Origin of the sequence: Paraburkholderia fungorum, from assembly GCF_902833645.1 — a bacterium.
Classification (GTDB): Bacteria; Pseudomonadota; Gammaproteobacteria; order Burkholderiales; family Burkholderiaceae; genus Paraburkholderia; species Paraburkholderia fungorum.
On record NZ_CADFGE010000006.1, the window covers coordinates 56,611 to 112,779 of the forward strand.

A 56,169-nucleotide genomic window follows, 5' to 3' on the forward strand; every position below is an offset into this window, starting at 1 on the left:
ACAGCCCATGCGCAGGACGCCGCCATCGAGGCCGCCCGTGACGACATTGCGCGCCTCCTCTTCCAACGCCAGCAAACGCCTTGCATAGTCGAGAAAGCGCTCGCCGGCCGTCGACAGGCTGAGCCGCTTACCGCTGCGCACAAAAAGCTCCACGCCTACATCCGCTTCCAGTTGCTGAATCCGCGTGGTCACATTGGACTGCACCCGGCCAAGGCGGCTTGCCGCGCGTGTGATGCTCAGTTCCGCTGCCACGATGCAGAAGATGTTGAGCGACTCCAGGTCCATGTTAATCTCCAAAAGGAAATGATAGAATGATTTTATTCTCAATTAGAGAATTTGTCGTCGCCACCGTTCAACCCGTTCCAGAACAGGAGTCGCCATGAACTCGCTAAACCCTTTCATTGCACGACTTGGCATTGCGTTCCCCATCATTCAGGCGCCGATGGCGAGCGTCTCCACGCCGCAACTGGCGGCCGCGGTTTCCAATGCCGGTGGACTGGGGTCCCTTGGAATCGGTGCGAGCACGGCTGATCAGGCGCGCAAAATGATCGAGGAAACGCGCAGCCTGACGCGTGAGCCGTTCAATGTGAATGTGTTTTGCCATGCGCCCGCAGAGCGCGATGCGGCGCGTGAAGCAGCGTGGCTGCGGTACCTGGCGCCGCTGTTCGCGGAGGCGGGGATTGAGCCTCCGGCCGCGCTCAATGAGATCTACACGACCTTTCTGCATGACGATGCGGTGTTCGATCTGCTGATCGAGCAGCGTCCATCGGTTGTCAGCTTCCACTTTGGTCTGCCGTCGGTGGATCGCATCAACGCGTTGCGCGACGCGGGCATCACCACGTTGGCCAGCGCCACCAACCTCCGTGAAGCAGAACTTGGCGAGCAGGCTGGCGTCGATGCGATCGTGGCGCAAGGGATCGAGGCCGGCGGCCACCGCGGCATGTTCGACCCGGACGCCGTCGACGAACAGCTAAGCACCGCCGTGCTGGTCCGCTTGCTGGTGCAGCGAACGAAGCTGCCGGTGATTGCCGCGGGCGGCATCATGGACGGTCAGGGAATCAAGGCGGCGCTGGACCTCGGCGCGGCTGCCGCGCAACTCGGCACCGCTTTCATTCTGTGTCCCGAATCGGCCGCCAATGCCAGCTACCGTGCCAATCTCAGGAACGAGCGGGCGGCGGCCACCCGGTTGACGAGCGTGCTGTCCGGCCGGCCCGCACGCGGCATGGTCAATCGCCTCATCGCGTTCGGTGAATCGTTGGGCAGGCCTGTGCCCGCCGCGTACCCGGTCGCCTACGACGCTGCCAAGCAATTGAACGCGGCTGCAGCGAAACTGGGCAACCATGAGTTCGCGGCGCAGTGGGCGGGGCAGGGCGCGCCGCTGGCGCGCGAGCTGACTGCCGCGCAACTGGTTCAGACGCTCGTTCAGGAATTGCAAGGCTGATGGCGATGCGGTGAAGCGTTAACGACCGACGGCTGATATCGGCACATTAGTCCTGAGTGGCCATATCGGTAGCGTTGGCCTGTACCAGTGCGCGCGCAAGCAGGTACACGACCGGCAAGTCGTCGTCGTCACGTCGCCAGTCGATGGGTTCGTCGAGATCCATCCCGGACAAACGACTGTCGCAAAACCGGACAAACGTCGAGCGCACCGCCTCGTTGTGCCTTGCCAGAAACCCCCGATTCTCAAAGACCTGTTCGTCGATTGTCAGCAGTGTCCGCCACGTCGGCAATTGCGCGCTGCTTGAGTAACGGCGACGGCCATTGTCGAGGTGACGACCCGCGACCGTGGCAATGATTTGCTGGAGATCGAGCGACGCGCTGCGGAGTGCGCGTTCGAGGGCGACCGGATTGATGTCGTGGACATCCCGATCAGGAGCAGCGTCGTTAATCATCTTGTTATCTTCCTGAAGACTCGCAGCATTAACGTTGGTGCTTCAATGACACCTGGTTGCGCTCTGCCAGCAGCAGACGGATCTGCGCAAGATAGTTATCGCCAACCGTACAGTCGGCAACAGGTCGGGGCTGTTGATGAGGTGTTGGCGGACGTACGCCGAGATAGCGGCACACGGCGGACAGGTACGGTTTGCCGTTGCCTCCCAGATGTCGCGCAGCTGCAGCTACGCGTACGTCGCCGACATGCTTGCGCAGCCAGGCAAGCGTTTCGCGATCACCGTCGTTCAAGATGCGGATGAGCTGGTTCATGACCGATCCTGTATATAAAAACAGTACTGTAAATTTATACAGTATTTGGCGGGGATGCAAGTCAATTTTCGCGCGGGGGAGGTTTTAGAAAAACTTAACGATGACGCGGGAAGACCCCTCTGTTCGCCATTTTTTGAGTTTCCAAGCTAGGCCACGGTCGATTCCAACCAGAGGCCGGAGTTTTTTCACCCGTCAACCCCACAGTCGCGTCCCGCCGAGCCAGCCTGGCCACGGTGAACGCCGCTGTGCGTTGTGACCTGGAGCGCTCACGAAAAACGCGATTGCTGGTCTGGCATTGCTGTTCGCCGCGTTCTGTGTTCACGCCAATGCAAGCGATGCGGCGCAGCTTCGCTTCGGCGTCGATCCTACTTACGCGCCGTTCGAGTCGAGGGCACCGTCCGGACAACTGGTCGGCTTCGGCATCGACCTCGGCAATGAAATATGCCGCCGGCTGAACGTCAAATGCGTGTGGGTCGAAACGGCGTTCGACGGCATCATCCCGGCGCTCCAGGGCAGGAAATTCGAGGCGATTCTGTCCGCGATGTCCATTACGCCGCAGCGTGAGGCTCGGGTTGCCTTCTCGACATCCTTGTTCATCACTGGCTGCACCTCTATGGCGATCCCGGCGATGCACTCGGCAAGAAGATCAGCGGTGCTTTCGAGTCGTTCCTGCCGGCTGACGGCGACTGGCGCGAGATCGCATGGCGGCGCACGCGCCAGATATGGGAGCGCGCGCTTGCAGCGCTGCCGGCGATTCACGCAACTTCGTCAGCCTGGCGATAGACCGTACCGTCAAAGATTGAAGGGAAGTGACCCCAACTCTTTCCCAGTCGCTCCGGAAAGCTGGCTTTACATGCTTTCTATTAAAAAATGAGGGCGCTTGCGCTCGGCGTCCGGGTCGGCCTGGCTACCGTTTTCATCTCGATGTGCTGATGCCTCGCGCCTCCATGATCGCTTTGCTGTCATGACAAGATCGCTATTGTTCCCGTGACTTCGCTTTACCCGTGGTTTGCTCAGCCGGTATGTGCCCCTGATCGCTTTCCTGGCTCCATTGTTCAAGTAGCGTGCGCGTGTGTTCGCGTATAGTCGACTTGATCTGTTCGGCTTTCTCTGCATCGATCCTATTCCAGCCAAAGACCGTCAGCGTCGAGCGATGCGCGACATGAAAAATCACCAGTTGCCCATGCAGGCTGAATGTGCGGATCAGCGTGACCGGATCATCGGCGACGCGCCCCCGAAGCCGTGTTCTCCAAACAGTTCGATCGCGGCCTCGATGATCCGGTGGCGCGTCCGCTCGCCGCGCGCGTAGCCGCCCTCTGGCGAACGGCGCAGTCTTCTTTCGGTGTTCGTCCATGTGTCTCCATTTCATTCGCGGAAATAAATCACCTGACACAACTGTAGCGTCTGGATTGGGCAGCATGACGGCGGCGACGGATGGCGCACGGCATACGACGATATCGTCGCGAAACCATTCGCAGTTCACATCATTCACGCGAACCGCCACCGGCGTACTGTTTGTCGACAGCCGTTCGGCGAGGGCCGCTCGCGCGATCTTCTCTGTCCGGCCGGTTGCCTGGAACGAAGAGATGAGACCGAGGTGCAAGCTCAGCCATGTTGGGCCTTCGGTTTCGATTCGGGAAGCAGTCTGGGTACGACGTTTGCATTGGCAATCGCCCACACCGATGCGATGGAGCGCTTGAGTTCGTCTTCGGTCGCCGCATTGCCATACAAACCCAATGTGATCGTTTTGCGCTCGAGTTCGGCGCGTGTGAGCGTGTTGCCCGGATCGCCCTTCGGATCATCCACGCGGCCCTCAAAGATGCGGCCGTCCTTCGTCTGAACGACGACCTTCCCGATCCAGCGTGACGGATAAGCTGTATCGACTTCATGGTCGAGCACCATCGAGACCTTGTTGCAGAAGTGCGCGATCCTGCTTTCCTTGTAATGGCCGTCGAACTCACGCACACCCGCGTGGCCGAATTCCGCAACCAGAGCGAGCACGGTGCCCATGGAGAACTTCGCTTGATGAACTGTTTTTGGGTCGATTACCGGTCCGAGGACATCGATCGCAGCCTGGTGAACATGAGTCACCACCGTCTCGATGTCGTCCGGCACGAGCTTCTCGCGCTGAATAACCTGCAGCAGAGCATCGGCTGCCGGATGAGTGTGCCGGCACGAAGCGTGATACTTGAAGGACGTTTCGATCAACGCCCAGCGCTTGCCGAGCGCTTCGGCGAGTTTGTCCGGATGCGTTTGCGTGGACATGCCCGCACCCATGCCTTGCGCGCCCTCGAAGATGTCCTTCGCACCGGTGAAGCCGTCGGCCGCCAGGTAGGCTGCGAGAAGACCGTTCGCCGCAGCCTTGGCCGTATGCAGTTGCTTGGAGTCAGCGGCGTCTTTCAGGAATTCCCAGAGTCCGGCTGCCTGAGTGCCGGCGGAGCCAAACGCATTCACCATCTGGTCGTCACTTAACCGCAAAAGATTACCGACCGCTGCGGCGGCCGCGATCGTACCGACCGTGCCGGTAGTATGAAAAATCTTGTAGTGCGACCGGCCGAGAAATTCACCGACGCGGATGCCCACTTCATAGCCTGCAACAGATGCGGCGATGAACTCTTTGCCGCTTCTACCAAGCGCCTGCGCGGCGGCCCACGCTGCGGGGAAAACGACGGTTGCCGGGTGCAGGACCGAACTGTTGTGAAGGTCGTCCTGTTCAGCGAAGTGCGATGCGGCAGCGTTGATCATTGCCGCGAAGAGCGCGCTGGTGGTTCGCCGGGAGATCAGTACTTCGCAGGGACCAGACGGTGGTCCGAATTCGAATGCGTATTTCTGGATCGTCTCGACGGGGCGCGCTTCGCGGCCGGCCAGTGCTGATCCGAACCAGTCAAGGAAGAGGTCTTCCGTGCGTGCCACCACGTCCTTGGGGATCTGTTCGAACTTGAGATTGGCCGCAAACGAAGCAAGAATCTGGGTGTTGCTCATAACTCGCTTACCTTGACTGGGGAGTTAGATTACGGCCGCTTCACGAAGCTCGCGGATGGCATCGGTGGAAAAACCCAATTCATTCAAAAGGGCCTCAGTGTGCTGGCCTAGCGGGCACGGCGTCCAACCGAACATCGGATGCCGTACTGATGCCTGGGGGCAGCAGGGCGGGAATGGCGCCTGCAGGGGCAGTCGATGCTCACCCAGCGATTACGTTCCCTGGGCTGAGGATGCGACCACACGTCGGGCATATCATTCATTCGTGCGCTGGCAATCTGCGCTGTGTCCAGCCGACTGATGAGCTCTTCAGAAATCAGCATTGCTGAATGCGGCGACGATGATTTCTCGCAGTTCCTCGCGTGCTGCCACGCGTTTCGAGTTGGAACCGAAGCGGGGATCGAGGGCGAGTTCAGGCTCCAGTAGAACCTGCGCGCAGAAGACACCCCATTCGTGCTCGTTCTGCAGACCCAGCCGCGCCGCGGCGCATCATAGACACGCGCAAAGTCCCCGACACCTGGGCGTTCGATCTTGATCACGCGCGCGCCAGGATCCGCAAGTTGACGGGTGCAAAACGGTGCTGCAGTCGCGTGCTCGAGGGTGATGACCTTCACGCCGTCCAGCGGTTTCATGTCCTTCCCCTTAGAAAGAACGTGGCAGCCCGAGCAGATGCTCGGCTACGTACGAGAGAATGAGATTGGTCGAAATCGGGGCGACCTGATAGAGCCGCGTCTCGCGGAATTTGCGTTCGACGTCATATTCGTTCGCAAAGCCGAAGCCGCCGTGGAACTGCAGGCATGCATTGGCCGCCTCCCAGGAGGCGTCAGCCGCGAGCAGCTTGGCCATGTTGGCTTGCGCGCCGGCGGGCTGCCGGGCGTCGAAAAGCTCGCAGGCCTTGTAGCGCATCAGGCTTGCCGCTTCGACGTTGACGTGCGCGCGGGCGATCGGAAACTGCACCCCCTGGTTCTGTCCGATCGGGCGCCCAAAGACGACGCGTTCCTTGACGTACTTGCAGACCTTGTCGAGGAACCAGTAGCCGTCGCCGATACACTCGGCGGCGATCAGCGTTCGCTCGGCATTCAGGCCATCAAGGATGTACCTGAAGCCCTTGCCTTCCTCGCCGATGAGGTTCTCCTCAGGGATCTCGAGGTTGTCGAAAAATAGCTCGTTAGTCTCGTGATTCACCATGTTCGGAATGGGACGAACCGTCATGCCGTGGCGGATCGCCTGATGCAAGTCGACCAGAAAGATCGACATGCCTTCGGATTTCTTCGCGACCTGATCAATCGGCGTGGTCCGTGCGAGCAGAATCATCAGGTCGGAGTGTTGAACCCGCGAGATCCAGACCTTCTGGCCATTGACAACATAACGGTCACCCTTGCGAACCGCAGTCGTCTTGAGTTTCGTGGTGTCGGTACCGGTGGTCGGTTCAGTTACGCCCATCGACTGAAGCCGCAATTTTCCGCTGGCGATTTCCGGAAGGTATTTAGCCTTTTGCTCTGCCGAACCGTGCCTGAGCAGTGTCCCCATGTTGTACATCTGCCCGTGACACGCGCCGGAATTGCCGCCGCTGCGATTGATCTCTTCCATGATCACCGAGGCTTCGGTCAGACCGAGCCCGGAGCCGCCATATTCCTGCGGAATGAGGGCCGCAAGCCAACCTGCGTCGATTAGAGCTTGCACAAAGGTTTCAGGGTAGGCGCGGTCCTCGTCGACCTTGCGGAAATACTCGGCGGGGAAGTTGGAACACAGATCGCGAACCGCTTCGCGAATGTCCTGATAGGGGTCAACGTTAGCCAGCACTTGTCTCTACTCCTCAGAGTTAATTTTTGAAATACCTACGCGAGTGTCGTTAGCGTCGCCTCGGCATCGACGCACAACACGCCATCGGAATTGGCTGCCCAGAGCTTCACTTCGGTCGATCCGGGGGCACGGGCTGCGTGGATAAAAAATGGCGCGCAATCAAAGAGCGGGTTGACCGCCTTGAACGAGAACGATGCAATCGATTCGCCTGGAAGGCTGCGCCGCAGGAGATCGATCAGCAATGTCGCAGTCAGTGGGCCGTGAACGACCAGCGCCGGATAGCCTTCCTGTTCCTGGGTGTAGGTGCGGTCATAGTGAATGCGGTGGCCGTTGAAGGTATCGGCGGAGTAGCGAAAGAGGAGGACCGGGTCGGGCACGATCTCCCGTTTCCAGATGAACTCTGCCGGCGCGCTCGGGCCGGTTGCCGCGGTGTACGCCGTTGTCGCGGGCTCGCGGTACACAACGTCCTGTTCTTCGGAGATCAGCGGACCTTCGAGGTCTTCCAGTTCGTGACGCAGACGCACAAACACGAGTTTTCCGGTACGCCCTTCCTTGGCGGCGACGTCGAGAATCTGCGACGTCCGGGTGACTTCGCTGCCGACCACGAGTGGACGCGCGAACCGCACGCGGCTGCCCGCCCACATCCGTCTGGGCAGCGGTACTGGCGGCAGGAATCCACCGCGTGTCGGGTGTCCGTCCACGCCGACCTGCGACTGCGAAACAATGTGAGGAAAAAACGCCCAGTGCCACAGCGGAGGCAACGGAGAGCCTGCAGTCGGGACGTCCTCATAGTCCAGTGTAGCGGCGAGTTGTTGCGCAAGACGTGGCGCGATGAATTCGCATTCGGCCTGTGTGCGGCCGATCCACGTGCGCAGGTAGTCGAGTTCAGCGGTCATGGGGATGTCGGGTAGCGTCGTTCACGCTAGATTGACGCATCCGCCTGTTGACTACAATTTGTGTCTGGAGAAGAGGGCTTTAAACGCAGACTAACTGTTGATAGTCAGGCCGGCACTGACTCACGCCCGGTTTTGCACTTCTGCGTGAGGAGGTCGACCAGTTCCCGCGCGAAAGATGGCAAGAGGTCAAGATTGCGCACGCAGATCAGCAGATTGCGCGTCGCCCAGTCGTTCTCTATTTCAACGAGCCGGATGTTCATGGTCTTCACGTAGCGCACCGCTGACGAGCGAGGCAATACGCCGATCCCGACGTTCGCCTCGATCATTCGGCACAGTGCCTCGAAGTTGCCTACTTCGATTCGCACCTGAAGTGTCTTGTGCATATCGCTCGCCAAGCGGTTCAGAAAGGTATGAATCGCGCTAGCGTCGGGCATTCCGACGAAGTCAAACCCGCTTGCCTCTTCAAATGGGATCGACGTCTTCCCGGCGAGGGGGTGCGCGTTCGACACCGCCAATATGAGCCGGTCTGAGCGGTACGGCAGGACTTGCAGAGACTCGGGCCTGACGTTGCCGGCGACTATTCCGAGGTCTGCCGTGCCTTCGCTGACCGCACGCACCACGTCATGGCTCAACCGCTCGCGAAGCTCGACGTTCACATCAGGATGCCCGGCGAGAAACTCACGCAGGTCGTTGGGTAGAAACTCGGTTGTAGCGGTAGTGTTCGCAAAGATCCGCACATGGCCTTTAATGCCGCGGGCGTACTCCTGCATGTCGCCGCGCAACTGCTCGAGCTGCGACAGAACCAAGCGGGCATGGTGAAGGAATGCCTGACCCGCCGGCGTGAGCGTAACGCCCTGGCTGGTCCGATACAGCAGCTTGGTCCCCATGCTTTCTTCCAGATTCTTGATGCGGGTGCTTGCTGCGGGTACTGACATATGAAACCGCTCGGCACCCCGAGTCAAGCTATCCGTCTCAGCAATACATGCGACGAGACGAAGATCAACCAGATCGAAATGCATGGCCATGATACGTGCTCCGAATGAAGAGATGCCCCGTTGATCCGGTACGGCCATGACGTGGGCTGGAATTGAATGAACCGCTGTCTTGCCCGGTGTTCAGTTGCCTGTCGCACAATCCGCGCCGCCGACGATCTTCAGCGTATAAACCGTCGATACGCCCAACTGCTGTGGCGCGATCGGCTCGACCAGCCAGGAAGGCAACTGATTCAGGTCCAGTTCGCTCGGGCCCAATTCAAGCGAGGCATTCGCCGTCGTGATGGTCAGCGTGGGCAGCGCCGCGTGGTTGAACACGACAAAAAACAGATCGTTATACGCCAGGCGGCCGCTGGCCGTCGTTTCCTTCGCTGGGATCACCACGCGTTTGACCCTGTCAGCGTCGACAATCCAGGCGTGCGCGCGGCCTTGCGTCTGAACCGCCAGTTGCAGCGTGCTGGCATCGATCTGCGTTAGCGCGGCTGACGACCCGCCTGCCGGGTCTGTCGGATCCTCGTCATGCAGCGATGGGTGCATGAGCTCGTCACCGGCGGGAGCGCGGATCTGGTATAGATGGCTATCCGCCTGTCCGGGCCGGCACGAGGGATAACAGCTGGCTGCGGGCACGTCGATACGCTTGACCAGATGACCGTCGCTCGAAAGCGTGGTTCGGTCGACAAACTCGTTAACTTCGTAACGGCCGGCATCGCCGGTGGTGCAACGGGCGGCTTGAGGCGACCCAGGGCTACTGACTGTGGGGGCGTCTGCATGCGCGAGCACCGTGAGCAGACACCATGCTGCCATGGCCCATTTGAGTGCTCTCATCGACGCTCCGGCATATGACGCTGAACCACGATGTCGCTGCGCGCCCGCAACGGCCTCATCAAACCAGCTTCAGATTCAGTTCAGCCCGGCTCGCGTGTAGCAGCTTCGAATTCCTTCAGATCGAAACCCGGTTGGGCTGCTTGTGCGATGGTCGGCAACGCGGCGCGGGCCAGCAGTTTGCGCGATGCCATATGGTCGCCCGGCCGGTTGCACGATTCCACTGCGATCAGGCGGCCAGAGCGGAAGCACAGCACGCTTAGTTGCCGGGCCTCGCCAGACCCCAGCAGGACCGTTTCGTCGTGGCCATCGGAGAGGCCCGCAATCTGCAGTTTCAGATCGCCCTGGTCGCTCCAGAACCACGGCAACGCGGTGTAAGTCGCAGGCTTGCCAACCAGGCGCGCCGCGACAGTGCGCGCCTGATCGACGGCATTTTGCACCGACTCCAGCCTGATCGGCGCGCCGCTCCATGCAGACGGAAAACTGACGGCGTCGCCGATGGCTGAAATCGATGGATCGCTGGTCAGCAACTGAGCGTCTACGCAGATACCGTTGTGCACGGCAAGACCCGCATCGGCGGCGAGCTCGGTGTTGGGTAGCACGCCGATGCCGTAGACCACCAGTTGCGCTGGCAAACGGCGGCCGTCGCCCGTTTCCACGGCCACCACCCGGCCGTTGTCGCCAACGAGCCGCGCGACGGTTTGCCCAAAGTCGAACTTCACGCCCCAGCCGGCATGCGCGGAGCTGAATAGTGACGACATAGGCGTGGAGAGTGCGCGCGCCATCGGCCGCGTGCCGAGTTCGACCACGTGAACCGACAGGCCTTTGGCCGCCGCCACGGCCGCGAATTCGAGGCCGATGAAACCGGCGCCGATCACGACCACGTCGCGCGCGGCCGCCACGCGCGGCGCGAGCGCATCGGCATGCTCCAGCGTGCGGATGCCGAAGACGCCGTCGAGTTCGATTCCCTCGATGGGTGGAACACGGTTGCGTGCGCCGGTGGCGAGCACCAGGTGGTCGTACGGCACACGCTCGCCATTGGCCAGTTCCACGCGCTGCGTTTCGCGATCGATCCGCGCGACCCGCGCTTCGATCCGCTCGAGACGTTGCTGCTCGAACCATTCGTGGGTCCGAAAGCGCAGCGCAGTGGCGCCGATCTTGCCGAGCAGGTAAGCCTTCGACAGCGGGGGACGCTGGTAGGGCACACCCGGCTCGTCGCCGATCAGCGTGATGCCGCCTTCAAAACCTTCCTGCCGCAGCGAGGCCGCGGTCTGATAACCGGCCTGACCCGCACCGACGATGACAACGTTATTCAATGACATGAGAGGATCGGGAGGTCGAGTGATCAAGCCAGATTCAGCGAATCGAATTTCGGGTAACGGCCGAGCGGCAGCAGCGTGATCGCACCGAGCAGAAAAGCGGCGCCGCAGATCGCCAGCATCGTCGTGTATGAGCCGGTCACGGTGTAGATCCGGCCAAACAGCCACGGTGCCAGTGCGGATGCGATGGTGATCAGCGCGACGTGCACGCCGAACAGGCGCCCGTAGTCGCGCATGCCGAAGTAACGCGCCATCAGATACGCGGCAATGTCGAACTCGGCGCCGGCACCGAGCCCGATCAACAGCGTCGCAAGCGCGAGCGTGGCGGCGTGATCGGCGCCGGTGGTAGACAGCAGCAAACAGCCGAAAGCGGGCATGGCCAGAGCGACGGCAGCCACCGCGGGCGCCCACAAACGATCGATCAGGTAGCCGACGAGCAGCCGGCCACCGATCAGCGAGAGTCCGAAGCTGCCGAAAATATGACTAGCTTCGGCCGCTGAAAGGCCTTTGTCGCGCAGAAGCGGCACGGTATTGCTAACCATCGAGACGGTCGCAGCCACGACGAGTGAAAGGGCGATGTTGAGCGTCCAGAAGCGCGCCGAACCAATCGCGTCACGGAACGCGAGCCCCGTGTGCGCCCGTACCGCCGGCGCCACGTGACCGTTCGCGGTACGCTCGCGTCGCCCCGCGGGTGCGTCTTGCCCCGCCGGCGTCTGCAACCACATCAGCACGAGCGGCAACACCAGAACCAACGGCAGCGCTGCCAGCAAAAGAAACGCGGCTTGCCAGTTCCAGCGGCCGATCACCCACGTCACCGCCGACGGAATCAGAATTGCCGAGAGGCCTGTGCCCGATAGCATCACGGCAAGCGCCAACCCGCGATTGCGCTCGAACCACAGGTTGACCAGATGCGTCCACGTGATGTGCATCGTGCCCATGCCGGCGATCGGCAGCAGCGTGCACATCAGATAAAGCCAGCCGATCGAGTGGCCCATCACCTGCATCAGCGACATCAACGCGTAGACCACAGCGAGCCCGATCAGCGACGCGATCGTCACATGCCGCATTCCGTAGCGGTCATTGAGCCAGCCGACGATTTGCGCGCCGATCACCGCTCCACCGAACAGAAAGCTGATCGCTGGTTGCAATTCACCGCGGCTCCAGCCGAATGCATGTTGCAGTGGAATCACCAGCGAACCGAATGCATACAGCAGCGAAGCGTTGGCGGCCACGCCGAGCCCGAGCATGGCCATCAGCACGGGGCGCCAGCCGGAGCGGAATTCGGCGAGGTCGATGGCGGCGGATTGAGACGAGTCAGAGGAGGACATCGGCGGTTCCTTTACGGATCGGCAAGCGGCCACTGTGCGCGCAAAGCGCGCTGGAGAAGCAGTCCGCCGCTGGCGTGATATTCCATATACAGAAAACAATTCTACATATAGATTTGTCGGGATAACTCGGTAAATGCCCTGGGATGCCACCCGATTGGCGGCGACATCGGTGTTCAGGCGAGCAGTATCATTCCTTGACCAGCAGCACGCTGGCGCCAAGCGGTCCACCGCCCGCAGCGGCAATCGCCACTTCGTGTGGCGCCACCTGGCGTTCGCCGCCCCGGTTCCATAACTGCGTGCAGGCTTCATGCACGTAGCCGAGGCCATGCGTACGTCCGCCGGACAACTGACCACCGTTGGTGTTCAACGGCAAGGAGCCGTCACGCGCAATACGCTGGCCGCCTTCGACAAATGCGCCGCTCTCGCCGCGCGGGCACAGGCCGAGTCCTTCCATCCATAGCATCGTCAGGATCGAGAAACCGTCATAGAGCTGCGCATTGCCGACGTCTTTCGGCTTCAGATCGGTGCGCGACCACAGCATGCGTCCGACGTCGAAGCAGGCGATCTCCGTCAACGAAATCTGATCCCACGACCACGGTTGATGCAGCGCGGAGCCGATGGCTTCGAGCCGGATCGGTGCGTTCGGTCCATTGCGCGCAAGATCGGCGCGTGACAGCACGATGGCCGTGGACGCGTCGCAATGCACGTCGCAATCGAACATGCGCAGCGGCGTGGAGATCATGCGCGAGGCGAGGTAGTCCTCCATCGTCATTGCGTTGCGAAACACCGCCTTCGGGTTAAGCATCGCGTTGGCGCGACAGGTCAGCGGAATCTGTGCAAGTTGCTCGGGCGTCGTGCCGTATTCGTGAAAATGACGTTGCGCATACAGCGCCATCAGGTTGATGCCGGAGACGACATTGAAGGGCGTGTACCACTGCCAGAAATAGCTGCTGTCGCGACCCACCGTCTTGTTGGTGAGGGCGCTCGCAGTTTTATTTTTGAGGCGCGCGCTCGCCTCGGTAATGGTACGAAACACCAGCACGTGCTTGCACAAACCGGCGGCGATCGCCATCGCACCGTTCACCAGACCCGTGAGCGGCCCGGGCCCTTCGTAACCCGCGCCATACCAGTTCACCTTCAGGCCGAGCACGTTCATCAGCGCATTAGGACCCACCGGCGAGAACGGGTTGCCGTTGTCGTTGTCGCCGGGCCAGCACGAAATGCCGTCGATGTCCTCGCGAGTGAGGCCCGCATCGGCAATCGCCTCGAGCGCGGCGTCCACGCTCAACTGCATCGCGGTGCGGTTCGAAGGCCGGCCCACTTCCGACTGGCCGATGCCGCTGATCGCCACGTTCTTCTCGAAGAGGTTCTCGCTCATGCCGCGCTCCGTTCGGGATCGGCTTCGAAGAGCGGCAGCCAGACGTCTTCCTGCTGTTCAAATTTCACGCGCACGGGCATGCCGATATGCACGTCGCCGACTTCGCCGCCGACGATATTCGTTACGAAACGCAGGCCTTCACGCTCGGCGAGTTCGACGATCGCGACGACATACGGCACCGGAAGATCGGGCAGCCATGCCTGATGATTGATCGTGAAACTCACTACCTTGCCGCGTCCCGACACCGGCTTCGCACCGACGTACGACGACGCGCAGCGCGGGCAGAGCGGCGCGGGCGGATGAAACAGATGGCGGCATGCATCGCAGTGGTAGACGTTCAGCACGCCGTGTTCACCGCCTTGCCAGAACGGCGCGGTTTCAGCAGTCAGAAGAGGGAGTTTTCTCGGCATGGATGCGCTTGATTTCGTATTGCCTGGCAGTTGACCGTGGGTTGATGTCGCCATAATATATGAACAGAAACGCGAAAAATGTATTAAATTAGCGAGAACGGTGCAGGGTTTTCCCGCCAGGGAAATCACTCAGAAGCCCGCTCAAACACAGGAGACAGGCGTTCTTATGCCGACCAATCAACTTATCCATCGCAGGGTCATCGTCACGGGCGGTCTTGGCGCGCTAGGGCGCCGGGTCGGCGCCGAACTGAGCGCGCGCGGTGCGCGCGTCGCGCTGGTGGATCGCGCTGCAAGCGTGGCGATCGACGCTGTCGAAGCGGTATTCGGCAACGTCGATCTTGGCGATGCAGCCAACACCGCGAATGCGTTTGGGCAGATCGCCGGGCGGCTCGGCGGTATCGATGCGCTGGTCAACATCGCGGGTGGTTTTGCATGGGAAACGCTGGAATCGGGCAGCATTGAAACGTGGGATCGCCTCTACGCGATGAACGTGCGCACTGCGGCGATTGCTTCGCATGAAGTCCTGCCCTATCTGCTGCGCGAGAAGAGCGCACGCATCGTGAACGTCGGCGCATTGGCGGCCCAGAAAGCGGGTGCGGGCATGGGTGCGTACGCGGCGTCGAAAGCGGGCGTCGCGCGGCTCACCGAAGCGCTCGCGGAAGAACTGAAAGACCGGAACGTCACCGTCAATGCGGTGCTGCCCAGCATCATCGATACGCCTGCGAATCGTGCGGCCATGCCGGACGCCGATACGTCGCGCTGGGTTGCGGCGGATCAGCTTGCCGCGGTGATCGCCTTCCTGCTGTCGGACGACGCCGGTGCGGTGACCGGCGCGTGTCTGCCCGTAGCGGGGCGCATGTAATGGGCGCCGCGCTTCCTCCCGATCAGGCTGCACAGCGGCAGTCCGGCGCCACGCTGAGCTGGAACGATGGTTTCCTGCTCGGCTTCGCGCCCATGGACGATACCCACCATGAGTTCGTCGAATGCGTCGCCGCCTTGCAGCAATGCGACGAGGCGGCCGTACAGGAAAAGCTCGCGGCTTTCGAGCGCCATGCGCTCGCTCATTTCGAGCAGGAAGAGCAATGGATGCGGGACACGAGCTTTCCCGCCGCCCAGTGTCACGCGGACGAACACGCGGCGGTTCTGCGCTCGGTGCGCGAAGTTGCACAGATGCTGCGCGACGGCGCCGCGAGTCAGGTCGCGCGTGAACTGGCGCAAGCACTCGCCGACTGGTTTCCCGGCCACGCCGATTACATGGACGCGGCCTTGTCCCACTGGATGAGCAAGCGCACTCACGGCGGCCTGCCGGTGGTCCTGCGGCGCGCCATGCCGGGTATCGCCGCCGCTGCGTCCGATTCATCCCCTCAAGCCGGAACCTTTCGATGAGACTCGTCACTTTCCAATTGGCCGACGGCGTGCAGCGCTCGGGCGCCCTGTTCGACAACGATCAGGCGGTACTCGATTTGCGTGAGGCGAGCCGCATCGTGCGCGGCGGCGACAGCGTCGCGTTGGCAAGCGTGCAGGCCTTGCTGACAGGCGGCGAGCCTCTGCTCGAAGAAGCACGCGCGCTGCTGGCCCGCGCGCCCGCCGACGCGGTGCGCGAACGCAGTGCCGTGAAGCTGCTGGCGCCGATTCAACCGCCCACGCAGATGCGCGACTGCTCGTGCTTCGAACTGCACCTGCGGCAGAGCTTCGCCGCGGCGCGCCGAGCGCGCGCCTTGCGTACGCCCGACCCGGAAGCGACGCTGAAGGCGATGAACACGCGCGCCGACGATCGCGTGATCGACACCTTCAACCGTCAGCCGATCTACTACAAGTGCAACCGTTTTGCGGTGATCGGTCCCGACGATGACGTGATCTGGCCTGCGTATAGCAAGCTGCTCGACTTCGAACTGGAATTCGGCTGCTACATCGGCCAGCGCGCGAAAGACGTGTCGCGCGAGAATGCGCGCGCGCACATCTACGGTTACACCATCTTCAACGACATCAGCGCGCGCGACGCCCAGGCCACCGAAATGGGCGGCATGCTCGGGCCGGCCAAAGGCAAGGACTTCGATACGGCGAACGTGATGGGTCCATGCCTCGTCACCGCCGATGAACTGGGCGACCCCTACGACCTGACCATGATTGCCCGCGTCAACGGCGAGGAATGGGGCCGCGGCAACACGCGCGACATGCGCTGGCAATTCGAGGACGTGATTGCGCATATCTCGCGTTCCGAGACTTTGCATCCGGGCGAGTTCCTGGGTTCTGGCACAGTTGGCAACGGCTGCGGACTTGAACAGCTCCGTTATCTGAAGCCGGACGATGTGGTCGAACTGGAGGTGGAGGGCATCGGCGTTTTGCGCAGCAGGATCGTGCGGCCGGTGGTGCAGGAAGTCGAAGCATGAGCGCCGTTCAAACCGACTGTGCGCAACGGACGCAAAACGCGCGGCCGGCGCTGTTGGCCGGTCTGAAAGTCATCGACTTCGCCACAGGCCTTGCGGGCAGCGCCACGGCGCTGTATCTGGCCGAAGCCGGCGCGGACGTCGTGAAAATCGAACGCCCGCGCCATGAGGCCGAGCGCGACGCGGCACTCTTTCATGTGCTCGATCGCGGCAAGCGCCGCGTGACCGAGGGCGACGGTGCCGCGCGGCGCGAGCTGCTCGAGAGCCTGCTGCCGGATGCCGACGTGCTGGTCCACGACCTCACGCCCGCTGAAGCCGCCACATGGTCGCTGGACGACGGGCAATTGCGGCAACGCTATCCGGCGCTCGTCATCGCGAGTGTAGGCGGCTGGCCGCGCCGTCACGCACTCGCCGACGCCCCGGTGCGCGAGACGCTGGTGCTCGCGCGCCTCGGCATCCTTGACGAACAACCCGGGCATCGGCCTGGTCCGGTATTTATCCGCATGCCGTTCGCCAGCTGGATCGCGAGTTGGCTCAGCGCGGTGGGCGTCATGGCTCGGCTGATCGCGCGTGAACGCGACGGGCAGGGCGGCATTGCCCATACCAGTCTCGCGCAAGCCGCGCTCGTGCCGATGACGATGCACTGGTCGCGCGCCGCGCAGCCCACCCCCGTGTTTGCCAGGGGACTCGACAAGAGCGTGCCGATTCCGCTGCATCGCTGCGCGGACGGCCGCTGGATTCACGTGCATTACTCGCCCGACGCCGCGCCGTGGATGGCCGAAGCGCTTGCTGCAATGGGTCCGGACGAGGTGGCGCGCGCCAACGCACAATGGCCGCCGAGCCATGTCGCGCCCAACTTTGGCGCGAACCGGGAAATCATCGCCACGCGCAACGCGCAGGACTGGGTCGAACATTTCTGGGCGCACGACGTGGCGGCGCAGATCGCCGCGCCATTCGGCGAGATTTACGCCGACGAGCAGGCGCGGCTCAACGGTTATGTAGTTAGCGTGGACGATCCGGTGTTCGGCGCGACGTCCCAACCCGGACCGGCGTATCACGTCGATCCGCCGGCGCACGTGCGCGGACCGTTGCAAGCGCCGACGGCAATACGCGATACAGGCTGGTCGGACAAGAACCGCTTTGGCGCGGCCGCTCGCGCGGACACCGGCGCCACTCACGGAGCCCAGCCATCGGGCGCCGCGTCTGCGGCGTCCCGTCCGCCACTCGATGGGCTCAAGGTGCTGGACCTCGGCGCGTATCTCGCCGGTCCGTTTGCCTGCATGGTGCTCGCGGACCTCGGCGCCGACGTCATCAAGGTCGAACCGCCCGCAGGCGACGCAATGCGACGGCTCGAGCGCGCCTTCGCCGGCACGCAGCGCGGCAAGCGCGGGCTTGCACTGAAGCTCGGCGCCGAAGGCAGCAAGCCGGTTATCGAAGCACTGGCGAAATGGGCTGACATCGTCCATCACAACGTGCGCATGCCGGCGGCACGTAAGCTCGGCATCGCGCCCGAGCAGTTGCGGGCCATCAAGCCGGCGCTCGTCTGCGCGCATGTCAGCTCATACGGTCCGCAAGGCCCGCGTGCCGATTGGCCCGGCTTCGATCAGCTGATGCAGGCGGCGGTGGGCTGGGAAGTGGAATCGGGCGGCGAGGGCAATCCGCCGAGCTGGCTGCGCTTTGGCGTCGGCGATCATCTGGCGGCTTTGTCGTCGGTGTTCGCGGTCCTGCTCGCGCATCTCGCGCGCATGCGGACCGGCGAGGGACAGACGGTCGCCTCGTCGCTGCTTGGCGCGATGACGATGACGGCGAGCGAGGCCGTCGTAATCGAGCGGGAGCGCGCCCTGACACCGATGGCCCATCTCGACGCGGGCCAGCACGGCATCGCGCCGACGCATCGTTTGTATCGGTGCAAGGACGGCTGGATCGCCGTGGCCGCATTGAGCGCGAAAGAAGCCGACGCCTTCACGCGGACCACCGGCGAGAAAGCCGAAGCCATGCTCGCAGCGCTCGATGTAACGGCGGCACTGGCCACGTTGCATCGAGCGGGTGTGCCCGCCGAGCCCGCACTGGAATCGCAAAGCGACGCGTTTCTCGACAGCGCCGACCATGCCGCCGCCGGGCTGCACGCTACGTACGGCCACGCCGTCTACGGCTCGCTGCAGCAGATCGGCGCGCTATGGGACTTCGATGATTTACCGCTCGTGATCGAACGAGCACCGCCCGCGCTCGGCGAGCACAGCCGCGAGGTGCTGGAGATGCTGGGCTTCGATGCGCAACATATCGAAGAACTGGTCAGTCAGGGTGTCGCGCGCATTTGAGCGCCCTATTTGAGCGCCACGGAGACAAGGACAATGAACGAACTGGATTTCACCGGCAAGACCGTGCTGGTGGTGGGCGGCTCGAGCGGTATCGGTAACGGTATCGCCCAGGCGTTTCTGCAACGAGGCGCAACCGTGCATGTGTGGGGCACGCGCGCTTCGGTATCCGATTACGCCGATTCGATCGATTCGAATCTGACGGGGCTGCATTACACCCAGGTGGACGTCTCGGAGTCGGCCAATATCGAACGCTGCGAATTGCCGTTCGATCGTCTCGACGTGCTGGTGCAGGCACAAGGTACGGTCCTATACGACCGTCAGGAGTTCAAGACGGCAGGCTTCAAAAAGGTGCTCGACATCAACCTCACCAGCCTGATGACCTGTGCGGACCGTTGCTTCGAACCGTTGAAGGCGGCGCGCGGCGCAATGATCATCGTCAGCTCGGCTGCGGCGTTTCATTCGACGCGCGGCAACCCCGCGTACAACGCGTCGAAAACCGGCGCCTTCGGTCTGACTCGCACGCTAGGTGAGGCGTGGGCACGCGACGGCATCCGCGTGAACGGGATCGCGCCTGGGCTCGTGGAAACCAAGCTCACGCGCGTGACGACCGCCGATCCGAAGCGCCTCGAAGGCGCGCTGCGGCGCATTCCGCTCGGCCGCCTCGGCACGCCCGCGGACATGGCCGGTGGCGCACTGTTTCTGGCGTCGCCGTTGTCCGCGTACATGCTCGGCCAGACCTTGCTGCTCGACGGCGGCATGTTGCTCGCCTGACGCTTATCCGCACGCTCACCTCGAAGAGGAATCGCATGTCCTGGGACTTTGAAACCGATCCTGACTTTCAGGCCGAACTCGACTGGATCGAGCAGTTCGTGCGCGACGAAGTCGAACCGCTCGAACATGTATTGGGCAGCCCGTGGAATATCCACGACCCGAAGTTCCAGATTCTCGTGAGGCCGCTGCAGCAGCAGGTGAAGGACCGCAAGCTGTGGGCGTGCCACCTCGGTCCCGAACTCGGCGGCCCGGGCTATGGCCAGGTCAAGCTCGCGCTGATCAACGAGATTCTGGGCCGCGCGCTGTTCGCGCCGATCGTATTCGGCTGCCAGGCGCCCGATTCGGGCAATGCGGAAATCCTCGCGCATTACGGCACGCAAGCGCAGAAGGCGCGTTATCTCGCGCCTTTGCTGGCGGGCGATATCGTCTCCTGTTTCGCGATGACCGAGCCGCAAGGCGGCGCCGACCCGAAGGTTTTCACGACCCGTGCGGCGCGCGACGGTAACGACTGGGTGATCAGCGGGCAGAAATGGTTTGCTTCGAACGCGCGGTTCGCGGACTTTTTCATCGTGATGGCGATCACCGATCCCGACGTTTCCGCCTACAAGGGCATGTCGATGTTCATCGTGCCGGCGGGTACACCGGGCTTGAGCATTCTGCGCAATGTCGGGATGGCCGACGAACCCGAAGCGACGCATGCGTATCTTGCCTTCGATCAGGTGCGGGTGCCGGCCGACCACATGCTCGGCGCGCCCGGCGAGGCCTTCGTGGTCGCCCAGGTACGGCTCGGCGGCGGCCGTGTGCATCACGCGATGCGCACCATCGGGCTGGCGCAGAAAGCGCTCGACGCGCTGTGCGAGCGCGCGCTGTCACGCCACACGCAGGGCACCTCGCTCGCCGACAAGCAGATGGTGCAGGAAAAGATCGCGGACTCGTGGCTCGAACTGGAGCAGTTCCGCTTGCTCGTGATGCGCACTGCGTGGCGCATCGATCGCTATCAGGACTACCAGAAGGTGCGCAAGGACATCGCCGCGGTAAAGGCCGCTATGCCAAAGGTGCTGCACGACATCGCGGCGCGCGCGCTGCATGTGCATGGTTCGATCGGCGCTTCTTCCGAAATGCCGTTCGCCGGCATGATCTCGCGCGCCTTCCAGATGGGTCTCGCCGACGGTCCGACCGAGGTGCACAAGGTTACCGTCGCCAAACAGTTGCTGCGTGACTATGCGCCGTGCGCCGACCTGTTCCCCGCATACCATCGGCCGACCGCGGCCGCGGCAGCCGAGCGCAAATTCCGCGCGGCGCTTGGCTAACCCACTCACAGGAGCATGTGATGACGAATTCCGGCTGGCAAGCGGCCGTGGACCTCGAACGGCTCACGCAATGGATGGATGAGCAGTCACTCGAAAGCGGACCGATTGTCGACGCGCGGCCTCTCACGGGCGGCACGCAGAACATCCTGTTGCGCTTCAGACGCGGCGCGCGTGAATTCGTCCTGCGCCGGCCGCCCTTGCACGCACGGCCGGAAGTGTGCGCGACCATTGCGCGCGAGGCGCGCGTCCTGGGGGCATTGACAGGCACCGCGGTGCCGCATCCGGCGCTGTTCGGATCCTGCACCGACGACGCCGTGCTCGGCGCACCGTTTTATCTGATGGCGCCGGTGGAGGGCTTCAACGCTTCTGCCGCGGCATTACCGGATTTTCATGCGCAGCCGCAAGCGCAGCAACGCATGGGTTACTCGATGGTGGATGCGCTGCTGAGGCTCGGCGAAGTCGATCCATTAGCGGTTGGACTTGGCGACTTCGGTAAACCGCAGGGCTTCCTTGAACGGCAGGTCGCGCGTTGGCGCGGTCAGCTCGAGCATTACCAGGTGCATGCGGGCTGGCCCGGTCCGGCCTCATTGCCGGGCGTCGTCGAGGTCGCGCAGTGGCTGGAAGCGAATCGCCCCGCGCCGTCACGCACCGGCATTCTGCATGGCGATTTTCATCTGGCTAACGTGATGTTTTGCAACGACTCGGCCGAACTCGCGGCGATCATCGACTGGGAACTGGCCACCGTCGGCGATCCTCTGCTCGATCTCGGCTGGCTGGTAGCGACTTGGCCGAATGCCGAGGGTCAAGGGGCGGGAACGATACGTGTCACGCCATGGCGCGGATTCCCGAGCGCCGCCGAACTGGTCGATTACTACCGCGAGCGCAGCGATCGTGACCTGGGCGCGATCGATTGGTATGTCGTGCTCGCGCGCTTCAAGCTCGGCATTCTGCTGGAGGGCAGTTATGCGCGCTCGTGCGCGGGCAAGTCATCGGCGGAATTGGGCAGCAGGCATCATGCGTCGGCTGTGCGCCTGCTCGGGCAGGCCAAAGAACTGATTGTGCAACTGGCGTGATGCACGGCACCCCCGGCGGCGCATAGCGTATTCGATACGAACAGAATAGAAACACGGAGACAGACATGAATATCCAGAACAAACGCGTGATCGTGACGGGCTCGGCGAGCGGCATCGGCGCGAGCGCGGTCAAGGCCCTGGTCGCCGCGGGGGCGAAAGTGGCGGCACTCGATCTGAACGACGAGGCGGGCCGCAACGTTGCCGCAGAGGCATCCGCAAAGGGGCCGGGCGTCGCGCATTATTTCCGCTGCGACGTGAGCCAGCGCGTCCAGGTCGACGACGCTTTCAGCGCGGCGGTGGAGCGCATCGGCGGCCTCGATGCGCTGGTGAATATCGCCGGCGTTGAGCGCAAATCGCCGGCTGAATCGATCACTCAGGACGATTGGGACCTGATGTTCGACGTCAACGCGCGCGGCACGCTCAATACCAATCAGGCCGCCTTCGTGCATCTGAAAGAACGTGGCGGGCACATTGTCAATTTCGCGTCGGCGGCGGGCGTGATGGGCGTGCCGGGTCTCGCGCACTATTCCGCGGCCAAGGCGGCGGTGCTTGGCTGGACTCGCACGGCGGCCAAGGAGTGGGGCAAGTATCGCATCACGGTCAATGCATTGGCGCCCGCCATGTGGACCCCGATGTACGAAAAATTCCGCGCCCGGCTGGATGCCGACCAACTCGCCGCGCACGACGCTTTCATGGCGCAGCAGATACCGCTCGGCGGGCGGCTTGGCGACCCCGACACGGCGATGGCGCCGGTGCTGCTCTTTCTCGTCAGCGACGGCGCGAACTTCATCACCGGACAGACGCTGGCGGTAGACGGCGGTCTGATGATTCCTTGAGCGCGGGCATCCAATGACTGAACGTCTGCAAGGTCAGGTCGCGCTGATTACCGGCGCCGCCAGCGGCATCGGCGCGGCGGCGGCCCGGCGCATGTCGGCGGAGGGCGCCACGCTCGTGCTGGCCGATATCGACGCCGACGGTGGCGCTTCTCTGGCGCGCGAACTGGCGAACGCATCGTTCGTGCGCACCGACGTGAGCGTTGAAGCACAGGTCGCTCAGGCGGTCGAGCATGCAGTGCAACGGCATGGCCGGCTCGACTGCATGGTGAACAACGCGGGACTGGTGGGCGCGTTCGGCTCGATCCTCGATACCGACGCGATCGCCTGGCACGCCACGCTTGCTGTGCTGCTCGATAGCGTGTTTTACGGCATCAAGCACGCCGCTCGGGCGATGGTGCGGCAAAAGAGCGGCTGCATTCTCTCGGTGGCGAGTACTGCCGGCGTGATCGGCGGCCTCGGGCCGCATGCGTACACCACAGCTAAACACGGTGTAATCGGGCTCACGCGATCAGCGGCCTCGGAACTCGCGCCTCACGGTGTGCGCGTCAACGCGGTGGCGCCGGGAACAACCGTCACCAACATGATCGTGCAGGGCCGCGGCAGTCTCGAAGCGGCGCTCGACGCGGCGGCCGCGGCATCGCCGCTCGGTACGCCGCTGATGCCGGAGGAAATCGCGGCAGCGCTCGTCTACCTGGCGAGTGACGATGCGCGCCATGTCACCGCGCATACGCTGGTCATCGATTCTGGCGTGACGGTGGCGGGCGCCACCGGCAGTGGCCAGTTTCATCAGCGCGCGGCGGGTTTCATGGGCCGCATGCCGGAAGCAGTAGAGCGGACAGATTGAATTAATCAGACAGAGCGCGCCGCGCTGACGTGTCGTGCGCGCATTTTGAACCTCGCGCCGCGGCCCGCATGATATGCGCGCAGCGACGGCGTCGATGAACGGCCATAAGCGGCCATAAGCGGCCATAAGCGGCCCTACCCAGCCATCCCCCGCCATACCAGGAGAACGACCCATGCTGATCGACGTCCACGCCCATCTTTTCACCCCTGCGATGCTCAAGCGTCATGAATTCTGGGGCCCATTCATGAAGACCAAAGGCCTGACCGTGGGTCATTTTTCACTCGGCACGACGCAACCGTCAAAAGCGCGCGACGACGACGAAGCCGAGGCGAATCTGCTCGCACGCATGACTCACGAAGCGCGCCGCAAGCTGATGACCGAGCGCGGGGTCGACAAGCTGGTGCTGTCCACGCCGTCGCATGCGTTCATGTACTGGGCCGGCGAATTCGGCGACGAATACGCGCGTATCTGTAACGACGAGCTCTCGGCCTTCTGCGCCAAGGACCCGGAACATTTCGCGTTCTGGGCGCATGCGAATCTCGCCAACCCGGCCGAGGCCGCACGCGAAATCGAGCGCGCGGTGACGCAGCTCGGCGCCAGGGGTGTGTGCGTGGGCGGCGCCAATTTCAATGGTCTCGAAGCGTATAGCGAAGAACTGTTTCCGGTGTGGGAACAACTCGAAAAGCTCGATGCGCCGATCATGGTGCACGGCTTCAACCAGTCTATCTACTGGGGCGAAAAGCATACCGACGACAGGTTCGAGACCACCTCGATTGTCGGCGACTGCTTCGACGAAACGCTGTTTTTCTGGAATTTGATCAACGGCGGCGCATTGGACACGTTTCCCGGCTTGAAGACCTACATCACGCATGCGGGCGGCATGGCGATTTTCCAGCTTGGACGCCTGAACGATCTCAATCGCGTGATGGCGCCGGATTCGCGCAACAAGCGTCCCGTGATGGAGTATCTGCCGAACTTCTATTTCGACCTCGATGTGCACGCGACCGGTTTGCGGCGCGGCGTGGTGGAGGTGGTAGGGGTGGACAACCTTCTGTACGGCACGAATTTCGGCGGCGCGTATGAGCACGGCGATCTGACCGAAGGCCTCGGACTCTCCGAAACGGATCGCGAGAAAATCCGCAGCGGCAACGCCATCAAGCTGTTGAAGCTTGACGTCAGCGAGCAGGTCGCTGCCTGAAGCGCTGGCGCAGGGAAAAGCGCAACACGCAAGGAAGGCTGCAACGCGAGCCGGTGCGATGCGCTGTTGCGCCGCGCCGGCGACACTCGATAAAAAGACGGAGACATGCGTATGACGACAGGCAACTGGTGGGCGGCGGCCCTTCGCGAATCGGTGAACAGCGAGAAGCCGCTCGCGGTCGTGTGCAATGGTGAGGCGCTGGTGCTGTTTCGCAATGCGGCGGGCGAACTTTGCGCGCTTGAGGATCGGTGTCCGCATCGGCGCGTGCCGCTTGCACTGGGGACGGTCACGCCGAAGGGGCTGCAATGCGGTTACCACGGCTGGACCTTCAATGGCACGACCGGCATGTGCACGACGATTCCGAATCTGCGTGAGGACGAGCGCGTGCCGTCGCGTTACGGTGCGCGTGCCTACCGGGTTGCCGAAAGCCATGGCTTCGTGCACGTGTGGTTAGGCGAGGGCAGCCCCGACGACGCGCCGCTGCCGGGCGCGGACTATCAACCGCGGAGCAGCGAGTTCAGCGGCGCGGCGGTGGCCAATATCGCCCACGATGAATATCTCGCGGCGATGCTCGACGGTCCCGAATGCCTGCTCGAATTCGGCAGCGTACGCATGACCGATTTCTTCCTCGGCGATCCACGTCTGGAAGCAGGGCGTCTCGTGGTCGATCGCGGTGCGGTATGGAGGACGCGGATGCTGCCGCCGGCTTTCGTGATCGATCATCCGCTGATTGTGCGCACGGCGGTACCGCTCGAGGGCGGCACGATCCGTGTCGATCTGCTCGATGCGGATGAGGCGCCGCTCGTGAGCGTGTCCATCGCCTCCAGCGCCAATCGGCGCGGCACCACCAGCCTGTGCTGGCGAGGCTTCAGACACGATACGCGGGTGGCCGGCGCGCCGCTTCGCTGGCATCTCGCCCGGGCTCGCGCACGCGCGCCGTTCCGGATCCATTCAACGATCGACGGCGCCGCGCTGGCTGCGTTGTTGGTGGCGCCGTCGCGCGATCTGGCCGCGGCACGCGCCGCGCGGTGTGCGCCGCTGAGCGAGGCCGCCTGAGCTGCTTTCCATTTCGACAAGGAGCATCACAAGATGAATGCCGTCACTGAAACGCTCGCCGCCGATACGGCCAATGCCGCGGCCTCCGCGGCCGCCACGTCGCCCAGATCGGCGCGCCGCGACTGGACTCCACTCAACTACGATCTGCGCGACACCTGGTTCCCGGTCTCCCATAGCCGCGACGTGACGGAGAAGCCGATTCGTCGCATCGTCCACTCGCAGCCCTATTTTCTTTGGCGCGACCACGCAGGTAAGCCGCGCGCCGCCGAGTTTCGTCCCGAGCAGCTCGAACAGCACCGTGCGCAGGCTAGTGCGTTCACCGGTGGCTCGGGTTTCTATCCGGCGGTGGAACGCTATGGCTATATCTGGTCGTGGTACGGCAATCCGGATAACGCCGACGAGCAATTGCTGCCGCACATTCCTTTTCTGCCGCTCGACGGCAGCCTGCCCGGTTACACGCAACGCACGGTGCGCTTCGATTCGACTTCGGCGCTTTCAATCGAGAACCTGATCGACCTCACGCATGCCGATTTTCTGCACGCGAATACGATCGGCGACGGCACCTCCGAGTCCGACATTGTCGAAACGGAATGGACCTCGGAGACGGTCACGCGCACCCGCATCGTCACGCAGAAGTCGGTGGCGCCGATCATGCGCTGGGTCGGCGGCGTACGCGCGAAGTACCAGGATTTCCGTGCGGTGCTGCACGTGCATTTGCGCAGCAACGTGTGCATTTCCTATCCGCGCTTCAGGCCCGGCTACGACGTGCCGAACCTGCAGCCGTTCGTGCCGGTGGGCCGCCATCGCTCGCGCTGCGACGTCACCTTCAATACGACCGCCGCACCCATTCCACTGCGTTATGTGATGCCGCGAATCGCGTTCGTGATCCAGCCGCAGGACAACTCGGTGATCCGGCCGCAGAACGAGCGCTATTTCGATCCGGACGAGCGCCTCGATCTGCATTCGCGTTTCGATGCACCGGGAACGCGCTACCGTTTCCTGATGGATCAACTGGTGCAGCGGCAGGCGCGCGGCGACTTCTCATACGGATCGGACGCCGAACCGGGACGTGATATTCGTGCGCTGCTGGGGATGGTGGATTGAGCGGGCTTCGCGAACGCTGAAGCGGGAGCAGGCGCGCTGCGTGACGTTCGCATCCGCGCTTGCATGCCGCATGCCGCGCTAGCGTTATCGCATCTGGACGAAATCGCGGCAGCGCACGAAGAACGGATGGGTCTGATCCGCGAAGGCCTGCAACACGTCGAAATGGTCGCAGTCGTCGATACGGTAATACGGCATGAAACGCCGAGCCTTTCCGAATGCCGTTTCGTAAGCGCGAGCCTGCTGATGAAACGCCGGCGTCTCGATGCCGCCCACGGCGATCAATTGCGGCGCGTCGGTCGCGGGCGGATGCCGTAATGCACTCACGGCGCGCGCCTGTTCACGATCGAGTTGCAAGCCTTCGTTGATCGAGGTTTCGCACAGCGGTTCCAGGTCGAACAGTGCCGAGATCAGGATCGCGCCGCTGAGCATCTGCTTCGGCAGATCGTCGCCGAGCGCATCCCAATGCGTCGCTATCATTCGCGACGCGAGGTGGCCGCCCGCCGAATGGCCACTGACGAACCAGCGCTCGCGCGAGCAGCCGAGTTCGCCCGCATGACGCCACAGCCATGCAAGCGCCCGTTGCGACTGCGCGACGATTTCGTCGACTGACACGGCCGGACACAACGTATAGTTCACCAGCACGACCGATATGCCTTCGGCCACGAACGGCTCGGCCACGAAGCTATAGACCGACTTGTCGCCGCGCTGCCAGAAGCCGCCGTGAAAGAAAATCAGCAGCGGTGCGTCGGCGGACGCTGCAGGAAAGTAGTCCAGACGATCCCGCGGCCCCGGACCGTATACGACATTTAGTTGCGCGCGAGGCGAGCGGCGGAACGCGGCCGAACGCGACAGCCATGCTTGCAGCAGGTTCGCTTCGAAATCGGGGCGCAGCAGACGCATGTTGTACTGCGCCTCGAGTTCAGCGGAAAGCGGAGTCGTCGTGGACGGTTTCATAGCCTGATCACAGCAAAGCGAAGCCGAGCGCCTGACGGAAGCGATTTTTCACGAAGACGCCATCGCGCGACGGCAACGCACGTGGCAACTCGTCCGCTTTGACATGCACCTGCGCGAAGTTCAGACCCGCTCGCGCGTTGATCCGCCCGGCTAGCGCCTCGACGTCGTCGAGCGAGTGAATTTCCGCAGCCTGCTCGATGCCGCATGCGCGAGCCACCTGCGCGAGCCTGGTCCCAAGACTGCTATGGCTGCGCTGCATGCCTGTCTCACCGAAATGGCCGTTGTCCAGTACGACCACGGACAGATTGGGCGGCTGCTGTGCGCCGGCGGTCGCGAGGCTGCCGACGCCCATCAACTGCTCGCCGTCACCGGTAATCGCCAGCACGGGGCGATCGGGTTGCGCGAGTGCGAGGCCCAACGCGATCGAGGTCGAGCCGCCCATTGCGCCCCAGAGATAGAAGTAGCGCTCCGAGTCGCCGGAAGCAAAGACGTCGTAGGTCGGCGACCCGAGACCCGTGACCACCAGTGCGTTCGGGCATAGCGCGAGCAGCCGTGCGACAAACTCGCGGCGATCGATCGAGGCGGAAGATGAGGTGTTCATTTGCGTTCCCACTGTTTGCGTCCGATGAGGCGCTGCGACAGCAGCACGGCGACCTGCTGACCGCCTTCGAAGGCGGCGTCGAGTCCGGCGGCCACCATGTCTTCGACTTCGTCAGGTGTCGAAGCGCGCAATACGGTGATTCCCATCAGTTCGAGCGCCGCCTGGGTCGCCCGGCCCATCGGGCATTGCCATGGGTTGAACTCGGCATACTCGCCGCGCATCGTCACGAGCGTCAGAAACGGGAAGCGGCAACTTTGCAACAGCGAGAACATGTTCACGCAATTGCCGACGCCGCTGCTCTGCATCAGCAGCACCGCGCGCTGGCCGCCGAGCCACGCGCCACTCGTGAGCGCGACGCCTTCCTCTTCGGTGGTGAGCACGATGTCGCGCATCTGCGGGTCCTGCTGGACGCGGCGGATCACGTGCGCGTGGCCGGCATCCGGCACATAGGCGACCTGGCGCACGTCGCCGCGCTTCAGAATGGAGAAAATGCTCTCCTGCCAGTTCAGTACTGGCGACTCGGTTGTACTCATGTCTCCTCGTCAATCCGTGAATGTGTAGCGCTATGCTAGGGCGAGAGGCGGGTGCCACGCCAATAACAAAGGTTGCTGGTGATATCAGCTTTTGGCATGGACGGGCACAAGGCCTCGCGCCTTCAGCGCATCACGAACGGATTTGCGCTGCCCGCACCCGTGTTGATCCACACGCTCTTGGTTTGCAGGTACTCGTGGATCGCCTGGGCGCCGTTTTCACGCCCCAGCCCCGAGTCTTTATAGCCGCCGAAGGGCGACATGAAACTGACCGCACGATAGGCATTGACCCAGACCGTGCCGGCTTGCAACCGCTCCGACACACGAAATGCGCGGCCCATGTCCGAGGTCCAGACTCCCGAGCCAAGTCCGAAGCGTACGTCGTTGGCAATGCGCAGCGCGTCGTCTTCGTCGCGGAAGCGAATGATCGACAGCACCGGACCGAACACCTCTTCCTGGGCGATGCGCATGCTGTTATCGACGTCGCCAAAAATAGTCGGTTCGACGAACCAGCCGCGTCCGCATTCGGGCCGCGTGCCGGCCGCGCCGCCGAGCAGGAGCGTCGCGCCCTCGCTCTGCGCAGTGTCGATGTAACGCAACACCTTGTCGTATTGCGGGCGCGTGGTGATCGGGCCGACCTGCGTATCCATCGACATGGGATCGCCCATGCGCGCCGTGCGGGCGAGATTCAATAGTCGTTCGACGAATGTGTCGTAGATCGTGTCCTGCAGCAGCAGCCGTGACCCGGCGATGCAGGTTTGCCCGGTCGCGGCGAAGATGCCGGCGACCGCGCCGTTGACCGCGTCGTCGAGATTCGCGTCGGCGAACACGATGTTCGGCGACTTGCCGCCCAACTCCAGACTCACGTGCTTGAAGTGGCGTGCGGCGGCTTCATTGATCGCGCGGCCGGTGCTGTCCGCGCCGGTGAAGGTGATTTTGCGCACCAGCGGATGTTCGACGAGCGCCGCCCCCACGTCGCGTCCGAAACCGGTCACGACATTGACGACGCCGGGCGGAAAGCCGGCCTCGGCGAACAGTCTGACAAACTCCAGCGTGGACGCCGAGGTGAATTCCGACGGTTTGATCACGACCGTGCAGCCGGCTGCGAGCGCCGGCGCGATCTTCCATGCCGTGAGCAATAACGGCGAGTTCCACGGCGTAATCGCTGCGACCACGCCGAGCGGTTCATGGCGCGTGAAGTTGAAGAAGCCCTTTTTATCGAGCGGAATCACGCTGCCTTCGATCTTGTCCGCGAGGCCACCGAAGTAGTAGAACCACTGCGGGATGTAGTTTAGTTGCCCGGCCATTTCGGCGAGCAGCTTGCCGTTGTCGCGCACTTCGGTGGCGGCAAGCTTTTGCGCGTCGCGCGCGATCAGGTCGCCCAACCGGCGCAACAGCGCGCCGCGCTGCGTCGCCGTCAATTGCGGCCATGCGCCGCTCGTGAAGGCGCGGTGCGCGGCCTGCACGGCAAGATCGGCGTCGGCGGCGGAGCCTTCGGCGATTTCCGCCCATGCGTCGCCGGTGTAGGGGTTGTGCGATTCGAACCAGCGTTGGTTTTGCGGCGGTGTATCACGGCCGTCGATGTAATGCACGTAGCGTTGCATGTCGATTCCTGTTTCGAAAGAGGGCGCGCGGTGAACCTGCTCAGGCGGCTTCGTCGACGACCGGATTGCTCAGCGTGCCGATGCCTTCGATGACGATCTCGCAGATGTCGCCGCCATTGAGCGGGCCGACGCCGGAGGGCGTGCCCGTGAGAATCACGTCGCCGGGCAGCAGGGTGACCGCCTGACTCAGATAGGACACGATGAAGGGCACGGAGAAGAGCAGGTCCGAAGTGTTGCCGTCCTGCCGCTTCTTGCCGTTGACGCTCGACTGCACGCGCAGATTGCCGGCGTCGAGTCCCGTGGCGATGACGGGCCCAAGTGGGCAAAAAGTATCGAATGCCTTGCCGACCAGCAAACAGCCGTAGCCCATTTCGCGGTTCTGGATCACGCGCTCGCTGACATCGTTCGCGCAGGTGTAGCCGAAGACGTAGTCGAGCGCATGGGCGATATCGATGCGCCGGCCCTTCTTGCCGATTACGATGGCGAGCTCCGCCTCGTGATGAACCACTTGCGCCTCGCGTGGCCGCACGATTGCTTCATCCGGCCCGATCGCAGCCGTGCTCGGCATCATGAAGAACTGCGGAATCTCGGGCGTCTTTGCACCGGCCTCGGCGATGTGGCCGACGTAGTTCATGCCTACCGCGAACAATCGCGGGGCGGGCAGAGGGCACAGGAGCATCGCATCGGCGAGCGCATCAATCTGGCCGGCCGGCGCGATGCCGTCGAAGGGCGAACCGCTCAGGCGCTCCAGATGCTCGCCTTCGAGCACACCATAGTGAACGGCATCATGCAATTGATAGCGGGCGATTTTCATGAGGTGTCCTGGGGGTGCTCTACAGCTTGCCGAACTCGAGGAAGGCGTCATACGGATCGCGGCCGCCGCGGATGGCCGTACGCATGCGTGAATCCGTGCTCATCGTCTTGACCGTTTCGGTAATGACGAACTCCGCGTGTTGGCGCTCGATTAGCAGCGTGCCGTCGCGATCGCCGAGGAGGTAGTCGCCCGGCGACACCGTGACGCCGCCGATGACTACCGGCACGTCGGTGGCTTCCAGGCGCCAGCTGCCGACGATGTCGATCGGGCTGGTGTAGCGGGCGAAAACCGGAAAGCCGATGGCTTCGATTTCGTCCGCGTCGCGCGAACCGCCGTCGATGTAATAGCCGCGGATGCCGCGCTGCTTGAGCGCCTCGGCGGCGAGATCGCCCATCGCCGAGCGCGCATGGTCATGCGGCTGGCACACCACCACGTGGTCGCGCGGCGCGCCCGACAACACCCTGGAAATGAAGAGTTCGAGCGATTCGCTGACCGTGATGGTCGGGTCGGAGCGGCCGGTAACGGTAAATACGGGGCCGGCAAGCTTCATCCCGGGTGCAAGACCTTTGATGTCGCGTGGCAATTCGTGGACGGGCAGGCCGTGGATGCGCAGGACATCGAAAAGACCAGGAGTGTTGCAGGTGGCCAGTTGATCGGCGAGTGAGGTCATTGGAGTTCTCTTTGCCAAAGGGCGGATAACGCGGATGCGCGCGTACGGTGTCGTGTCTCCTCGCGGCGCATCCGCGGCTAAGGGATTCTAGGAGCCGCGTCGGCGGCCTGTCGAATCACAAAAGTTGATGCTTCGATCAGTCCGGGGTATGGCTGGGCCCGATCCATTGCGCGCCTTGCCACTCGCCGCTGCAAGCAATCTCTCGGACGCAGTTCTGTAGTACGGTGGTGGCGCACCTAACCGCTGTGGAGGAACGTCTCGTTGTCGGAACGGCCAGATAAATCCGCCTTAAAAAGGCTTCCGCGTCGATCCGCGCGGCGCTGAACACCCCACGCTCGATCTCCTGCTGAACCGCCACACGAGGCATCACCGTCGCGCCGTATCCCTGCGCGACGAGCGCTTTCTGCACACTCAAAGCATTGGTCCCGGCCGCAAAGGTAATCCCGACTCCGGCTGCCGCGCAGGCGTGTTCGACCAGACTGCGCAACCGATGCGGCGCACTCGGCAAAACCAGCGGCGCTTCCCCGAGTGCCGCAACGGTAACCGGATAGTCGTCGCTCAGACCAATCGAAGCCAACCCGACAAGGCTCAGCGATTCTTCGACCAGTGGCTTGACATCCAGCGCCGGCGAAGCTGCCGGGTCGTACAGCAGCGCCGCATCGATTTCGCCACTTTCGAGCCAGCCCAGCAAATGATCGGTATAGCCCACCGAAAGCGACACCCGTATCTGCGGAAACGCCCGCTGCAGGGCGCCCACTAACGGGCCGGTCAGCAACTCGCAGCTACTGGGCAGCAGACCTAAACTTACGGTGCCGGACACGAGTCCAGGGGTCGGCCGGATCTCCTGCTGCGCCGACTCCAATTCGCGCAAGGCTCGCCGCGCGCGATCGAGAAGGATCTGACCGGCTTCGGTCAATTGCATGCCGCGGCGATCCCGCTCGAATAGCGGCGCACCCACGTCGTCCTCGAGCAACTTCAATTGCCGCGACACTGCGGGTTGCACGATATGCAGCAATTCGGCGGCGCGTGTCGCACTGCCTGTGTCGGCGATCGCAAGGAAAGTGCGGATCTGGCGGATATCCATGACAAGTCCGGTAGTTCAAACACATGCTGCCTGCAATCGACCAACACGCATGTCAGTGCGTAATACGGCGATCAGTTTTTGTCATTCGACAACGAATTGCACGCAATTCTAAGATGACTCCCTGCCAAAACACCATCGCGTTCAGCCGAGCGTTTACGCGAACGCTGCGCATATCGGAGACAAGCCACATGACAGTGAAGCCTAACCTCATCGGCGGACAATGGCGCGAAGGATCGAGTTCGATCGAGAGCATCAATCCGTCGGATACGCGTGAAAGCATCGGCCATTACGCACTCGCGGATGCGGCGCAAATGCGCGAGGCGGTCAGCGCGGCACGCGCGGCGCAACCTGCGTGGAGCGCCACGACGACTCAGGTGCGCAGCGATCTTTTGCTGAAGACCTCGATCGAACTCGCTGCCCGCAAGGAGGAAATCGGTGAGCTGGTCTCGCGCGAAGCAGGCAAGACGCGCGCGGAAGGCATCGGCGAGGTATTGCGCGCCAGCCAGATCTTTCAGTTCTTTGCCGGCGAAGCGGTGCGTTATGGCGGCGAGAACCTGCCGTCGGTGCGTCCCAACATCAACGTGCAGATCAGTCGCGATCCGATCGGTGTGGTGGCGCTGATTACGCCGTGGAATTTCCCGATCGCGATTGCCGCGTGGAAACTCGCGCCGGCGCTCGCGTTCGGCAACACTGCCGTGCTCAAGCCTTCGGAAGAAACGCCCGGGGTCGCGTGGGAGCTGTTTCGCGTGCTGGAGCGCAATGGTCTGCCGGCCGGCGTCGCAAACCTGATCAACGGACGCGGCGCGGATGCCGGCGAGGCGCTGGTCGAAGGCGTCGACGCCCTGAGTTTCACGGGCAGCGTGCGCACCGGCCGGCGGCTCGCGCAGAGCGCGATCGCCAACATGGTGCGCGTTCAGCTGGAAATGGGCGGCAAGAATCCCCTCGTCGTTCTCGACGATGCGGACCTGGGCGTCGCGGTGGAATGCGCGCTCAACGGTTCGTTCTTTTCGGCGGGACAGCGTTGCACCGCATCGAGCCGCCTGATCGTCACCGAGGCGATCCACGACCGTTTCGTCGATGCGCTGCGCAAACGCATGCGTTCGCTGAAAATCGGCCACGCATTGGCGGCCGGCACGGACATCGGCCCGCTCATCAACCAGCGTCAACTGGATATGGTGCAAGGCTATATCCAGACCGGACGCGACGAAGGCGCGGAACTGGTCGAAGGCGGCGAGGCGTTTCAGTCCGGCACACCCGGCTTCTTCATGCAGCCCGCGCTGATGATCGCCACGTCGAACGGCATGCGCATCAATCGCGAGGAAGTCTTCGGTCCGTTCGCGACGGTCATCCGCGCGGCCGATTACGACGAAGCGCTGGCGCTCGCCAACGACACCGAGTACGGCCTCTCGGCGGGCATCTGCACGAGCTCGCACAAGTATGCGAATCACTTCCGCCAGCACGTCAAAAGTGGACTCGCGATGATCAACCTGCCGACTGCGGGCCTCGACTATCACGTGCCGTTTGGAGGCACCAGGGCATCGAGCTACGGCCAGCGTGAGCAGGGCACCTACGCGGTGGACTTCTACACGAACAGCAAAACGGCCTACGTCGGCTACTGAACCGGCCGGCCCTCCTTGATAACGATGGACGACAACAGGACCTGAGTGATGGAAAAGATCGGATTTATCGGCCTCGGCCGTATGGGCAAGCCGATGGCGGCCAATCTGCGCAAGCGAGGTTTCGAATTGGTCGTGATGGATTTGAACCGCGCGGCCGTGGCGGAACTGGTGGAGCTGGGTGCGCGCGCCGGCGAAAGCGTCGCGCAGATCGCGCGCGATTGCCCGATCGTCGTGACGATGCTGCCGAGTTCGGTGGAAGTGGAGCAGGTTGCACTGGCCGAAGACGGCATCTTCGCCCATGCCGCGCGCGGCAGCGTGCTGCTCGATATGAGTACGATCGATCCGCTCGCCACTGACCGGCTGGAAGCGCGGGCCCGCGAGCACGGTCTTTCGGTGGTGGACGCACCGGTTGGCCGTCTCGCCGAGCATGCGGACCGCGGGGAATCGCTCTTCATGGTCGGAGCGAGCGACGCGGATTTCGCCCGCGTCAAACCGCTCCTCGATGCGATGGGCACCACGGTCTATCACTGCGGCGCCGTCGGCACGGGTGGGCGTACCAAACTGGTCAACAACTACGTCGCCGTCACGCTGTGTCAGGTGAACGCGGAAGCGCTTGCGTTGTCGCAGCGCTTCGGCCTCGACATCACAAAGACCCTGCAGGTGCTCTACGGCACCTCGGCGAGCAATGGCCAGTTGCGGATGAACTTCCCGAACAAGGTACTCGCGGGCGACACCACGCCGGGCTTCACGATCGACCTCGCGCACAAGGACATGGCGCTGGTGCTCGGCGCCGCGCACGCAGCGAAGGTGCCGATGCCGGTGGCGGCGGCCGTGTTCGAGTCGTTCAGTCTCGCGCGTGCCAGCGAGTACGGCCGCATCGATTTTTCGGGCATTGCCGACGCGATCTGCGATCTGGCAAAGATCGACAGGGCGCGCGTGCCGAAGGGCTGGACCGCTTCCTGAATCTGAAGACATGGTTGGCAGACTCGTAACGAGGACCCGGGGCGCGGGCAGACATGAACATGCCCGCTTCGCACCCCTAGGGGATTATCCGGATCAAAACTCAAAATATGTACACAGATGATAAAAGTGTTTATATTAACAATTCAACCCCACGAAGGGTAAGTCAAGGAGACAAGCATGTTGACGCAGACCAGTCCCACACTGGCGGACGGCACCAAGGTCGCTGATCTGGTGAACGTCGAAACGCGGGAAGTGCAGATGCGCACCCTCTCGGACCCCGAACTGTATGAACTCGAGATGGAGCGGATTTTCGGCAAGACATGGCTGCTGCTCGGCCATGAAAGCGAAATTCCGAATTCCGGCGACTTCATGGTTCGCGACATGGGGTCGGACTCGGTGCTGGTCACGCGCGACAAGACTGGCGAGATTCACGTCATGCTGAACGTGTGTTCGCATCGCGGCATGCGTGTCTCCACGCTGGACGCCGGCAACACGCAAATCCACACCTGCATTTACCACGGCTGGGCGTTTCGTCCGAACGGCCAGTTCCTCGGCGCGCCGGTCGAGAAAGAATGCATGCACGGCAAGATTCGCAGCAAAGACGAGCTATCGCTGAAAAAGGCGCGCATGACGCTGTACGGCGGCCTGATCTTCGCGACCTGGAATCTGAACGGCCCGTCGTTCGAGGAATTCCTTGGCGATGCGAAGTGGTATTACGACATGCTGTTCAAGCGCAGCGACAAGGGCATCGAAGTGCTCGGGCCGCCGCAGCGCTTCATCGTGCGCGCCAACTGGAAGGCGGCGGGCGAACAGTCGTCGGGCGACGGTTATCACACGTTGACCTTGCACCGCTGGCTCGGCGAAGTGGGCGCATATTCGAAGAAAGATGAAAAGGGCGGTGATCTGAGCCCGGAAATGTATGGCGTTGAAATCAGTTCGCCGCATGGCCACGCGCTGCGCTGCATCGACCTCGGCCGCAAAATTCGCCGTCTCACCGGGCTGGACCCGGATCAGTTGACGGTCGAGCAGAAGCTCGACGTCCTGCCGCCCGCGGGAATGACGAAGGAAATGGTCAGCCAGCTCAAGCGCAATCTGAACGAAGGCCAATTGCAGGTGCAGACTTCGATGCCGCCTCAAGTGGGCGGCATGTTCCCGAACGTGCTGTTCGGTTTCCTCTATATTCCGCAGGCCGACGGCTCGGTGATCGGTTCGATCACGCTGCATGCCTATATTCCGCGCGGACCGGACAAGCTCGAGTTCGTCAACTGGATCTTCGCGGAGAAGGACTGCCCGCCCGAGGTGCGCGAGCAGATGCTCAAGCAGACCATCCAGCTGTTCGGCACGTCCGGCATGGTCGAGCAGGACGACTCCGATACATGGCCGCACATGACGCTCGCCGCCAAGGGCGCGCAGGGCAAGAAGCAGACGCTCAAGTATCAGGCGATCTACGAAACCGGTGCGCCGGCGGGCTGGCCGGGTCCGGGCATCGTCAACGAAGGCTTCACGAAGGACGATACGCAATGGCATTGGTGGCTGCACTGGCGCGAACTGATGACCGCGGAAAGCTGAGCGCCGCGTGCCAATCAACGCCATTCAAGGAGACAGTGTGATGAGCGAAGTAAAAGAAGCCGTAGACCGTAGCGCAGTGCCGCAGCGCGCCCGCGTGCCGGTCGGTTCGGCCGTATATAACGCGGTGGTCGAGTTTCTGTACGACGAGGCGGTGCTGCTCGACGAGATTCGTCTGGAAGAATGGGGCGCGACGCTCGCCACGGATCTCGTCTACGCGGCGCCGCTGCGGCAGACACGGCCGTACGCGCAGCACGAGTCGTCGGTCATTCGTACAATGCAGCACTTTCACGACAACTATCGCTCGATCATGGGCCGCATCATGCGTCTCACGGGCACCAAGAGCGCGTGGGCTGAAGACCCGCCGTCGCGCACGCGGCGGCTCGTGACCAACGTGCTGGTGTACGAGGGCGATGCGGCCGGCGAATATGTGGTGCGCAGCAATCTGCTGGTGACGCGCAGCCGTTTCAACTTCGATGATCTGGATCTGATCAGCGGCGAGCGCCATGATGTGCTGCGCCGCAGCGGCGAAACGTTCAAGCTGGCGCGCCGCGAGATCATTCTCGATCAGGCCGTGCTGGGTACACCGAATCTGGCGATCTTTCTATAGCCGCAGCGGTTTTTTTATGGTTTCTGGTGGCTTCGCGAGCCAAGGAAGTTGCCCCCGATTTCCGGGGGCTTTTTTATGCCCGCGTTTCCCTGTGGCTCATTCGTCGAAGGCTAGCCACGCCTCGTCGTCCGCGCACAGGTCGGCGGGGCGCGTGGCGAAGTCCAGAGTCGAGCCGACGACGCGAATCGCCTGTTCGGCTCGCACGGGTTGCTGGGCAAAGCAGTTACCGTTGGGACGCGCATGCACCTGAGCGTCGAGATTCATGCCGCGCCCTTTGGCGATGCCCGTCGCACGCCTGAGCACCAGTGCAGCTTCGGCCTCTTCGCCCGATAGCGTCGTCAGCGCCCAGCGCGCCATGCCGTGATACAGATCGATGCCCGCATACGGCGGCGGGCCCTGAATCACCGTACCCAGCACATGCCATTCGAGTAACGGGACACCGTCACGCGCAAGCGTCGAATGAGTGCGATCGTTTAGCCGCATCGGCACCTCGATGTCGTATTGACGTCGCAGCGTGCCGCGCGCCGCCGCGGCGATCGCCAGTCCGGAGAGTTCGAACAGATGGGTGCATTGCTCGCTGGCGTCCGTTACGCGCGTGACTTCGTGGGCGGTTGGCGTAAGCGCCATGCCGACCAGCGCCTGCAATTGCCCGGCGGCTTGCGCGCATAACGTATAGGGGCGGCGCGGCGCGGCGGCCTCGACGGAGATCACCTGTGCGTGCGTGCTGGCGACTTCGACGCGGAAGTGATGAAAGTCGTCTTCGAGCGCCGCGCGCGTCACGCGCTGTGACGTCCCGATGCGACTGCGGATCACGATGCGGCGCCTGAACATGAAGAAACCCTCGAAACAGCGTAAAAAAACAGCAATGACGGACGATTACGGCCTGCAAAATACTGACACTCTTATTCTTAAAGTGTACGATATCGCAAATTGTGTTCAATAAACAAGAGGCGTCGGCATGGCATTGCTTAAGGAGAAAGTGGGGCTCGTCACGGGCGCCGGCGGTGGCATTGGCCGCGGCGTCGCGCGGGCATTCGCACGGGAAGGCGCGGCCGTGGTGATTGCCGAGATCGACGAGAAAACAGGTTCGCAGGTCGAGCGCGAAATCACGGCGATGGGCGCCCGTGCACTGTTCGTGAAGACCGACGTGACGAGCAAAACCTCGATCGAAGCAGCCGTGCAGCGCACGGTCGCGCACTTCGGCAGCATCGACATTCTGGTCAACAATGCCTTCATTCCCACGCCCAACGTGCTGTTCGAAGACAAGACCGACGAGATGTTGCAGCAAACCCTGACCTCGTCACTGTGGGCCACCTGGTGGGCGATGCGAGCGGTGATGCCGCATATGCGCGAGCGCCGTTGGGGCCGCATCGTCAATTTCTATTCGATCGACACCGAGACCGGCGCGTGGCTGCATGCCGATTACAATACCGCCAAGTCGGGCATCGTCGGTTTGACGCGCAGTGCGGCTTCAGAGTGGGGGCGCTTCAATATCACCGTGAACGCGATCGCGCCGACCGCGATGGGCGCGACCTTCTTCAAGCTGGCCGAAGAGAATCCAGGTTTTGCCGAACGTTCGGCTGCGGCGCGTCCGCTGGGCCGTTGCGGCGATCCGGAAGAAGATATCGGGCCGGCTGCGGTGTTTCTCTCGTCGGAGATGTCGCGCTTCATCACCGGCGAGACGCTGCATGTGGACGGTGGTCTGCATTTGCCGGGCTACAACTCGCGGCCGGCCAACGTGCCTGTGCGGGAGTACTGAGGGAAACGCGGATAAACAGAAGGGGCCCGGCGGGCCCCCCTTTACTGCGCATCATTGACGAAATTGAATACAGTCAGCGTTTTGCCACCTTGATGTCGGTCGCCTCGATATCCCAGGTGGCGGCCGTCTTGCCCTCATCGCGCAGCTGATACTTCAGAATGCGGCCTTGCGGGTTTTTCGGCAGCGTCTCGCGAAACTCGATGTAGCGCGGCAGGGCGTAATATGGAACGGCGTCGGTAGCCCAGTGGAACAGGGCCTCGGCAGTGAGGGCCGAACCCGGATTCAGAATGGCGGTGACTTTGACGTCGTCCTCGCCTTTGTCCGATGGTACGGCGTGGACCGCGACCTCGGCGATATCGGGGTGGCGTGCAAAGGCCGATTCCATCTCGAAGCTGGAAATATTTTCGCCACGGCGGCGCAAATAGTCTTTTTTGCGGTCTACGAAATAGAAGAATCCATCGTCGTCGAACTTGCCTATATCTCCGGTATGGAACCACATGTTGCGCATCAGCTTCAGCGTCTCCTCGGGACGGCGCCAGTAGCCCATGAACATGATGTCCGGTCGCAGCGGACGGCAGACGATTTCGCCCGGCGTATTGGCTGGCAGCTCGCGGTCGAGATCGTCCACGATGCGTACGTCGAAGTCGGCGATGCGCTTGCCGGACGACCCGGGCGCCGCGTATTCGCCGGCCGGCAGCGAGGTGATCACGCATGCTTCCGTGAGGCCGTAGCCGTTGCCACCGACCTGTCGCGCGCCGAAGCGTTCGCGCCAGACCTTCTTGTTCTCTTCCGTGAACGGATTGCCGCGCACTGTATGAATCTGGCCGAAACAGCGCTTTGCCGCTTCGTGATCCGGCGCATTGGCGAGCAGGCCGCCCATGCCGCCGAGAATCGACGCAATGGTCGCGCCGCTGCGTTCGACTTCGGGCCAGAAATTGGACACCGAGAAACGCGGAATGATCGCCACACGCGCGCCGACCAGGATATTCGACAGGATGCCCACCGCCAGCGCGTTCATGTGAAACAGCGGCAGCGGCGTGATCGTCACGTCGTCGGCGCTCGCGGGGCCGGCGCGCAATTGCAGGCGCGCCAGATTACACATGAAGTTGTAGCTGATCATGCAGCCCTTGGACGGGCCGGTGGTGCCGGATGTATAGATCAGGCTGGCGAGGTCCCACGGGTTCGGCTTGCGTTCGAAGGGCGTGTCGTCCTGACCGCGGTGGGCGTCGAGCGGCGCAAGCGGCAAGGGGCCGCAAGTGGCAGCCGTGACGGCCGCCGCGCTCGCGTCGGCGCTGCGATACAGCACCTGCTTCACGTCGGACAGTTGTGCCGCCACGGCGGCGATTCGGTCGAGATAGTCGGCTTCGCAGATCACGAGCGGCGCGCCGGCGTCGGCGATCTGATGGCGCAGGAATTCGCCGCGCAACGCCGTGTTGATCGGTACGCTGACGGCGCAAAGTTTGTTGACCGCGAGCCAGGAGATCACGGCGTCGACGTTGTTGTCGAGCATCGTGACGACGGTTTGCCCGGCCTGAACCCCGAGCGATGCCAGCGAGTGGGCGAGGCGTGTGGAAAGACGGTCGACGTCCGCGTAGGTGTACAGCGCCCCCGAAAAGTCGAGCAGAACCCGGTCCGGATGCGCCGCAACGGCGCGCTCGAGTGCGGCGATAACGGTGTCCTGTTCGCCGGGCGACCACGTCTCTGCTCTTCCCATACCAGCCATATCAACCTCTCCGAAAATGAACTGGGTGTGAACCGGGCGACCTGCCCAGAAATTCTAACCCGAGAATTGAATTCTAGTGTTTGTATTCCGATCCTGATCTGCGGGGAAACCCGCACACTTTTATAAAAACTGATCAACTTATGGCTAAACAGACCACCTCATCGAAAACAGGCACGTCGAAGATCGCCGCCGGACAACCGGCGAAGAAACGCGCCGTCGCGGAGAAGAGCAGCAAGAGCGCGGCGCAGTCGGTGGCGCCCGCGCCAAAGGCACGCAAGAGCCGCGCGCCTGCCGTGCAAGCCGCGCCGGCTGCGTCTCCAGCGCCTGCCGGCGCACCCGCCGCGGCCCCGCGCCGCCGGCGCAGCAATCGCCGCTCCGAACAGACCATCGACAACATCTTTGCGGCGACGGAAAAGGTCGTGCTGGAGTCGGGGGCGGACCGCATTTCCATTCTTGAAGTGTGCGAAACGGCGGGCGTCTCGCGGGGCACGTTTTACCGTTATTTCGCGTCACAGGACGAACTGCTCGAAGCGTTTTCGCGCCACAAAAGGGAGAACTTCCACAAGTCGCTGGCCGAACTGCTGGTGCGCTATCAGGATCCGGACGAGCGCTTCGACGTCGTCATCAACTATCTGCAGGACTACCTCGACGCGGGCAATTCCCGGCGCATGCTGCTGGTCGCACCGGAGTTCGCGCTGCGGTTCTTCAAACGCATTTTTCATGACGCCGTGGTGCGCTTTCAGGACTTGCTGTCGCCGGTGTTCGACGCATGGGACGAGCGTCTGGGCGTCAAACTCGATCGCGAACTGATCTGCGACCTGCTGATCCGTTTCGTCATGAGTGAACACCTTGTGTCGAACGAGTCGGAACGGGGCGCGATGCAACGCCGTATCGGCCGCCTCATCGATTCGATCCGCTTCGGCGGCGTGACGCGGGCACGCCGCTGAGCGTATGACGTTCACGCGCGCCACGGCTTCCAGCGAGCGTCCTGACGCCGGCTTTCTGGGCGGGGCGGACGCGTCGCCATGCAGCAATGCCAGTGGCAGCAGAAGGGGACAGCCAGCCGGAGGCAGGCATCGAGGAATTCGTGAGGAGCCCACGTAAACGTTAATTTGAACACATTTGCATTAAGTGGCTAACATTGGCATGATGTCGAACAGTCTGATCTGCTTCGCGCATCTGGCTTTCGTGCGCCCGGGTGTCGGTGAACCGCAGACAGGTCTATCCCACATCTGCGCCGTCGAGCGCCAGGAGACATCATGCTCATCGACCTTCATGCCCACGCTCCGCATCCGGGCTACTACAACCAACACCCCCACTGGGGCCCGTTCTTCGAACAGCACGAGGACGGCGACGTCAAGCTGCGGGTGGGCGACTGGATCCTGACGCTGGGTTCCCCGGAGCGCAAGGCAGCGGTGCGCTCCGGCAAAGGACTGAAGCTCGACGAGTACTTCGCGCGCTGGGCCAATCCGAACGTACGTCTGGCCGGTATGGATGCCGCGGGCCAGAATGCCCAGGTGGTGTCGGTGCCGTCGCATTGCTACATGTACTGGGCGGAAGCGGACTTTTCGGTGCGCTATGCGAAGAAGGTCAACGACACGCTCGCTGAATACTGTTCCGCCGCGCCCGATCGTCTGATGTTCTGGGCGCACGCGCCGCTGAACGTGCCGGAAGAAGCTGCGAAGGAAATTCGCCGTGCGTGCGGTGAACTCGGTGCAAAAGGGCTCGTGGCGGGCGGCGCCAATTTCGGCGGCCTCGAATTCGATTCGCCGGAACTCGATCCGGTCTGGCAGGCGCTGTGCGATCTCGACTTGCCGATGTTCATCCACGGCTACAACCAGTCGGTGACGTGGGGCAAGAAGGCCAACGAGGACCGCTACGAGACCACGGCGATTGTCGGTATGCAGTACGACGAAACGCGCTGCTTCTGGAATCTGATTTGCGGCGGCGTGTTCGACCGCTTCCCGGATCTCAAGGTGTACATCACACACGGCGGCGGCTACGTGCCTTATCAGCTTGGCCGTCTCGCGCAGTGCAATACCAATCTCGACTTCGCGCACAACAAGAAGCCGGTGCTGGACTATCTGAAGAACTTCTATTTCGACGTCGAGCTGCATGAGGTGCCGATGCGCCAGGCGCTGATCGACATCATCGGCGCGGACCGGATTCTGTACGGCAGCAACTTCGGCGGCAGCGACGCGGTGCGTCACGATCTCACCGACGGTTTGCGTTTGTCGGAAGAAGACCTGCAAAAGATCCGCTGGCAGAACGCCTGCAAGCTGCTGCATCTCGACCCCGCGAAAATCGGTGCACCGGCGCCTAAGCAGGCGGTGAGCGTATGAAGCTCGCGCGCTGCACGGACGGCGGCGCGCCGTTCTGGGCCGTCGTGGATACGGAGCGAGGCGAAGCGACCCCGATCAGCGGCTCGTTCGCCGAATGGGCGCCGGCACTCACAGCAAGACCGGAGGACGGCGCCGCCGCACTCAAGCTAGCAGGTGCGCCGCGCAAGCTGGGCGAGTTGCGCCTGTTACCGCCGGTCGAACGGAGCAACCGCGTGGTCGTCGCCGGCGCTAACTATGCGAAGCACCTGAATGCCGACTTCGGTATGAAGAGCCACAGTCAGCCGGTGGCGTTCCTGAAGGCCTATGGCGCGCTGATCGGCGCGCGCGATCCGATTCGCTATCCGCCGCTGACCAAAGAACTCGACCACGAAGTCGAACTGGTTGCCGTGATCGGCGCGCGGCAGGTGAACCGTGCCGATCCGCTTGGCAGTGTGCTGGGTTACACGGTAGGCAACGACGTCAGCGCGCGCGATCTGCAACGCAGCGGGCCGCCGGGCGTCGGCATGGATCTGTTCGCCGCGAAGAGCCAGGATCGCTCGACGGGCCTCGGCCCCTGGATCGTCACGCGCGACGAATTCGCGCCCGGCAGTCCGGCCTTGCGCATGACCCTGAAAGTGAACGGCGAGACGCGCCAGGACGCATCGTCGGGAGAGATGACGTGGGACGTGGCGGCGCTGGTGCGTTTCGTTGACGAGCGCTCGCGCTTCGAGGCGGGGGATGTGCTGTTCACCGGCTCGCCGGAGGGCACAGGCCAGGGGACAGGCCGTTTCCTGAATCCCGGCGATGTGGTGGAAGCCTCGATCGAAGGCATCGGCACATTGCGCAACGTCGTATCGGCAAACGAATCAGCATGAAGGGAGACAGCGGTATGACTTTGAAAAACAACAAGGTGGTCGTGGTCGGCGCGGGTCTGATGGGCACCGGCATCGCGCATGCGTTCGCAAGTTCGGGGTTCAGCACGGCACTCGTCGACTCGGACGAAAACGCGCTGGAACGCGCGCACAAAGGCATCGGCAAGATTCTCGACGACGGCGTGCGGCTCGGTAAATTTCAGGTCACCGCGGCCGATGCCGCGAAGGCACGGCTCACTATCAAGACCGACCTCGCTGCCGCCGCGAACGGTGCGCATCTGCTGATCGAAACCGTCTCGGAGAAACTCGCGGTCAAGCAGGCGGTGGTCGCGCATGCAGCCGACGTGATGGCCGACGGCGCGCTATACGCGACCAACACCTCGGCGCTCAGCGTGACCGAAATCGCCACAGCGGTAGCGCATCCGGAACGCGTGATCGGCATGCATTTCTTCAACCCCGTGCATAAGATGAAGCTGGTCGAACTGGTGCGCGGCCTTGCCACCAGCGACGAAACCGTGGCGCTCACGCGTGAGTATTCGGATGCGATCGGCAAGACGTCGATCATCGTCAACGAATCGCCCGGTTTGACGACGAGCCGCATGTCGGCTCTCGCCGGCAACGAGGCGATGTGGATGTTGCAGGAGGGCGCGGCCAGCGCGGAGGATATCGACACCGCGCTGCGTCTCGGCTTCAATCATCCGATGGGGCCGCTCGAGCTTGGCGATCTCACGGGCTGGGACACGCGCCTGTCGGTGCTGAGGTATCTCCATCAGACACTCGGCGACAAGTTTCGCCCGTGTCCCCTGATCATCAAGATGGTGGCCGCGGGACGCCTTGGCCGCAAGACCGGCCATGGCGTGTATCGCTACGAAGACGGTCAGCGGGTGCCCGGCTCGGGTCTGAAGGGGAGTGCGCTATGAGCCGCGACGTCGTGATCGTGGGTGCGGCGCGCACGCCGATCGGCAAGTTTCGCGGCGCGCTCGCGGGCGTGCGTGCCGATCATCTGGGTGCGCATGTGATCGATGAACTGGTCAAACGTGTGGGGCTCGCGCCGGAAGTCGTCAACGACGTAATCTTCGGCTGCGTCACGCAGATTGGCGAGCAGTCCGCCAATATCGCGCGCACGTCGTTGCTCGGCGCGGGTTGGCCGGACCGCATCCCGGGCCTCACGATCGACCGAAAATGCGGCTCCGGCGAGGAAGCGGTGCACGTCGCCGCGGGTCTGATTGCATTCGGAGCGGCCGAGGTGGTGGTGGCCGGCGGCGCGGAAAACATGAGCCGCGTCCCGATGGGCAGCAATCGCGATCTGCATGGTGAGGCGTTCGGCTGGATGGCGAGCGAGCGGTACGAGCTGACGAGCCAGGGTGAAGCAGCCGAGCGTCTGTGCGACAAGTGGGAACTCGGGCGCGAACAGCTCGATGCGTTCGCGGTGGAGAGCCATCGGCGTGCGGCGGCCGCGGCAGCGGAAGGCTGGTTTGCGCGCGAGATCGTCCCCGTGCCGGTGCAGCGTCTGCGCGAGAAGTCGCAGGAAGGCGAGGCGCCGCTTTTCTCCGCGGATGAAACAATCCGTCCCGGCACGCATGCCGAGAAGCTCGCCACGCTGAAGACGAGTTTTCGCAGCCAGGGGCGCCTGACGGCCGGCAATTCGTCACAGATATCGGACGGCGCGGCGGCCCTGCTGCTGATGTCCGCCGGCCAGGCGAAGGCGCTCGGCGTGAAGGCGCGCGCACGGGTGCGGGCGGTCGCCACCGTCGGCGCCGATCCGACCTTGATGCTCACCGGTCCCATTGCGGCGACGCGTGAGGTGCTGGCGAAGGCTGGGCTTGGCATCGACGATATCGATCTGTTCGAGGTCAACGAGGCCTTTGCGTCCGTGCCGCTCGTGTGGATGAAAGAACTCGGCGTGCCGCATTCGAAGCTGAACGTGAACGGCGGGGCGATCGCGCTGGGCCATCCGCTGGGCGCGAGCGGGGCACGCATCATGACCTCGATGCTGCATGAGCTGGAACGGCGTGGCGCGCGCTATGGCTTGCAGGCGATCTGCTGCGCGGGCGGCCTCGGCACGGCGACGATTATCGAGCGGCTGGACTGAAGCGTGCGCCGGTATATCGAGGAAAGTTCTGGAAAGCATACGGCGCGCTAAAACAGCGCGCCGTTTTTCGTGCGACTGAAATAAGCTGCTGAAATCGGTCAGCCTCGCCGTTACTTCGCGAGTTCCGCATCGATCGCCGCCACGAGACGCGGATCGTCCGCCGCGACATCGGGGGCAAAGCGCGCCACCACGTCACCCTTGCGGTTCAGCAGAAACTTTTCGAAATTCCACAGCACTTCGACCGGATCGCCCGATTCGATGCCATAGCCTTTCAGCCGCTCACGAAATGGACCGTCGCCGATCGCCGACGGTTGCGCGCCTGTCAGTGCCGCATACAGCGGGTGCTTGTCTTCGCCCGTCACCGAAATCTTCGAGAACAGCGGGAAGTGCACGTCGTAACTCGTCGAGCAGAACGATTTGATTTCTTCGTCGGTGCCCGGCTCCTGGCCCTTGAAGTTGTTGGCAGGAAAACCCAGCACTTCAAGACCGGCTGCGCGCTTGTCCTGATAGAGGCTTTCCAGCCCCGTGTACTGCGGCGTTAGCCCGCATTTCGACGCTACATTGACGACCAGCAGCACCTTGCCGCGATACTGCGCGAGGTTGCCGGGTGCGCCGTCGATAGTGGTAACGGGAATGTCGTAAATCGATGTGCTCATTGCGAGTCCTCTGGTTGCAGACAGATGAAAAAGCGCTGATCTGCACTGTACGTGATTCTGTGCGATCGCGCGCGGCGTGCGGCGTGCGCCTGGCCGGGCACGAGCGCCGAACTACTGCTTGACGAAGTAGCGCACGAATACATGACCGGCCGCGAAGCGAAACAGCTCGACCGTTTCGATCACGCGCTCGGTGCCGATCACCACGTTACGCACGTAGCAGGCAGCTTCGTTGCTGTTGATGATCTTCGCGACCGGTTCGGCGCGGATGTTCGCCCGCTGGTTCTCCCACATGTACTCGAGCACAGGCCAACCGTCCTGCGGCGGCCGGCCGATGTATTCGATCGTGAGTCCGGCGGGCGCGACGCGTCGGTAAGCGGCAAAGAAGGCGGCCTTGTCGCCGGTATTCCAGTGTTCGGTCTGGTCGCGCAGGAAGGCTGCGATTGTTTCGGCGGTTTCGGTAGTGGACATGATCGTTTCGCTTGAAAGGAACGCACCTTCGTGCTTCGAAGACGCTTCGTGGGAACACGTCAAAGATCCGCGCCACGCACATTGCGCGCCGTGCCGTTGCGCCGATCGGACTCACCCCAGCCGAGCCAGCGATCCGGCTCGCGGCTATCGCCGACGCGGCGCCAGCGGCCTTCCTGCTGTGCCGTAATCGGAAAGCCACCGACAAAGTCGATCATCTCGCCTTTCGGGCAGGGCAGATATTCCCACTCCTCATGCCCGTCTAGCACGATACGTGCACTCTCGACGAAGTAACTACCGTCCTTATGCGTGACGTTGCCTTCGATATCGGTGGTCGTGCGGATTTCGCCTTTGTGGTTCTGGAAGATCGCATAGCCGAGATTGTCGTGGCCGACCATGAAGGAGCCCGCGTCCCATGTGCCGTCCTTGTAGACGGTCGCGAACGACCACCAGATCACATGCATCTTGTTGTTGACGACCAGGTCCTTCCTGAAGTGGATCGCGCCGCCTTCGGCCATATACGCCTGGTCGAAACACATCAAGCCTTTGACCTTGCGACCGTCGCAGGTGCCGGCGATGTCGTAGATCTGCGAGACATAGAACGTGCCCCATTCCGAGCCCGGCAGATACCACTGCATGCCCTGACCTAGCAGTGGGCCGCTCAGATCGAACAAGCCGTCTTCCTGCCAGCTCAGGCGTTCGCCGGAAGCCGTCAGCCGCCAGGCTGCACCGGGTTCGCCTTCGAGGCTCGACCAGCAGGCCGTATCGCCTTCGAGCCAGCGTTGCGGGAATAGCGTCATCGCGCGCGGCTCGATGCGCGACTTATCGATGCGTAGATGCTGGCCATCCACCCGTGTCGACTGGTAGACGAATCTGGTCGGATTCGGCGTGCTGCCGGGTTCGTTGACGGCGCGCACGAAGGCATAGATTTCGCCGTCTTCGTCGCGCACGCAACCGAACGGCATGCCCTTGGTCAGTTGCAGCCCGTAAAAGCCGCGCAAATCATGCATGGCGCGGCCGCTTACTTTGTGCGGCGCGACCAGCGTCTGGAAAGTGAAATTGCCGCGTTCGGGAATAGTGTCGAAGTGCTTCATGGGTTTCGAAAGAATTCGTGCTGTGAGGATGCGCGGAATGCAGGCGCGCCGCTGGAAAACGCGGGGGCAGTCCCAGAGTCTGTCCCGTCGTCAGTCCCGTCGTCAGTCCCAGACGACCGGCACGGACTTCGCGCCCCGCAACTGGGCGCCGGCAATTTTCGGCGCCGGTTTGCCGGGATCCAGCCGCACGTTCGGAAACAGATCGAGGATCGCATTCACCGCGCACTGCAATTCCACCTTGGCAACGAACTGTCCGATGCACATATGCGTGCCGAAACCGAAGCCGAAGGAGGGCTTGGGTTTGCGGTCGATGTCGAAGGTATCCGGGTTATCGAACGCATCTTCGTCGCGGTTCGCGGAGATCACCATGCACTGCACCAGGCCGCCCTTGGGCACCTTCACGCCGCCGATCTCGACGTCGCGCGCCGCCTGCCGCACCTTGAAGGTGGCGACCGGTTCGAAACGCACAGCTTCGTCGATCAGACGGGGGATCAGCGTGCGATCGTTGCGCACGCGCTCGACCAGTTCCGGACGCTCGAGCAGCAGCGCCATGACCGAACTGAAGGTGCGCGTGGTGGTTTCACCCGCCGCGGGCAGCAGCGAGCGCACGAAGGTGGTCACTTCGTGGTCGTCGAGCATGTGGCCTTCGTACTCCGCACGCATGAGGCGGCTGATCAGATCGTCGCCGTGGGCGCCCTCGGCGCGGCGCTGCACCACGACTTCTTTCACCGCATCGTAGAGATGTTTGACGGCCGCTGCGGCGAGCGGGCCGTAAATCCTGATTTTGTCCGGGTCGATCTGGTTGCCGGCCACCATCGAAAGCGCCCACGTTGCGTACTGATTGAAGCGCGCGGTGTCGTCCGTCGGGAAGCCCATCAGCGCGTACATCTCGCGAATCGGGAAGTACAGGCCGAAGTCCATCAGTTCGGCCTGCTTGTTCGGCACGAGCGGCTCGAGAAAGTCCTGACGGATCACACGGTCGAGTTCGGGCCGCCAGCGGTTCACCGTCTCCGGCATGAAGACAGGCTGCAGCAGGCCACGCGCGCGGCGATGAGCGTCGCCGTCCATCGCAAGCACGATCAGGCCGTCGAAAAACGCGCCGAGACCTTCGGCGATGAAGCCGCTGGTGAAGGTCGTGGCATCCCGCATCACAGCCATCACGTCCTGATACTTGAAGAGCGTCACCGCGCATTGCGCCGCTTTGGCGCCCGCATTGGTCGGGACGCCGAGCCTCGTGGCCACGAAATCGCCCTGCATCACAGGTTGCGTATGGCGCATTTCGCGGCACAACGCCTGCAAATCGAGGTCGGGGCCTCGAAAGGTATCGGAGACAGCGTGGTAGGCCGCCTCCAGATCAAGCGTGAGGCCTTCCTGCGTGGGTGCGTTCATGTGTCTCCTCATGGGTCTTCTTGCGGCCCGGATGCTTCGTGTGGCGATGCGGCAAAGGGGCTCGTGATGTGAGCGTAGGGGGTGTCTGTCCTGCTGTGCAGCTTAGCGAGCCATGGCCGCGCTGTCCGCCAGGTTCGTTTGACGCGCCGTCAAACTCGCCGTGAGACGAGTAATGCGGCGATACGGGTTCATCGCTATAGGCGCAGTCCGCCCGAATCGCTTATATAGACATGTTGAGTAAAAGTGTTCATTTTCAAATCGCGATGTCGTACGCCCAAGCGTTGGACCCGAACGTCTCAGATCTCTACACCGTGGCTCACGGCGGCGAGCTGGTGCGTCGCGAGCGCATGGCGCCGCCGCATCTGTCGGTGGACGCGCACCTGACTACGCCATCGATCGAGGTCAATGTGCGCACGTTCACGCTCGACGGCCCGCTCGATGCGGTATTCCGTCCGTCGATGGGATATCTGGATCTGTCACTCGATTCGCGCGAACGCGGCGCGTGCGGCGCATTCCGCGGCGGCGCGGGGGAAACAGCATTTGGCCGGCTGGGCGAGACTGTGCTGGTGCCACCCGGGCAGACTTTCCATGTGCGGTGTGCTTCGATGCAACGGCGCGTGGTCTGCTGCATGTTCGAGCCCGCGCGCTTCGACCAGTTGCGCGACTGGCAATGGGACGCAGCCCGGCTGGAACTGTGCCGCGATTTGCGGGTGGCGCAGGTACGCGACGCGATGTTGCAGCTGGCCGGTGAAGCACTCAGTCCTGGTTTTGCCAGCGCGGTACTCGCCGAAAATCTGTTGATGTCGATGCTCGTGCATATCGCGCGGCACGTTCGCGGCGCCGCGCCGCGTGCGAACCAGGGCGAGGGCAGCAAGCTCGCGCCGTGGCAGTTGCGCCTGATCCGTGAGCGTGTCGAGGGCGCGTACGGACCGTCGCCCGGTGTGATCGAACTGGCGCAGGCATGCCGGATCAGCGCCCGGCACCTGTCGCGCACTTTCAGGAACAGCACCGGCGTAACCTTGAGCGCGTTTATCGCCGACGCACGCATCCGCCAGGCCAAAGGACGGCTGGCCGACGCCGACGTGCTGATCAAAACGGTTGCATACGAATGCGGCTTCACCAGTTCCGCCGCGTTCGGCGCGGCGTTTCGCAAGGTCACCGGCCGTACGCCGCGCGCTTACCGGCTCGATCTGTTGGGCTTGCGAACGGCGCCTGGACACGACATGTCCGTTGGGCGATAGTTTGACCGGCCAGCGCGACAACTAGAGATTCTGTTCGGCGGCTCGTTTTCATAGCATTCAGACACGCAGCGCGAATCATTGCGCGCGCGGTCCGAATAGTCCAGACAGCCGAACGGAGACACCATGTCCACGCTGTATAGCCAGCTCCTTGCCGATCCCGCCGCACTCGTCAGCGCCTGCTACGACGACGCCTTCCGGTTCACCCCGCAGCAGATTAACGACATACAACTGAGCGGCGCACGCCGGCGCTTCGCAGAAATGCGCACAAAAATTCCGGTGCTCGAGCGTCTCGCCGCTGAACAGGGCATCGATACGATCGACAGCATCGACGACGTCGCTCCTTTGCTGTTCGCGCATACGGTGTACAAGTCGTATCCGCTGTCGTATCTCGAACGCGGCCAGTTCGACAAACTCACGCGCTGGCTCAACGGTTTGACCACGGAAGACCTGAGCCACGTCGACGCATCGGGCATCAAGCTGATCGACGACTGGATCGATCTGCTCGACGCCCAAACGAATCTGCGCGTGTTCCATACGTCAGGCACCACAGGCAAGCTGTCTTTTCTGCCGCGCACCGATCACGAGTGGCGCCAGAACATCACGCTATCGGCGAGCCGTATTCGTGACTGGCGCGCTCCGGGTAGTGGTCCCGATCTGATTGCGAATCCGCGTCCCTTGATCGCGCCGACCTATCGCAAGGGCGCGAGCGCCGCTGCGCGCGGCAGCGGTTATCAGGTCGAGATGTACGCGGGCGGTGAGCACAACGCATTGTTCATGTATCCCGACGCGCGTTTTTCCGCCGACGTCGCCTCGTTATCGGGCCGTCTCGCCGCTGCCGAGGCGCAGGGTGAACTCGGTTCGTTGCATATCTCCGACGCCTTGCTGGCGAAGCGCGAGGAACTCGTGCGAGTGGAGCGCGAACGCCCTGAGCAACTGCGCAAGTTCTTTGCCGAAGCGATCGACCGCTTCGCCGGCCGCGACGTCTACATGGGTGCGGTCTGGACGATCCTGTACGAGACCGCAGCCGAAGGTCTTGCCCGAGGCGCCCGCCAGGTATTCGGCAACGGCAGTGTGTTGCACACGGGCGGCGGCAAGAAAGGTAAGAACATGCCCGACAACTGGCGCGAGCAACTTGTCGAGTTCCTTGGCTTCGACAACTTCTATGAGTTCTACGGCTGTAGTGAACAGATGGGTTTCTGTATGCGCTGCGACGAAGGCCACTATCACGTGCCGCCTACCACCATCGCGTTCCTGCTCGATCCGGCGACTGGCAAACCGCTGCCACGCAAAGACGGTTTGACTGGCCGCTTTGCTTCACTCGATCTATTGCCGGGCACCTACTGGGCGGGCCTCGTGACCGGCGACGAAATCACGTTGCACGGGCACGAGAAACCCTGCAAATGCGGCCGCAGCGGCCCCTATTTGCTGGCTGCGATCCGCCGCTATAGCGAGAAGGAAGGCGGCGACGACAAAGTGATTTGTGCCGGCGCCCCGGCCGCGCACGACGAAGCGCTTAACTTCCTGACCGAACTTTCCGAGTAAGCCGATCATGACCCCTTCCTACAACGTACCGCTGATCATTCGCGGCAAGCTCATCGAAGGCGACGCGCTGACATTCGGCGGCCGCCGCGGCGGCGTGTCCTTTACGGCACCAGACGTGAGCCGCCATGTCGACGAACTGACGCTGCGCGCGCCGTCGCAGATGGCCGACCTGTACACGCTGAGTCTCGCGCAGATCGTCGACTATCTGGTCGAGCTTGGCCAGCACCTCAATTTTGCCGACAACCGTCATTTGCAACAGGCCTTCGAGCTGTCTTGCGCCACATCCGGGCTGTCGGAAAGCATTCTGCGTTTTCACTACACACGCACGCCGCGCCTCTTTCAACGTGACGAGCTGTACAACATCGTCGCGCGTTCGGTCGGCGCCGAGTATCTGGAGGGCTGGGTCGAGCAACCGGGCAGTCTGCCGGGCGTCACGGCGCGCACCCGTGCATTCGGCGCGCGCTGCGTCCACGTGATTGCGGGTAATGCGCCGGTGGTCGCGGTACTGACGCTGATTCGCAACGCACTTACACGCTCCGACGCCATTATCAAGGCGCCATCGAACGATCCGCTGACGTCCATGGCGCTGGCCCGCACGATGATCGACATGGCGCCGGATCATCCGTTGACGAAACATTTGAGCGTCGCTTACTGGAAGGGCGGCGACGAAGCGGTGGAGCGGCATATCTACGATCCGCGCAAGGTCGAGAAGCTGATTGCATGGGGCGGTTTCGATTCGGTCAAGCACATTACGCGCTATCTGCAACCTGGCCTCGATCTGATCACGCTCGATCCGAAACTGAGCGGCACGATCATCGGCCGTGAAGCTTTCGCCGATGAGGCGACGCTGGCCAGCGTGGCGAAACGCCTCGCGCTCGATGTCGGTGCGCAGAACCAGGAAGCCTGCGTGAGCGCGCGCGTGATCTACGTGCAGTCCGGTACCGACGAAGCCGGTCTCGCGCGCTGCGCGAAGCTTGCCGAACTCACGTTTGCGGCACTGCAGAGCTTGCCCGAGAACCTTTCCACTCCCCACAAGGCTTTCGATCCGCAGCTGAAAGAAGAACTCGACGGTATTCGCATGATCGGGGACGACTACACGGTCTTCGGCGGCAGAAGCAATGAGGGCGCGCTGATCGTCTCGCGCGACGGCGCGCCGGTCAGCTTTTCACGCATCCTCGGTTGCCGCGTGGGCAACCTGGTGCCGATCGACGAGATCGACACCGCCGTGCGTTCGGTCAACGCGTATACGCAGACCATCGGCATTTTTCCGGAGGCACTCAAACACACGTTGCGCGACCGCCTCGCCTATCAGGGGGCGCAACGGCTGGTGTCGCTAGGCGCGGCCGCGACCTTGCAGCATAACCTCGACCGCCAGGATGCCATCGAACCGATTCGCCGCACTGTGAAATGGGTCACGGAAGAAACGGCCGATCCAGTGCTGGTCGAATCGCTGGCGGGCTAAGCGCGGTCGCGCCGCGCTTGCTCAATCAACTTTAACGGAAGGAGCGAAACCTATGAATTCGATGGACGGCAAGGTCATCATGATTACCGGGGCGAGCAGCGGCATAGGCGAGGCGACCGCCAGACGGCTGGTCCAGCAGGGCGCCAAACTCGTGTTGGGCGCACGGCGCACGGACCGCCTGAAGCATCTGGCGGAGCAACTCGGCGGCGATGCCAACGTTTTGTGGGCGGCCACCGACGTCACGCAAGCTGCCGAGCTGCAACAACTCGCAGAGAAGGGGCGCGAGCGGTTTGGCCGCATCGACGTGCTCGTCAATAATGCCGGCATCATGCCTGTATCGATGATCGCGCAAGGCTGCGTGGACGACTGGAACCGCATGATCGACGTGAACATCAAGGGCGTGCTGTATGGCATTCACGCCGTGCTCGGCGGCATGCTGGAGCAGGGCTCGGGACATGTGATCAATATTTCATCGGTGGCGGGATTGACGGTGGGGCCAGGCGGCGCCGTCTATTCGGCGACCAAGTTCGCGGTGCGTGCGATCAGCGAGGGTTTGCGTCAGGAATGCGCGGGCAAGGTGCGCGTGACCTCGATCTGCCCAGGTCTCGTCGCGAGCGAGCTCACCGACAGCATCACGGTGCCGGCTTTCCGCGAGCGCGCGCAAAAACTGTTCGAGGGCGCCATGTCACCGGACGTGATCGCCGACGCTATCGTCTATGCGATTGCGCAACCGGAACATGTTGCGGTCAACGAGATCGTCGTGCGGCCGCTCTCGCAAAGTTTCTGAAGCGGGGAATGATCGGCGGTGTGAGAACGAGTCGCCTTTTGCCGTCGATCAGCACTACAATGCATTAGCCGAACACCGCTGCGGATTGCGCCGGTCAGCGCGCATTCAACCGCATCGGCGGTGCTTCGTTTTCCCTGCATCGTGTGCCGCCTCCCCATGCCTTTGACGCTTACCGATACCGCTGCGCCTTCTACGTCCGCAGCACTCGCGTCGCCCTCGCGAAAGCGGGCCACGCTCAGCCGTCTATTGAAAGAGGCACGCCTCGCTTTTTCGGAGAAGGGCCTCGCGGGCGCACGGGTGGACGATATCGCGCGCGCAGCGGGCGTAACCAAGCAGCTCGTCTATCATTATTTCAGCAGCAAGGAGCAGTTGTTCGCCAGCGTGCTCGACGAGTCCGCGCAAGACGTGCTGGCCGATCTGCTGGCGCTCGAACTCGATCATCTGCCGCCGGTGGAGGCATTGCGGGTCTTTCTGCAACACGCGATCGATCAATACCGGCTCGACCCGACGCTAGGCTCCCTCGCGCAGGAGAGCCTGCGCTTTCACGAGCACAACACGCACCCCGTCGAACGCAACCGTTTCGTCGATCTGGCGCCCGCACTGGTCGCGCAAATGGAGCGTATCCTGCAGCGCGGGGCGGCGAGCGGCGAATTCCGTGAAGGTGTGGATGCGCGCATGTTCTACGCCGCGTGCGCCCTGCTGACTACCGGCGGCTTCACCAATCA

Annotated in this window: 54 protein-coding genes and 3 pseudogenes (2 of these 57 cut by a window edge); 29 read left to right on the forward strand and 28 right to left on the reverse strand. The window is 62.9% G+C overall.

Features of this window, described 5'->3' with window-relative positions:
- Positions 1-285, reverse strand: the 5' portion of a protein-coding gene (locus HWX91_RS19425) for a LysR substrate-binding domain-containing protein (protein WP_028198065.1). The gene continues 585 nt to the left of window position 1, outside the view; 285 of the gene's 870 nt are visible here — the first part of the coding sequence; the start codon lies at positions 283-285; its stop codon lies off the left edge, out of view.
- Between the two features lie 94 nt (positions 286-379).
- Between HWX91_RS19425 and HWX91_RS19430 the strand changes: the two genes are divergently transcribed.
- On the forward strand, positions 380-1,441 hold the full coding sequence (locus tag HWX91_RS19430; protein ID WP_028198066.1) for an NAD(P)H-dependent flavin oxidoreductase: 1,062 nt from the start codon (positions 380-382) through the stop codon (positions 1,439-1,441).
- A gap of 46 nt (positions 1,442-1,487) precedes the next feature.
- Here the strand turns inward: HWX91_RS19430 and HWX91_RS19435 are convergent, their stop codons facing one another.
- Complete coding sequence (locus HWX91_RS19435) at positions 1,488-1,892, reverse strand: DUF2471 domain-containing protein (RefSeq protein WP_028198067.1); 405 nt, start codon at positions 1,890-1,892, stop codon at positions 1,488-1,490.
- A gap of 28 nt (positions 1,893-1,920) precedes the next feature.
- Positions 1,921-2,202 (reverse strand): CppA family protein, encoded by a 282-nt coding sequence (locus HWX91_RS19440; RefSeq protein ID WP_028198068.1) that lies wholly within the window; start codon positions 2,200-2,202, stop codon positions 1,921-1,923.
- Positions 2,203-2,491: 289 nt separating this feature from the next.
- On the opposite strand from HWX91_RS19440, the pseudogene HWX91_RS40815 reads away from it, so the two are divergent.
- Positions 2,492-2,803 (forward strand): annotated as a pseudogene (locus HWX91_RS40815) (transporter substrate-binding domain-containing protein); the annotation flags it as partial.
- Positions 2,804-3,178: 375 nt separating this feature from the next.
- Here the strand turns inward: HWX91_RS40815 and HWX91_RS41465 are convergent.
- From HWX91_RS41465 to HWX91_RS19505, 12 genes and pseudogenes are all read right to left on the reverse strand, one after another.
- Positions 3,179-3,409 (reverse strand): CerR family C-terminal domain-containing protein, encoded by a 231-nt coding sequence (locus HWX91_RS41465; protein WP_482052049.1) that lies wholly within the window; start codon positions 3,407-3,409, stop codon positions 3,179-3,181.
- Between the two features lie 17 nt (positions 3,410-3,426).
- Positions 3,427-3,534: pseudogene (locus HWX91_RS41470) on the reverse strand (CerR family C-terminal domain-containing protein); the annotation flags it as partial.
- A 273-nt stretch (positions 3,535-3,807) separates the two neighbouring features.
- A complete protein-coding gene (locus HWX91_RS19460; protein ID WP_028198070.1) occupies positions 3,808-5,184 on the reverse strand; it encodes an MmgE/PrpD family protein in 1,377 nt (458 codons plus the stop codon).
- A 24-nt stretch (positions 5,185-5,208) separates the two neighbouring features.
- Positions 5,209-5,813 (reverse strand): annotated as a pseudogene (locus HWX91_RS19465) (CoA transferase).
- 10 nt (positions 5,814-5,823) lie between these two features.
- Positions 5,824-6,984: an acyl-CoA dehydrogenase family protein gene (locus tag HWX91_RS19470; RefSeq protein ID WP_028198071.1), complete on the reverse strand. Its 1,161-nt coding sequence runs from the start codon at positions 6,982-6,984 to the stop codon at positions 5,824-5,826.
- Between the two features lie 35 nt (positions 6,985-7,019).
- Complete coding sequence (locus HWX91_RS19475) at positions 7,020-7,880, reverse strand: HTD2 family dehydratase (RefSeq protein ID WP_028198072.1); 861 nt, start codon at positions 7,878-7,880, stop codon at positions 7,020-7,022.
- A gap of 104 nt (positions 7,881-7,984) precedes the next feature.
- Positions 7,985-8,905 (reverse strand): LysR substrate-binding domain-containing protein, encoded by a 921-nt coding sequence (locus HWX91_RS19480; RefSeq protein ID WP_028198073.1) that lies wholly within the window; start codon positions 8,903-8,905, stop codon positions 7,985-7,987.
- 90 nt (positions 8,906-8,995) lie between these two features.
- A complete protein-coding gene (locus tag HWX91_RS19485; protein WP_127837928.1) occupies positions 8,996-9,697 on the reverse strand; it encodes a hypothetical protein in 702 nt (233 codons plus the stop codon).
- 80 nt (positions 9,698-9,777) lie between these two features.
- Positions 9,778-11,016, reverse strand: coding sequence for an NAD(P)/FAD-dependent oxidoreductase (locus HWX91_RS19490; RefSeq protein WP_028198075.1), 1,239 nt, complete (start codon positions 11,014-11,016; stop codon positions 9,778-9,780).
- Between the two features lie 23 nt (positions 11,017-11,039).
- Positions 11,040-12,341, reverse strand: a complete 1,302-nt coding sequence (locus HWX91_RS19495; RefSeq protein WP_042275767.1) for an MFS transporter — start codon at positions 12,339-12,341, stop codon at positions 11,040-11,042.
- A gap of 187 nt (positions 12,342-12,528) precedes the next feature.
- Positions 12,529-13,719, reverse strand: coding sequence for a thiolase family protein (locus tag HWX91_RS19500; RefSeq protein ID WP_028198077.1), 1,191 nt, complete (start codon positions 13,717-13,719; stop codon positions 12,529-12,531).
- Positions 13,716-14,129: a Zn-ribbon domain-containing OB-fold protein gene (locus tag HWX91_RS19505; RefSeq protein ID WP_028198078.1), complete on the reverse strand. Its 414-nt coding sequence runs from the start codon at positions 14,127-14,129 to the stop codon at positions 13,716-13,718. Before HWX91_RS19505 ends, HWX91_RS19500 begins: the two co-directional genes overlap by 4 nt.
- 166 nt (positions 14,130-14,295) lie before the next feature.
- Here HWX91_RS19505 and HWX91_RS19510 point away from each other — a divergent pair, with 166 nt between their 5' ends.
- The 12 genes from HWX91_RS19510 to HWX91_RS19565 all read left to right on the forward strand — a co-directional run bounded on the left by HWX91_RS19510 (position 14,296) and on the right by HWX91_RS19565 (position 27,026).
- Complete coding sequence (locus HWX91_RS19510) at positions 14,296-14,991, forward strand: SDR family NAD(P)-dependent oxidoreductase (protein WP_028198079.1); 696 nt, start codon at positions 14,296-14,298, stop codon at positions 14,989-14,991.
- The gene (locus HWX91_RS19515; protein WP_042275769.1) at positions 14,991-15,515 is read left to right on the forward strand and encodes a bacteriohemerythrin; all 525 of its coding nucleotides are present in this window, start codon (positions 14,991-14,993) and stop codon (positions 15,513-15,515) included. Before HWX91_RS19510 ends, HWX91_RS19515 begins: the two co-directional genes overlap by 1 nt.
- Positions 15,512-16,519 (forward strand): fumarylacetoacetate hydrolase family protein, encoded by a 1,008-nt coding sequence (locus tag HWX91_RS19520; protein WP_035520512.1) that lies wholly within the window; start codon positions 15,512-15,514, stop codon positions 16,517-16,519. The genes HWX91_RS19515 and HWX91_RS19520 overlap by 4 nt, the downstream gene beginning before the upstream one ends.
- Positions 16,516-18,834, forward strand: coding sequence for a CoA transferase (locus HWX91_RS19525; protein WP_042275771.1), 2,319 nt, complete (start codon positions 16,516-16,518; stop codon positions 18,832-18,834). Before HWX91_RS19520 ends, HWX91_RS19525 begins: the two co-directional genes overlap by 4 nt.
- A gap of 33 nt (positions 18,835-18,867) precedes the next feature.
- Entirely contained in the window at positions 18,868-19,605 is a 738-nt protein-coding gene (locus HWX91_RS19530; protein ID WP_028198082.1) for an SDR family NAD(P)-dependent oxidoreductase, read from the forward strand.
- 35 nt (positions 19,606-19,640) lie between these two features.
- Complete coding sequence (locus HWX91_RS19535; RefSeq protein ID WP_028198083.1) at positions 19,641-20,915, forward strand: acyl-CoA dehydrogenase family protein; 1,275 nt, start codon at positions 19,641-19,643, stop codon at positions 20,913-20,915.
- Between the two features lie 20 nt (positions 20,916-20,935).
- Positions 20,936-21,988, forward strand: a complete 1,053-nt coding sequence (locus tag HWX91_RS19540; protein WP_028198084.1) for a phosphotransferase family protein — start codon at positions 20,936-20,938, stop codon at positions 21,986-21,988.
- A gap of 65 nt (positions 21,989-22,053) precedes the next feature.
- Positions 22,054-22,824 carry an SDR family NAD(P)-dependent oxidoreductase gene (locus HWX91_RS19545; protein ID WP_028198085.1) on the forward strand — a complete coding sequence of 257 codons (771 nt, stop codon included), beginning with the start codon at positions 22,054-22,056 and terminating at the stop codon, positions 22,822-22,824.
- Positions 22,825-22,837: 13 nt separating this feature from the next.
- Entirely contained in the window at positions 22,838-23,668 is an 831-nt protein-coding gene (locus tag HWX91_RS19550) for an SDR family oxidoreductase (RefSeq protein WP_028198086.1), read from the forward strand.
- 172 nt (positions 23,669-23,840) lie between these two features.
- Positions 23,841-24,866, forward strand: a complete 1,026-nt coding sequence (locus tag HWX91_RS19555) for an amidohydrolase family protein (protein WP_028198087.1) — start codon at positions 23,841-23,843, stop codon at positions 24,864-24,866.
- A gap of 111 nt (positions 24,867-24,977) precedes the next feature.
- On the forward strand, positions 24,978-25,922 hold the full coding sequence (locus tag HWX91_RS19560) for a Rieske 2Fe-2S domain-containing protein (protein WP_042275774.1): 945 nt from the start codon (positions 24,978-24,980) through the stop codon (positions 25,920-25,922).
- 33 nt (positions 25,923-25,955) lie between these two features.
- On the forward strand, positions 25,956-27,026 hold the full coding sequence (locus HWX91_RS19565) for a hypothetical protein (protein WP_028198088.1): 1,071 nt from the start codon (positions 25,956-25,958) through the stop codon (positions 27,024-27,026).
- Positions 27,027-27,110: 84 nt separating this feature from the next.
- Here the strand turns inward: HWX91_RS19565 and HWX91_RS19570 are convergent, their stop codons facing one another.
- The 7 genes from HWX91_RS19570 to HWX91_RS19600 form a co-directional block, all read right to left on the reverse strand.
- Positions 27,111-27,980 carry an alpha/beta hydrolase gene (locus tag HWX91_RS19570; RefSeq protein WP_028198089.1) on the reverse strand — a complete coding sequence of 290 codons (870 nt, stop codon included), beginning with the start codon at positions 27,978-27,980 and terminating at the stop codon, positions 27,111-27,113.
- A 7-nt stretch (positions 27,981-27,987) separates the two neighbouring features.
- Complete coding sequence (locus tag HWX91_RS19575; RefSeq protein ID WP_028198090.1) at positions 27,988-28,581, reverse strand: thiamine pyrophosphate-dependent enzyme; 594 nt, start codon at positions 28,579-28,581, stop codon at positions 27,988-27,990.
- The gene (locus tag HWX91_RS19580) at positions 28,578-29,114 is read right to left on the reverse strand and encodes a thiamine pyrophosphate-binding protein (RefSeq protein ID WP_028198091.1); all 537 of its coding nucleotides are present in this window, start codon (positions 29,112-29,114) and stop codon (positions 28,578-28,580) included. The genes HWX91_RS19575 and HWX91_RS19580 overlap by 4 nt, the downstream gene beginning before the upstream one ends.
- Before the next feature lie 122 nt (positions 29,115-29,236).
- A complete protein-coding gene (locus HWX91_RS19585; RefSeq protein WP_028198092.1) occupies positions 29,237-30,715 on the reverse strand; it encodes an aldehyde dehydrogenase in 1,479 nt (492 codons plus the stop codon).
- Between the two features lie 40 nt (positions 30,716-30,755).
- Complete coding sequence (locus HWX91_RS19590; RefSeq protein ID WP_028198093.1) at positions 30,756-31,529, reverse strand: fumarylacetoacetate hydrolase family protein; 774 nt, start codon at positions 31,527-31,529, stop codon at positions 30,756-30,758.
- A 19-nt stretch (positions 31,530-31,548) separates the two neighbouring features.
- The gene (locus HWX91_RS19595; RefSeq protein ID WP_028198094.1) at positions 31,549-32,199 is read right to left on the reverse strand and encodes an RraA family protein; all 651 of its coding nucleotides are present in this window, start codon (positions 32,197-32,199) and stop codon (positions 31,549-31,551) included.
- 136 nt (positions 32,200-32,335) lie between these two features.
- Positions 32,336-33,283: a LysR family transcriptional regulator gene (locus tag HWX91_RS19600; RefSeq protein ID WP_028198095.1), complete on the reverse strand. Its 948-nt coding sequence runs from the start codon at positions 33,281-33,283 to the stop codon at positions 32,336-32,338.
- 188 nt (positions 33,284-33,471) lie between these two features.
- Here HWX91_RS19600 and HWX91_RS19605 point away from each other — a divergent pair, with 188 nt between their 5' ends.
- From HWX91_RS19605 to HWX91_RS19620, 4 genes are all read left to right on the forward strand, one after another.
- The gene (locus tag HWX91_RS19605; RefSeq protein WP_028198096.1) at positions 33,472-34,902 is read left to right on the forward strand and encodes an aldehyde dehydrogenase family protein; all 1,431 of its coding nucleotides are present in this window, start codon (positions 33,472-33,474) and stop codon (positions 34,900-34,902) included.
- A 48-nt stretch (positions 34,903-34,950) separates the two neighbouring features.
- Positions 34,951-35,865: an NAD(P)-dependent oxidoreductase gene (locus HWX91_RS19610; protein WP_042275777.1), complete on the forward strand. Its 915-nt coding sequence runs from the start codon at positions 34,951-34,953 to the stop codon at positions 35,863-35,865.
- A gap of 177 nt (positions 35,866-36,042) precedes the next feature.
- The gene (locus HWX91_RS19615) at positions 36,043-37,434 is read left to right on the forward strand and encodes an aromatic ring-hydroxylating dioxygenase subunit alpha (RefSeq protein ID WP_028198098.1); all 1,392 of its coding nucleotides are present in this window, start codon (positions 36,043-36,045) and stop codon (positions 37,432-37,434) included.
- Positions 37,435-37,474: 40 nt separating this feature from the next.
- Positions 37,475-38,041, forward strand: coding sequence for a 3-phenylpropionate/cinnamic acid dioxygenase subunit beta (locus tag HWX91_RS19620; protein WP_028198099.1), 567 nt, complete (start codon positions 37,475-37,477; stop codon positions 38,039-38,041).
- Between the two features lie 96 nt (positions 38,042-38,137).
- Here the strand turns inward: HWX91_RS19620 and HWX91_RS19625 are convergent, their stop codons facing one another.
- On the reverse strand, positions 38,138-38,854 hold the full coding sequence (locus HWX91_RS19625; RefSeq protein WP_244144103.1) for a DUF2889 domain-containing protein: 717 nt from the start codon (positions 38,852-38,854) through the stop codon (positions 38,138-38,140).
- A 145-nt stretch (positions 38,855-38,999) separates the two neighbouring features.
- Between HWX91_RS19625 and HWX91_RS19630 the strand changes: the two genes are divergently transcribed.
- A complete protein-coding gene (locus HWX91_RS19630) occupies positions 39,000-39,800 on the forward strand; it encodes an SDR family NAD(P)-dependent oxidoreductase (protein WP_028198101.1) in 801 nt (266 codons plus the stop codon).
- A gap of 73 nt (positions 39,801-39,873) precedes the next feature.
- Here the strand turns inward: HWX91_RS19630 and HWX91_RS19635 are convergent, their stop codons facing one another.
- Positions 39,874-41,523, reverse strand: coding sequence for an ATP-dependent acyl-CoA ligase (locus HWX91_RS19635; RefSeq protein WP_028198102.1), 1,650 nt, complete (start codon positions 41,521-41,523; stop codon positions 39,874-39,876).
- A gap of 140 nt (positions 41,524-41,663) precedes the next feature.
- Here HWX91_RS19635 and HWX91_RS19640 point away from each other — a divergent pair, with 140 nt between their 5' ends.
- From HWX91_RS19640 to HWX91_RS19660, 5 genes are all read left to right on the forward strand, one after another.
- On the forward strand, positions 41,664-42,470 hold the full coding sequence (locus tag HWX91_RS19640; protein WP_028198103.1) for a TetR/AcrR family transcriptional regulator: 807 nt from the start codon (positions 41,664-41,666) through the stop codon (positions 42,468-42,470).
- Between the two features lie 312 nt (positions 42,471-42,782).
- On the forward strand, positions 42,783-43,865 hold the full coding sequence (locus HWX91_RS19645; protein WP_028198104.1) for an amidohydrolase family protein: 1,083 nt from the start codon (positions 42,783-42,785) through the stop codon (positions 43,863-43,865).
- Positions 43,862-44,719 carry a fumarylacetoacetate hydrolase family protein gene (locus HWX91_RS19650; protein WP_028198105.1) on the forward strand — a complete coding sequence of 286 codons (858 nt, stop codon included), beginning with the start codon at positions 43,862-43,864 and terminating at the stop codon, positions 44,717-44,719. Before HWX91_RS19645 ends, HWX91_RS19650 begins: the two co-directional genes overlap by 4 nt.
- 14 nt (positions 44,720-44,733) lie before the next feature.
- The gene (locus HWX91_RS19655) at positions 44,734-45,636 is read left to right on the forward strand and encodes a 3-hydroxyacyl-CoA dehydrogenase (RefSeq protein WP_028198106.1); all 903 of its coding nucleotides are present in this window, start codon (positions 44,734-44,736) and stop codon (positions 45,634-45,636) included.
- Positions 45,633-46,808, forward strand: a complete 1,176-nt coding sequence (locus tag HWX91_RS19660) for a thiolase family protein (protein ID WP_028198107.1) — start codon at positions 45,633-45,635, stop codon at positions 46,806-46,808. Before HWX91_RS19655 ends, HWX91_RS19660 begins: the two co-directional genes overlap by 4 nt.
- Positions 46,809-46,918: 110 nt before the next feature.
- On the opposite strand, the gene HWX91_RS19665 is transcribed toward HWX91_RS19660, so the two are convergent.
- The 4 genes from HWX91_RS19665 to HWX91_RS19680 all read right to left on the reverse strand — a co-directional run bounded on the left by HWX91_RS19665 (position 46,919) and on the right by HWX91_RS19680 (position 50,412).
- Positions 46,919-47,464 (reverse strand): glutathione peroxidase, encoded by a 546-nt coding sequence (locus HWX91_RS19665; RefSeq protein WP_028198108.1) that lies wholly within the window; start codon positions 47,462-47,464, stop codon positions 46,919-46,921.
- 111 nt (positions 47,465-47,575) lie between these two features.
- On the reverse strand, positions 47,576-47,932 hold the full coding sequence (locus tag HWX91_RS19670) for a hypothetical protein (protein WP_028198109.1): 357 nt from the start codon (positions 47,930-47,932) through the stop codon (positions 47,576-47,578).
- A gap of 59 nt (positions 47,933-47,991) precedes the next feature.
- Complete coding sequence (locus HWX91_RS19675; RefSeq protein ID WP_028198110.1) at positions 47,992-49,023, reverse strand: hypothetical protein; 1,032 nt, start codon at positions 49,021-49,023, stop codon at positions 47,992-47,994.
- A 102-nt stretch (positions 49,024-49,125) separates the two neighbouring features.
- Entirely contained in the window at positions 49,126-50,412 is a 1,287-nt protein-coding gene (locus tag HWX91_RS19680; protein WP_028198111.1) for a cytochrome P450, read from the reverse strand.
- A gap of 263 nt (positions 50,413-50,675) precedes the next feature.
- Here HWX91_RS19680 and HWX91_RS19685 point away from each other — a divergent pair, with 263 nt between their 5' ends.
- The 5 genes from HWX91_RS19685 to HWX91_RS19705 form a co-directional block, all read left to right on the forward strand.
- Positions 50,676-51,653: a helix-turn-helix transcriptional regulator gene (locus tag HWX91_RS19685; protein ID WP_052719712.1), complete on the forward strand. Its 978-nt coding sequence runs from the start codon at positions 50,676-50,678 to the stop codon at positions 51,651-51,653.
- Between the two features lie 123 nt (positions 51,654-51,776).
- Positions 51,777-53,195: a long-chain-fatty-acid--protein ligase gene (locus HWX91_RS19690; protein ID WP_028198112.1), complete on the forward strand. Its 1,419-nt coding sequence runs from the start codon at positions 51,777-51,779 to the stop codon at positions 53,193-53,195.
- A 7-nt stretch (positions 53,196-53,202) separates the two neighbouring features.
- Complete coding sequence (locus tag HWX91_RS19695; RefSeq protein WP_028198113.1) at positions 53,203-54,657, forward strand: acyl-CoA reductase; 1,455 nt, start codon at positions 53,203-53,205, stop codon at positions 54,655-54,657.
- A gap of 52 nt (positions 54,658-54,709) precedes the next feature.
- Positions 54,710-55,444 (forward strand): SDR family oxidoreductase, encoded by a 735-nt coding sequence (locus HWX91_RS19700; protein ID WP_028198114.1) that lies wholly within the window; start codon positions 54,710-54,712, stop codon positions 55,442-55,444.
- 156 nt (positions 55,445-55,600) lie between these two features.
- Positions 55,601-56,169 carry the 5' portion of a TetR/AcrR family transcriptional regulator gene (locus HWX91_RS19705; RefSeq protein ID WP_028198115.1) on the forward strand. The gene runs 187 nt beyond the window's last position, so only the first 569 of its 756 coding nucleotides appear in the window; it begins with the start codon at positions 55,601-55,603; the stop codon falls past the right edge of the window.

Excerpts from the sequence above, each read along its gene's own strand:
- HWX91_RS19430 (WP_028198066.1), top strand. The coding sequence starts at position 380 with ATGAACTCGCTAAACCCTTTCATTGCACGACTTGGCATTGCGTTCCCC.
- HWX91_RS19435 (WP_028198067.1), bottom strand. The coding sequence starts at position 1,892 with ATGATTAACGACGCTGCTCCTGATCGGGATGTCCACGACATCAATCCG.
- HWX91_RS19440 (WP_028198068.1), bottom strand. The coding sequence starts at position 2,202 with ATGAACCAGCTCATCCGCATCTTGAACGACGGTGATCGCGAAACGCTT.
- HWX91_RS19460 (WP_028198070.1), bottom strand. The coding sequence starts at position 5,184 with ATGAGCAACACCCAGATTCTTGCTTCGTTTGCGGCCAATCTCAAGTTC.
- HWX91_RS19475 (WP_028198072.1), bottom strand. The coding sequence starts at position 7,880 with ATGACCGCTGAACTCGACTACCTGCGCACGTGGATCGGCCGCACACAG.
- HWX91_RS19480 (WP_028198073.1), bottom strand. The coding sequence starts at position 8,905 with ATGGCCATGCATTTCGATCTGGTTGATCTTCGTCTCGTCGCATGTATT.
- HWX91_RS19485 (WP_127837928.1), bottom strand. The coding sequence starts at position 9,697 with ATGAGAGCACTCAAATGGGCCATGGCAGCATGGTGTCTGCTCACGGTG.
- HWX91_RS19490 (WP_028198075.1), bottom strand. The coding sequence starts at position 11,016 with ATGTCATTGAATAACGTTGTCATCGTCGGTGCGGGTCAGGCCGGTTAT.
- HWX91_RS19495 (WP_042275767.1), bottom strand. The coding sequence starts at position 12,341 with ATGTCCTCCTCTGACTCGTCTCAATCCGCCGCCATCGACCTCGCCGAA.
- HWX91_RS19500 (WP_028198077.1), bottom strand. The coding sequence starts at position 13,719 with ATGAGCGAGAACCTCTTCGAGAAGAACGTGGCGATCAGCGGCATCGGC.
- HWX91_RS19505 (WP_028198078.1), bottom strand. The coding sequence starts at position 14,129 with ATGCCGAGAAAACTCCCTCTTCTGACTGCTGAAACCGCGCCGTTCTGG.
- HWX91_RS19510 (WP_028198079.1), top strand. The coding sequence starts at position 14,296 with ATGCCGACCAATCAACTTATCCATCGCAGGGTCATCGTCACGGGCGGT.
- HWX91_RS19515 (WP_042275769.1), top strand. The coding sequence starts at position 14,991 with ATGGGCGCCGCGCTTCCTCCCGATCAGGCTGCACAGCGGCAGTCCGGC.
- HWX91_RS19520 (WP_035520512.1), top strand. The coding sequence starts at position 15,512 with ATGAGACTCGTCACTTTCCAATTGGCCGACGGCGTGCAGCGCTCGGGC.
- HWX91_RS19525 (WP_042275771.1), top strand. The coding sequence starts at position 16,516 with ATGAGCGCCGTTCAAACCGACTGTGCGCAACGGACGCAAAACGCGCGG.
- HWX91_RS19530 (WP_028198082.1), top strand. The coding sequence starts at position 18,868 with ATGAACGAACTGGATTTCACCGGCAAGACCGTGCTGGTGGTGGGCGGC.
- HWX91_RS19535 (WP_028198083.1), top strand. The coding sequence starts at position 19,641 with ATGTCCTGGGACTTTGAAACCGATCCTGACTTTCAGGCCGAACTCGAC.
- HWX91_RS19540 (WP_028198084.1), top strand. The coding sequence starts at position 20,936 with ATGACGAATTCCGGCTGGCAAGCGGCCGTGGACCTCGAACGGCTCACG.
- HWX91_RS19545 (WP_028198085.1), top strand. The coding sequence starts at position 22,054 with ATGAATATCCAGAACAAACGCGTGATCGTGACGGGCTCGGCGAGCGGC.
- HWX91_RS19550 (WP_028198086.1), top strand. The coding sequence starts at position 22,838 with ATGACTGAACGTCTGCAAGGTCAGGTCGCGCTGATTACCGGCGCCGCC.
- HWX91_RS19555 (WP_028198087.1), top strand. The coding sequence starts at position 23,841 with ATGCTGATCGACGTCCACGCCCATCTTTTCACCCCTGCGATGCTCAAG.
- HWX91_RS19560 (WP_042275774.1), top strand. The coding sequence starts at position 24,978 with ATGACGACAGGCAACTGGTGGGCGGCGGCCCTTCGCGAATCGGTGAAC.
- HWX91_RS19565 (WP_028198088.1), top strand. The coding sequence starts at position 25,956 with ATGAATGCCGTCACTGAAACGCTCGCCGCCGATACGGCCAATGCCGCG.
- HWX91_RS19570 (WP_028198089.1), bottom strand. The coding sequence starts at position 27,980 with ATGAAACCGTCCACGACGACTCCGCTTTCCGCTGAACTCGAGGCGCAG.
- HWX91_RS19575 (WP_028198090.1), bottom strand. The coding sequence starts at position 28,581 with ATGAACACCTCATCTTCCGCCTCGATCGATCGCCGCGAGTTTGTCGCA.
- HWX91_RS19580 (WP_028198091.1), bottom strand. The coding sequence starts at position 29,114 with ATGAGTACAACCGAGTCGCCAGTACTGAACTGGCAGGAGAGCATTTTC.
- HWX91_RS19585 (WP_028198092.1), bottom strand. The coding sequence starts at position 30,715 with ATGCAACGCTACGTGCATTACATCGACGGCCGTGATACACCGCCGCAA.
- HWX91_RS19590 (WP_028198093.1), bottom strand. The coding sequence starts at position 31,529 with ATGAAAATCGCCCGCTATCAATTGCATGATGCCGTTCACTATGGTGTG.
- HWX91_RS19595 (WP_028198094.1), bottom strand. The coding sequence starts at position 32,199 with ATGACCTCACTCGCCGATCAACTGGCCACCTGCAACACTCCTGGTCTT.
- HWX91_RS19600 (WP_028198095.1), bottom strand. The coding sequence starts at position 33,283 with ATGGATATCCGCCAGATCCGCACTTTCCTTGCGATCGCCGACACAGGC.
- HWX91_RS19605 (WP_028198096.1), top strand. The coding sequence starts at position 33,472 with ATGACAGTGAAGCCTAACCTCATCGGCGGACAATGGCGCGAAGGATCG.
- HWX91_RS19610 (WP_042275777.1), top strand. The coding sequence starts at position 34,951 with ATGGAAAAGATCGGATTTATCGGCCTCGGCCGTATGGGCAAGCCGATG.
- HWX91_RS19615 (WP_028198098.1), top strand. The coding sequence starts at position 36,043 with ATGTTGACGCAGACCAGTCCCACACTGGCGGACGGCACCAAGGTCGCT.
- HWX91_RS19620 (WP_028198099.1), top strand. The coding sequence starts at position 37,475 with ATGAGCGAAGTAAAAGAAGCCGTAGACCGTAGCGCAGTGCCGCAGCGC.
- HWX91_RS19630 (WP_028198101.1), top strand. The coding sequence starts at position 39,000 with ATGGCATTGCTTAAGGAGAAAGTGGGGCTCGTCACGGGCGCCGGCGGT.
- HWX91_RS19635 (WP_028198102.1), bottom strand. The coding sequence starts at position 41,523 with ATGGCTGGTATGGGAAGAGCAGAGACGTGGTCGCCCGGCGAACAGGAC.
- HWX91_RS19640 (WP_028198103.1), top strand. The coding sequence starts at position 41,664 with ATGGCTAAACAGACCACCTCATCGAAAACAGGCACGTCGAAGATCGCC.
- HWX91_RS19645 (WP_028198104.1), top strand. The coding sequence starts at position 42,783 with ATGCTCATCGACCTTCATGCCCACGCTCCGCATCCGGGCTACTACAAC.
- HWX91_RS19650 (WP_028198105.1), top strand. The coding sequence starts at position 43,862 with ATGAAGCTCGCGCGCTGCACGGACGGCGGCGCGCCGTTCTGGGCCGTC.
- HWX91_RS19655 (WP_028198106.1), top strand. The coding sequence starts at position 44,734 with ATGACTTTGAAAAACAACAAGGTGGTCGTGGTCGGCGCGGGTCTGATG.
- HWX91_RS19660 (WP_028198107.1), top strand. The coding sequence starts at position 45,633 with ATGAGCCGCGACGTCGTGATCGTGGGTGCGGCGCGCACGCCGATCGGC.
- HWX91_RS19665 (WP_028198108.1), bottom strand. The coding sequence starts at position 47,464 with ATGAGCACATCGATTTACGACATTCCCGTTACCACTATCGACGGCGCA.
- HWX91_RS19670 (WP_028198109.1), bottom strand. The coding sequence starts at position 47,932 with ATGTCCACTACCGAAACCGCCGAAACAATCGCAGCCTTCCTGCGCGAC.
- HWX91_RS19675 (WP_028198110.1), bottom strand. The coding sequence starts at position 49,023 with ATGAAGCACTTCGACACTATTCCCGAACGCGGCAATTTCACTTTCCAG.
- HWX91_RS19680 (WP_028198111.1), bottom strand. The coding sequence starts at position 50,412 with ATGAACGCACCCACGCAGGAAGGCCTCACGCTTGATCTGGAGGCGGCC.
- HWX91_RS19685 (WP_052719712.1), top strand. The coding sequence starts at position 50,676 with ATGTCGTACGCCCAAGCGTTGGACCCGAACGTCTCAGATCTCTACACC.
- HWX91_RS19690 (WP_028198112.1), top strand. The coding sequence starts at position 51,777 with ATGTCCACGCTGTATAGCCAGCTCCTTGCCGATCCCGCCGCACTCGTC.
- HWX91_RS19695 (WP_028198113.1), top strand. The coding sequence starts at position 53,203 with ATGACCCCTTCCTACAACGTACCGCTGATCATTCGCGGCAAGCTCATC.
- HWX91_RS19700 (WP_028198114.1), top strand. The coding sequence starts at position 54,710 with ATGAATTCGATGGACGGCAAGGTCATCATGATTACCGGGGCGAGCAGC.